The sequence below is a fragment of the Vibrio intestinalis genome (assembly GCF_025195085.2).
GTDB classification, from domain to species: Bacteria; Pseudomonadota; Gammaproteobacteria; order Enterobacterales; family Vibrionaceae; genus Vibrio; species Vibrio intestinalis.
Genome location: NZ_JANAVY020000015.1, coordinates 57,672 through 104,227, shown reverse-complemented (window position 1 = coordinate 104,227; position 46,556 = coordinate 57,672). Strand labels below are relative to the sequence as shown.

The 46,556-nt window shown below is 42.9% G+C and carries 36 protein-coding genes and 1 pseudogene (1 of these 37 only partly in view); 13 read left to right on the top strand and 24 right to left on the bottom strand.

Annotated features, from left to right (window positions below):
• Window positions 1–94: 94 nt before the first annotated feature.
• The 12 genes from MU515_RS16445 to MU515_RS16390 all read right to left on the bottom strand — a co-directional run bounded on the left by MU515_RS16445 (window position 95) and on the right by MU515_RS16390 (window position 18,933).
• Complete coding sequence (locus MU515_RS16445) at window positions 95–1,870, bottom strand: DUF8426 domain-containing protein (RefSeq protein ID WP_260261475.1); 1,776 nt, start codon at window positions 1,868–1,870, stop codon at window positions 95–97.
• A gap of 14 nt (window positions 1,871–1,884) precedes the next feature.
• Complete coding sequence (locus MU515_RS16440) at window positions 1,885–3,018, bottom strand: hypothetical protein (RefSeq protein ID WP_260261474.1); 1,134 nt, start codon at window positions 3,016–3,018, stop codon at window positions 1,885–1,887.
• Window positions 3,018–4,826, bottom strand: a complete 1,809-nt coding sequence (locus MU515_RS16435; protein WP_260261473.1) for an AAA family ATPase — start codon at window positions 4,824–4,826, stop codon at window positions 3,018–3,020. Before MU515_RS16435 ends, MU515_RS16440 begins: the two co-directional genes overlap by 1 nt.
• Window positions 4,827–4,860: 34 nt before the next feature.
• On the bottom strand, window positions 4,861–5,556 hold the full coding sequence (locus MU515_RS16430; RefSeq protein ID WP_260261472.1) for a hypothetical protein: 696 nt from the start codon (window positions 5,554–5,556) through the stop codon (window positions 4,861–4,863).
• Window positions 5,557–5,570: 14 nt separating this feature from the next.
• The gene (locus MU515_RS16425; RefSeq protein WP_260261471.1) at window positions 5,571–6,731 is read right to left on the bottom strand and encodes an AAA family ATPase; all 1,161 of its coding nucleotides are present in this window, start codon (window positions 6,729–6,731) and stop codon (window positions 5,571–5,573) included.
• Entirely contained in the window at window positions 6,731–8,212 is a 1,482-nt protein-coding gene (locus tag MU515_RS20060) for a restriction endonuclease subunit S (RefSeq protein ID WP_260261470.1), read from the bottom strand. The genes MU515_RS16425 and MU515_RS20060 overlap by 1 nt, the downstream gene beginning before the upstream one ends.
• A complete protein-coding gene (locus MU515_RS16415) occupies window positions 8,209–9,699 on the bottom strand; it encodes a class I SAM-dependent DNA methyltransferase (RefSeq protein ID WP_260261469.1) in 1,491 nt (496 codons plus the stop codon). Before MU515_RS16415 ends, MU515_RS20060 begins: the two co-directional genes overlap by 4 nt.
• A gap of 29 nt (window positions 9,700–9,728) precedes the next feature.
• Window positions 9,729–13,211, bottom strand: a complete 3,483-nt coding sequence (hsdR, locus tag MU515_RS16410; protein ID WP_260261468.1) for a type I restriction-modification system endonuclease — start codon at window positions 13,209–13,211, stop codon at window positions 9,729–9,731.
• 230 nt (window positions 13,212–13,441) lie between these two features.
• Window positions 13,442–14,314 (bottom strand): DUF7281 domain-containing protein, encoded by an 873-nt coding sequence (locus MU515_RS16405; RefSeq protein ID WP_260261467.1) that lies wholly within the window; start codon window positions 14,312–14,314, stop codon window positions 13,442–13,444.
• Complete coding sequence (locus MU515_RS16400; RefSeq protein ID WP_260261466.1) at window positions 14,311–17,103, bottom strand: coiled-coil domain-containing protein; 2,793 nt, start codon at window positions 17,101–17,103, stop codon at window positions 14,311–14,313. The genes MU515_RS16405 and MU515_RS16400 overlap by 4 nt, the downstream gene beginning before the upstream one ends.
• A complete protein-coding gene (locus MU515_RS16395) occupies window positions 17,097–17,666 on the bottom strand; it encodes a DUF4194 domain-containing protein (RefSeq protein ID WP_260261465.1) in 570 nt (189 codons plus the stop codon). Before MU515_RS16395 ends, MU515_RS16400 begins: the two co-directional genes overlap by 7 nt.
• Window positions 17,656–18,933 (bottom strand): hypothetical protein, encoded by a 1,278-nt coding sequence (locus MU515_RS16390; RefSeq protein WP_102426308.1) that lies wholly within the window; start codon window positions 18,931–18,933, stop codon window positions 17,656–17,658. Before MU515_RS16390 ends, MU515_RS16395 begins: the two co-directional genes overlap by 11 nt.
• Window positions 18,934–19,080: 147 nt before the next feature.
• Here MU515_RS16390 and MU515_RS16385 point away from each other — a divergent pair, with 147 nt between their 5' ends.
• Window positions 19,081–19,941 (top strand): helix-turn-helix transcriptional regulator, encoded by an 861-nt coding sequence (locus MU515_RS16385; protein ID WP_260261464.1) that lies wholly within the window; start codon window positions 19,081–19,083, stop codon window positions 19,939–19,941.
• On the opposite strand, the pseudogene MU515_RS16380 reads toward MU515_RS16385, so the two are convergent.
• A pseudogene (locus MU515_RS16380) lies at window positions 19,938–20,977 on the bottom strand (NAD-dependent epimerase/dehydratase family protein). The gene MU515_RS16385 and the pseudogene MU515_RS16380 sit on opposite strands and share 4 nt — an antisense overlap.
• Before the next feature lie 135 nt (window positions 20,978–21,112).
• Between MU515_RS16380 and MU515_RS16375 the strand changes: the two are divergent.
• Window positions 21,113–21,934 carry a glycosyltransferase family 2 protein gene (locus tag MU515_RS16375; protein ID WP_260261463.1) on the top strand — a complete coding sequence of 274 codons (822 nt, stop codon included), beginning with the start codon at window positions 21,113–21,115 and terminating at the stop codon, window positions 21,932–21,934.
• Window positions 21,927–24,989, top strand: coding sequence for a glycosyltransferase family 2 protein (locus tag MU515_RS16370; RefSeq protein WP_260261462.1), 3,063 nt, complete (start codon window positions 21,927–21,929; stop codon window positions 24,987–24,989). Before MU515_RS16375 ends, MU515_RS16370 begins: the two co-directional genes overlap by 8 nt.
• Here MU515_RS16370 and MU515_RS16365 read toward each other — a convergent pair.
• The 3 genes from MU515_RS16365 to MU515_RS16355 all read right to left on the bottom strand — a co-directional run bounded on the left by MU515_RS16365 (window position 24,910) and on the right by MU515_RS16355 (window position 28,396).
• Entirely contained in the window at window positions 24,910–25,680 is a 771-nt protein-coding gene (locus MU515_RS16365) for a hypothetical protein (protein ID WP_260261461.1), read from the bottom strand. The two genes, MU515_RS16370 and MU515_RS16365, sit on opposite strands and share 80 nt — an antisense overlap.
• 515 nt (window positions 25,681–26,195) lie before the next feature.
• Window positions 26,196–26,762: a response regulator transcription factor gene (locus MU515_RS16360; protein ID WP_260261460.1), complete on the bottom strand. Its 567-nt coding sequence runs from the start codon at window positions 26,760–26,762 to the stop codon at window positions 26,196–26,198.
• Window positions 26,759–28,396, bottom strand: a complete 1,638-nt coding sequence (locus MU515_RS16355; RefSeq protein ID WP_260261459.1) for an ATP-binding protein — start codon at window positions 28,394–28,396, stop codon at window positions 26,759–26,761. Before MU515_RS16355 ends, MU515_RS16360 begins: the two co-directional genes overlap by 4 nt.
• A 216-nt stretch (window positions 28,397–28,612) precedes the next feature.
• Here MU515_RS16355 and MU515_RS16350 point away from each other — a divergent pair, with 216 nt between their 5' ends.
• A complete protein-coding gene (locus MU515_RS16350) occupies window positions 28,613–29,962 on the top strand; it encodes a hypothetical protein (RefSeq protein WP_260261458.1) in 1,350 nt (449 codons plus the stop codon).
• Window positions 29,963–30,209: 247 nt separating this feature from the next.
• Here the strand turns inward: MU515_RS16350 and MU515_RS16345 are convergent, their stop codons facing one another.
• A complete protein-coding gene (locus MU515_RS16345; RefSeq protein ID WP_198592989.1) occupies window positions 30,210–30,431 on the bottom strand; it encodes an AlpA family transcriptional regulator in 222 nt (73 codons plus the stop codon).
• Window positions 30,432–30,550: 119 nt separating this feature from the next.
• A complete protein-coding gene (locus MU515_RS16340) occupies window positions 30,551–30,988 on the bottom strand; it encodes an RNase H family protein (protein WP_260261457.1) in 438 nt (145 codons plus the stop codon).
• 234 nt (window positions 30,989–31,222) lie between these two features.
• Between MU515_RS16340 and radC the strand changes: the two genes are divergently transcribed.
• From radC to MU515_RS16315, 5 genes are all read left to right on the top strand, one after another.
• Window positions 31,223–31,699, top strand: coding sequence for a RadC family protein (gene radC / locus MU515_RS16335; protein WP_017062802.1), 477 nt, complete (start codon window positions 31,223–31,225; stop codon window positions 31,697–31,699).
• Window positions 31,696–32,121, top strand: coding sequence for a DUF2787 family protein (locus MU515_RS16330; protein WP_102349764.1), 426 nt, complete (start codon window positions 31,696–31,698; stop codon window positions 32,119–32,121). The genes radC and MU515_RS16330 overlap by 4 nt, the downstream gene beginning before the upstream one ends.
• Window positions 32,122–32,147: 26 nt before the next feature.
• Window positions 32,148–32,576, top strand: a complete 429-nt coding sequence (locus MU515_RS16325) for a DUF2787 domain-containing protein (RefSeq protein WP_260261456.1) — start codon at window positions 32,148–32,150, stop codon at window positions 32,574–32,576.
• A gap of 211 nt (window positions 32,577–32,787) precedes the next feature.
• On the top strand, window positions 32,788–33,348 hold the full coding sequence (locus tag MU515_RS16320) for a tyrosine-type recombinase/integrase (protein ID WP_260261455.1): 561 nt from the start codon (window positions 32,788–32,790) through the stop codon (window positions 33,346–33,348).
• Between the two features lie 101 nt (window positions 33,349–33,449).
• Window positions 33,450–33,950, top strand: a complete 501-nt coding sequence (locus MU515_RS16315; protein ID WP_285892477.1) for a lecithin retinol acyltransferase family protein — start codon at window positions 33,450–33,452, stop codon at window positions 33,948–33,950.
• Window positions 33,951–34,000: 50 nt separating this feature from the next.
• Here MU515_RS16315 and MU515_RS16310 read toward each other — a convergent pair whose 3' ends face one another.
• The gene (locus MU515_RS16310) at window positions 34,001–34,657 is read right to left on the bottom strand and encodes an inovirus Gp2 family protein (protein ID WP_260261453.1); all 657 of its coding nucleotides are present in this window, start codon (window positions 34,655–34,657) and stop codon (window positions 34,001–34,003) included.
• Between the two features lie 448 nt (window positions 34,658–35,105).
• Between MU515_RS16310 and MU515_RS16305 the strand changes: the two genes are divergently transcribed.
• The 3 genes from MU515_RS16305 to MU515_RS16295 all read left to right on the top strand — a co-directional run bounded on the left by MU515_RS16305 (window position 35,106) and on the right by MU515_RS16295 (window position 38,860).
• The gene (locus MU515_RS16305) at window positions 35,106–36,068 is read left to right on the top strand and encodes a hypothetical protein (RefSeq protein ID WP_260261452.1); all 963 of its coding nucleotides are present in this window, start codon (window positions 35,106–35,108) and stop codon (window positions 36,066–36,068) included.
• Between the two features lie 540 nt (window positions 36,069–36,608).
• The gene (ylqF, locus tag MU515_RS16300; RefSeq protein WP_260261451.1) at window positions 36,609–37,553 is read left to right on the top strand and encodes a ribosome biogenesis GTPase YlqF; all 945 of its coding nucleotides are present in this window, start codon (window positions 36,609–36,611) and stop codon (window positions 37,551–37,553) included.
• A 164-nt stretch (window positions 37,554–37,717) separates the two neighbouring features.
• On the top strand, window positions 37,718–38,860 hold the full coding sequence (locus tag MU515_RS16295; RefSeq protein WP_260261450.1) for an amidohydrolase: 1,143 nt from the start codon (window positions 37,718–37,720) through the stop codon (window positions 38,858–38,860).
• A gap of 68 nt (window positions 38,861–38,928) precedes the next feature.
• Here the strand turns inward: MU515_RS16295 and MU515_RS16290 are convergent, their stop codons facing one another.
• The 4 genes from MU515_RS16290 to MU515_RS16275 form a co-directional block, all read right to left on the bottom strand.
• Window positions 38,929–39,915: a CobW family GTP-binding protein gene (locus MU515_RS16290; RefSeq protein WP_260261449.1), complete on the bottom strand. Its 987-nt coding sequence runs from the start codon at window positions 39,913–39,915 to the stop codon at window positions 38,929–38,931.
• 113 nt (window positions 39,916–40,028) lie between these two features.
• Window positions 40,029–43,181 (bottom strand): efflux RND transporter permease subunit, encoded by a 3,153-nt coding sequence (locus tag MU515_RS16285; protein ID WP_260261448.1) that lies wholly within the window; start codon window positions 43,179–43,181, stop codon window positions 40,029–40,031.
• A gap of 10 nt (window positions 43,182–43,191) precedes the next feature.
• Entirely contained in the window at window positions 43,192–44,310 is a 1,119-nt protein-coding gene (locus MU515_RS16280) for an efflux RND transporter periplasmic adaptor subunit (protein ID WP_260261447.1), read from the bottom strand.
• A 96-nt stretch (window positions 44,311–44,406) separates the two neighbouring features.
• Complete coding sequence (locus MU515_RS16275) at window positions 44,407–44,967, bottom strand: GNAT family N-acetyltransferase (protein ID WP_260261446.1); 561 nt, start codon at window positions 44,965–44,967, stop codon at window positions 44,407–44,409.
• Between the two features lie 176 nt (window positions 44,968–45,143).
• Here MU515_RS16275 and MU515_RS16270 point away from each other — a divergent pair, with 176 nt between their 5' ends.
• A complete protein-coding gene (locus MU515_RS16270) occupies window positions 45,144–46,271 on the top strand; it encodes an acyl-CoA desaturase (protein WP_260261445.1) in 1,128 nt (375 codons plus the stop codon).
• A gap of 15 nt (window positions 46,272–46,286) precedes the next feature.
• Here MU515_RS16270 and MU515_RS16265 read toward each other — a convergent pair whose 3' ends face one another.
• Window positions 46,287–46,556: the 3' portion of a hypothetical protein gene (locus MU515_RS16265; RefSeq protein WP_260261444.1), read on the bottom strand. It continues 210 nt past the right edge of the window; only the last 270 of its 480 coding nucleotides appear in the window; the start codon falls outside the window, past its right edge; its stop codon occupies window positions 46,287–46,289.

Genomic DNA, 46,556 nt, shown 5'->3' with positions numbered 1-46,556 from the left:
TCAGGAAGTCAGAAGGGAGCGTGTCTGTACCAAGGAAGATGAATAAGGCTACGTGGGACAAAGATTATAGAGCAAAAGTTCTCTTTACATCAGCTTAACAAAGTACGTTCGCGCCCTTACCTATGGTTTGTCTTGGCGCGAGATTTCCTGTTTCATCACCACCTTGTAATATTACTTGGAGTTTCTCAGTATCGATGGTCGACTCATACAGTCGATACAAAGTCATTTGAGACAAGTTCTTCTTAAACAATTCATCAACTGGTAGTGATGGTTCGTACACTCTGTGCCAAGTAACTTTTCTTGCTTGAGAATAGCTAACATCATCGATAGCTGAGTTATCAAAATAATAATCGCTGGTAATTTCAGCAATCGCACGAAACTTACGGTTACCATCTGAAACGACAATGAGATCACCCATAGCCATCTCATTTTTGAATTTGTTTACTGATGTAACTTGATAGTCATAGCTTTCGTTCTCAATTGCCACATTGTTGCTGCGGTAGGTTTGAGCCACTTGCTTACGATCGGTGGCGTCAGAGAAATCTATGTCATAACCATAACCTAAAAGAACATAGCCGTTATCGATACATTGCTGATAGATAAAAGCATCTTCACCAGCAATGTCACCTAACGACATCTTCCATATTTTACGACCACTAATATCAACATGATCTTGTTCTGCTTTTATAGTCGGTTTAGCACGGGCAGATTCACACAAACGCTTGAAAATACCATCTTCGATTTCGTAATTGACCTGATTGTTTTCTGTCGTCGCTTTCAAGCCTTCCACAAAGTCTTCATAACTAAAGCTCTGATGGAAAGTGACAAAACCAATGCGATTGCTTTTAAGAAGTTCATCGAATCGCTTTTTGATAGCGTCTCGATCTTCACAATGTGAATAGTAAAATTCAGGATCAACAATCGCTAGAGCTTTATTAATTGTATTGTAGGTTTTACCTGTTCCCGGTGGCCCATAAAGTATCGTATTAAGCGGTTGAGGTTTATCATTACTCTTCACATCATACTCCTGCGCTGGATCGTTGACCTTATTATTGGACGATGGCTTAGGTTCCTTCCATTTCGAGCGCAACGGCTCGACATAGTAGTCAAGTTCTTTGGTCCCGAACTCCCCTTCAAAAGATTGCCTTAGTGCCAACAGTTTAGCGTCAGCATCTTTTGTATCCATTCGATCATATTGGGCACTCGTGATATCGGTTAAAGTTGTTAAAATAGATTTTCTGTCCGTGTTACCGAAGATACGCTCATGGGCCTCTGGAAACAGTAGATATAAAAACATATGACGAAACTGTCTCGTGCCATTTTCTGAAATAGACTCCAGCCACTGAGGCATGCGTTCACCATCATTCAAAAGCTCTTTTCTCTCCAGTTCAGAGAGCTTTAGCAAAGCTTCAACCAACCCGATAACATAAACAAGCTCACGCCAGCGGAGTGTATTGTATGCAGTGCCAGCACTACCAATTCCAGTTAAAGCGTGGTCAGAAAGGAACTTTTGCTTGGAATCTGGGGTAATCTCGAACCCACTCCAGGAAAATACGCGTTCAATACCCCTGCGTTTAGATTCAGGCCCCGTATTGCTCGGGCAAAGAAACATCAACCACAGCATTTCAGACGCCAGTACTTTGGCTTCTGGGGAAGCATCTGCCAATTGAGTTTCTAACTTTTCAAAAAAGTCACCATCACCTTCATCTAAATTTTCAACAAAATAATCAATGAGCTCTTGGCACGTTAGTGAATTCCACACGTCGCGTCCCGTGAAAAGAGAGCGACCTTGAATAAAACAACGCTCTTTGAACTCCGACATATTGTTAAGTAAATGAGTAGAATTTTTGTCACCACAATAAATAGCCAATTTGTAGTCCTTACTTATAACGCGTTACGTCTGGGTTCATAGATATCTTTAACTGCAAGAAGTAGATCTTCGACAACTTCATCATCTGAACCAGCTAAATGTGAAAAGCTTAAAGCTTTATAATAAACCTCTTTCCTAGTTGTCTTCTTAGCATCAAGCCTATCCGCTTCACGTTGAAGTTTGAGTTTGGCATCTTCAACCTGCTCAACATCAGCTAATAAAGGGGCAAGCCATTCCTCAGTGAACGACTCATCTAACAAATGATTTACACGTCCCTGTACCTTAAAGATTCGATTCCAAGTCTTACCTTTTTTTTCTATATCGCACCCAGTAGCTAGAATTCCTACTCTCATTTTATAAAAGTCACCCATCCTTTTTAAATAGGTTGCCCTAAGTTGGACTTGCTCTTTAGAGTAAGGAACAAAAGAAAGCGAACGCTCATCATCATCATCAGTAAGTGCGTCTTTTTCTTCTTTGAAGTCTTCGTTACAAGTATCACAACAAGGAATGAGATTATTAAAATCTACAGCTAAGAACGGGTAATGAGCTTTAGGTAAGTAATGGTCATAAGAGGCACGTCTCTGCTTCTCTTCTGGCAGATCAGCTCCATCTTCAGGCTCTATTAGTACTTCAGCAGTCATCGATGATAAACCGCAGAACGAACATATTGGGGTATTTAATCTTTTAAACTCTTGATAGTGTTCATGCATATCTGAGAGTTCGACATCATCGAACTTTTCAACCAGTGAATCACTAAAACACTTCAACCCTAACGTTGTTGAATATAAGTAACCACCAAGCTTCTTACACGCTTTCCATAACTCCTTGTGCTCGGTTGAACCTGGAGCATTTACCTTAGGCTTCAATAGTGCGATCCGAGCATCTGAATAAAGTGGTACTATTTTTATCTGCTGATCATATATTTGTTGAAAAGACGCCTTATGCGCACCTGATAACTGATTGTATTCAAGATAAACATTCACAAAATATGTATTTGTTTTGGCACTCGCATCTAGAACTGTTCTAAATTCAGCAGGGAAACAATCCGCGACCTCTTCCCCTTGAAACATCAACAAATAGAAGTTTTTATGAACCTCATCAAGCCAGTACAAACTTGATTTCGGTGGTTTTACTACGGGCCAGAGCATTATTCTTCACCTCCCAGATCATCCAACTCTCTTCGAATTTTGTTCCTTCTGTAATTTAATTCGAATGATTGGCCAAATCTCTCTAGTTGTTCCAAAGCTGTTGCACTAGTAAGATCACCATTGTCATATTGCGATAGTACTTCTCGTATCTCATCTAAAGGTCTTTTTGAAATAAGAACCTCTAACCCGAAAACAGACGAAAGTAATGAATCAAAAGAAGAGCCATAGGTTTCTTTGTCACGAATAGGATTAATCGCTACACATCCCTCAAGGTTTTTCTGAAAGTGAAGCACGCGCTCAGATTTACATGCTGAAAGGACAAAAGGCGAATGTGTTGAGATGATTAGCTCTAACTTTGATAAGCCAACGTACCTATTAATGATATCGACAAACTCAATACGCCACTCTGGGTTGAAATGACTTTCTGGCTCGTCAAGGATAAACAGGGATTGCTGGTCACCGAACAATATTAAGGAACCGACAATTTGAATGAGCTGATGTTCACCATCACTAATTCTGTCATATGTGGTAATTACATGAGGATCTTGGAGCGAGACTTCTATATTCAAGAGGCGCATTGGCATCAGGCCACCAGATACACTAGGTACGTTTCGTTCATACTTACTACTTCTTAACGTACGCTTTTCATCGTAACTCCATCTTCTTGCCGTTAAATGATGAAGTGTTAGCAAATGCTCTAAAAAAACAGTTTCATCAAGGTATAACCGATCCATAGCTTTGAAGAATTTTCGCCCTACTTTAAATCGTAGCTTTGGTGACGCACTGATATCTTCGTCGATAAGTGGAACTGGTTGTCCTAACGATTCGCAACTTAACTCTGTAAGCCTTCTAACAATATTTCCTATTGCTTCAAACTCTTTATATTCAGTTAATCGCAAGTCCATCTCAAAACTACAAACACCATTAATATTAACGTTATCAGAAATAAATCTACGGAAGGCTTTAGACTTAGTTTTATTTGCACCACGGCAAACCATTAAATAAACAAAAAAGACATTGTTTAGAGAATGGTCTGCAAATAAACCAACAGGTAATCTGGACTCTCTTGCTTCAAGTGGCTCCTCAGGGAAGTTAAAGTAAGACTTTAGGTCATCTTGATAAGCCCGTGGAACACTAAACAACCCTGAATTCTTTCGGTAAACACCCCTTACGTATTTCGATAATCCTTCCCAAACCGCATCATTTTCAGCGTCCTGCTCTTCCATTACTTCATCATATCTTGGTTTATATTCTCGATAGAAGACACCTTGTTTTCGGATCACATCAAAATATTGGAGTTGGGTCTTTGCAAACACCGAGCTTAACCCCTGATTATGTCCTGAAGAGTAAGCAATCACATTAGTAGGAAGCATTTCATGAAAATCGCTTTGAACTTCATTGAAAATACCCAACAGTTCGACCATCTGGTCTAATTGGTAATTCTCTAGCTCATTGGTGCCATAGCTGAGTGGTCTTTCACCCTCGATATAAAGCATCTTCAGTTTCGAATCGGTACATTTGAGCAATACCGTCCTTAAGGCTGAACCGCCCGTAATCTGGTACTCGATTTCAAAATCATAGGTAAGGTCTTCTGTACATTCATACTGCGGGTTGAAATACCTGTCCGCGTAACCAAAGATATCGGCGATTAATTCAATGAAATTTGATTTTCCGGAACCATTTAAGCCAACCAAGCATATCGGTGAATAGCCCTCGCTATTTGGCTTAAAGGTATAGATGAAAGGTTGCTGTTCTGTTCCTACGATCGATTTGTATCGACCAACTAACTTAAGCCTATTTAATCTCATTTTTGTTCTTATTATTTAATGATGATGAAAATTTCTACTCGATTGCTCTACCCAGCATTCGCCCTAGTACTTCTTTCATTGACTCCTGAAAATCAGTCATCGACTTCATATCGGTAATTTGAGCCAAATCTATTTGACCTTCGTCTACGAGCTCATTGAGCGTTACACGAGTTGCTGGCTCACCAAGATGTGCTTCTAACTCTGCTTTTAAAGATTTTGGCGAGTCGTCGTTACCAGAGCGCTCTTCAAGGGGGCCACAATGTTGATAACCATATTTTAATGCGCAGATTAGCCAAGCTTCTGACTTTGGTTGAGCAACAAACGGCACGCCATTTTGATACTCTTGAGCTTCAAAGCCAGTAATCATAGATTGGCGTTTAGTTTGATAATCTGACCATTTGTTGCTATCGGAGTCATGGAATAACACAGCTAAGCTTGGTTGCCTTTCAGGGTTAGATGCGACATGTGCCAATGCCCTTGCCGCTCGATAAAACTCTCTTGTTTCCTTACCTTGTTTTTTGCCACTTCTAGAGAGAGATTTGATAACTCTTTTATCTTTAGAAATACGGGTGATTTCAGACTCATGAACCACTTCAAGCAGATCCGCATCGAGAAGTGAGAAGCCCGAATATGGCTCAATAAACTTGTCTATTAGCTTACTAAGAGGTCCTATTGACTCGTTACTTTTACCGATGTCGGTTTCACCTTCACCGCTAACAACTAAATACATGCGTTCTGCCCTCTTTAGTTGCTAATCAGTTGAACTGTCGCGGCTTCTGGAGCTAGATTTTCAAGTATCGTATCTTCGTATGCCTCTCCTGGCCCCATGAACTTCAGCTTACGTTGCATTGAAGGAAGGTCAAACAAGCGAATAGCTTGCGTCGCACCTTGAGCATTTTTATAGAGGTAAACCACACCTGCTCTAGCTACATCATCTTCCATGTAGTTAAGAATCATAGGGCTATGAGTGGTGACTATCACCTGGGTATTGGCTTCAACTAAGCTGTCGACTAGCTTTTCTATAAGCTCTGGATTGACACCGTTTTCGATTTCATCAAGCAGCAGCGCACTTTGCTTTTGGGTAAGCTGTGCAAAGATCGCCATAAAACGCAGTAAGCCATCATTGATGTGTCTGGCTTCTGTTTTTATGATCTTCTCACCAAACTTTTCTTCAATTTCAATCTTCACTGCACTATTCGTTTTATTCACTAAAGTGTCGATCTTGTTCAATTTCGGATATAGCTTTTGAAGGTTGTTAAGCAAATTAGACCTTTCGCTTTTACTCATATCGAGAAGAAAAGCAGGTAACATTTTGCCGCCATACCCTAACGTATTACCTCTTACATGATGATCTCTTAACTTCTCCGGAGAAAGCATATCTAAAGCATTAAGTAGATTGAAAAATGTTTTGAACTCTATTAACTCTTTTGGAAGCGTTTTGTCTCTTATCTGAGAAAGGATAGAACCTTGATAGTCAAAAGTTATAGGAGATTGAAGCTCTTCAGTCGGTAGTGCAAACTTCCCATCGCTTACGTTAAGTAATGTTTTACTATCCCAAGTTATTTTTTCAGAAGTGCAGTACAGCTCTTTTCGATTAAAACTGCCTTCCCAAATAACGGGTCTACCCGCGTAAGAAAGTTCTACGGTAAAAGTAATATTGGACTGCTTAGTTAACGTCGAGTTAAGATCTCTCGCACTCCACTGACGGCTACTCAGCCACTCATCGATATCGCCACTCACTTGCTGTGAGAGAAAATCAATAAATTGTAATACGGTGGATTTACCTGAACCGTTTAATCCCACTAAACAATTAAATTTGCTAAACGGCAGTGAAAAGTCCACCAGCGACTTAAAGTTGTTGGCTTTGATGTTAACTAAAGAGAGTGAGTGATTCATTTGGTTCATTATTCCTTCTCTGACGTTTTTGCTTTGGTGGCGCGCTTGCGAGTGATCTTTTTCGGCTTACTCAGCTCTTTTTCTGCGACAATGCATTCTAACAGTTTGTCTGCTGGTTCATCATTTGGATCTTGCGGAACCAGCTCGCCTCGGAAAGCTTTAGCTAGGATCGATTGAGTTAAGCGGTCTAAGCGAGCTTTAGCATCTAGGTATTGTTTTTCAACTTTATTAGCTTTGGCCAATAAAGCTTCGACCTTTCTAACTACCTCACTTTGCTCTAATACAGGGGCTAAAGGGATTGGTAGCTCTTTGATCGGCGCTAAAAACAAATTTGACTGCGCTGTTGCTTTAGATTTTTCAACAATAATATCTTGCAACCTAGGTGACTGAAGAACATACATAAGGTAAGTGTTATTCTGTTCGGTTAAATCGGTCTTAACCAATGCAGCACTTCTTACCATGACGTATTCATCATCACAGTCACAAAGTGCAATGCGCCCTACAGAACCTGAACAAGAGATAAGAATGTCCCCTTTATTAGGATCACATCGCTTTCTAAGTTTCTCAAACTCTTCATCTCCGACATAATCAACTTTACTTAAGTCAATTCTTCCATCTCGGACATTTCGTGCGGATAGAAGGAATCTGCCACTTTCTGCGCGTTTCGGAGTTTTATGTTCACCATCTGTAACTTTTGATGCTAAGCCACCAAGGTTCACGGTCACCCACGAGTCGGGGAGCCCTTCGCCATCTATTTTTTCAACAATTAAGTCTTTCTTTACTTGCTTCTGCTTAATAAGACTTTCTTTTAAACTAGTTAACTCATCCAGATCGATCAACTGCTGACTTGGGTTTTCCTCACGCCACTCTTTCGTCAACGCCCCAGACGTTGCAGCAGCCAATACTGATTGGCGGAAACGTTTTAAAATTGCAGGAATCTGATCTAAGCGAGCTTGGGCTTTGTCGACCTTGGCAAGGATAGAATCTAACTTGTTGGCAATGCGAATTTGTTCGTTTAATGGTGGCAACGGAATTGTAATCTCTTCAACGTCACTTTTCCTAATTGACGGCACAGTCGTAGATCGTGACAATGATGCAACATCGAAATATTGCAGATATCTATAGACATATTTATCAGCTTCATTATAGAAAGCCTTTACACCCATAACATTATTATCTGCGATTCCTGGTCTCTCAACTATTACACGTCGGTTTAACTTTAACGCTTCGCCAATTTTTGCAAATAATGTCGACCCCACTTCAAAAGTTTTACCTTTCATCAATAACAATGTATCTAACGAAACATAGTTATCGGACTTACTAAGTAAGCCAGAGCTGTGAACAAACGCCTTAGATAGATCACCGACTTTGTACACTGGGTATTCGGCATCAATTACACCTTGATATTTTTTAGGAAAACCAACACCACTTTGTACTTCCGTAATATTTCCTAGCTCTGTTTCTATCCACCCTATTGGTAACTCACTCACAGAGACACCTCATCACTTTCTGCTGAATCCAAATCTGCCAAAATCGCTTTTAGCTCTTCCATTGCCCCTGCCATTTCAATCAATGCTTCATTGATTAACACATCTGGCGCGGGTAGCTTTGAAGCGTCTTCGTTGTTTTCATCACGAATCCAGCTCAGGTCTAATGATTCATCTTTAGTTTTAATTTCATCACGGCTAAAGCAGCGCAGGCGACAGCCATCAATGTCATCTTTGTGCTTACTTAGGAAGTTTTGGCGAGCTTTTTCATCGACCTGAGTTAAATCACTGCCAACTGCTTCATAAAACTCATCAAAGTGCTTTTTAGTCAGTACAGTACGTTTGCCAAACTTAGGCATGTTAGAGCGCAAGTCATACACCCATACGTTTTGGGTTTGACCTTTATCTTGAGTTACGTCTTCAGGTTTAGAGAAGAACAAGACGTTGGTTTTTACCCCAGCGGCATAGAAGATACCAGTTGGCAGACGCAAGATGGTGTGAAGGTTACACTTCTCCATTAGGTCTTTACGGATAGTTTGACCTGTTGAACCTTCAAACAATACGTTATCTGGAAGCACAACCGCTGCACGACCACCTGGTTTTAGCATTTTGTGGTACATCAAATGTAAAAACGCCAACTGTTTGTTGCTGGTGTAATGAACCAAGTCATCACGGGTTGGTACGCCGCCGCCCTGCTTAGTGCCAAATGGCGGGTTAGCAAGAATTAAGCTCGCTGGTGGTAGTGCTTTGCCCTCGTTAGATAAGGTATCACCAAATAGAATGCCGGAGTTTTTATCGTTTACGGCAAGATCATGCAGCATTAGGTTCATCATGCCTAAGCGATGCGTGTCTTGAACCAACTCCATGCCAAAGAAGGTTTTATGCTGGTATCGATCGTAAGGTGCTGGCTCTAACTCTTGTATATCGTTGTGCTCTTCCAAGTAGTTGTGTGCGCTGATCAAGAAGCCACCGGTACCTGCGGTCGGATCAACAATGACATCGTCTAATGTTGGTTTCATTAGATCTACCATCACGTCGATAAGCACTCGCGGCGTAAAGTACTGGCCAGCACCCGATTTTTTCTCACCGGCGTTGATCTCTAGCAATCCTTCGTACATGTCGCCCAAACCTTCGGTTTTGGCGCTGTACCAATCAAGCTTGTCGATTTCTACCACCAGCTTATTTAGCGTTGCTGGTTTGCGGATAACAGTGCTGGCATTTTTGAAGATCGCTTGAGTGATGCGAGAGCCATTGTAGCCTAGCTGTGTTAGCAGCTTTTGGTACTCTTCTAGACGAGTCGCTGAGTTATAGGCTTCTAGATTTTCCCAACGGTAGCCTACTGGCAGTAATTCCTCTTGGCCCGTCTCTTCTACCATTTTAAGGAATATAAGGTAAGTGAGCTCGTTAAGGTACTCATGGTAAGTCACACCGTCATCACGGAGTAAGTTACATAAATTCCATAGTTTGGCGACGAGATCTTGAGTACTCATTAAATTTACTACCTATTGTATTGACCAGCTTAAGCTGATTGTTGTTGTGGCTGTGATTTGATTGTCTCATCAGGTGACGTTTGATCAACTGATTGCCACAATGCTTTGTTAAATTGTAAAAGAACATCCTCTACAGGCTGTTCAAAAAGTTTGTTGGCGCGTTTCAACCCGCCTTGCTGTTGCTTGAAGATGCCTTGGTCCAACGCTGGCAAATCAACAATAGTGGTGGCCTTCATCTGTTTGGCGATAAGCTCTAACCATTTCTTTTGTGGTGTTTTCCACTCCTGACTCGCTAACATGGTTTCAAGCGCTTTTTCTACTCGCTGCTCAAAAGGGATAAGAGGCTCGCCGAGCGCAGCTTGACGAATAAAGCCGATGATTCGAGCGGCGATTTCTTCGTTTTTTACTTCGTTCCACGCAACTTGCAGATCTTGTTCTCTAAAGCGGTTCTTTTCAAGCTCAATTGCCAGCTCTTTTAGGCTTTTTCTTGTTAATTCCCAAGGTTTTTGCACAACTGTTTGAATTGCGATCAAACGGTTGCTGTTGGCGTTAACAAAATCACTAAATGCTTGCAGGTAATCGGATGGTTTTTGCCCATCACCGTAACCTGTAGTGACATTGGTCACCTCGTCGCTATGATCTGAAATTATCACCGGTGGGCGGTTACCTCCTCCGATCACTTTACTATCCAATAGCTCGCCTAAGCCCGGATGCTTGGTAAACCACTCTGCAACTTCGTCAACTGGTCGACTCTTCAGATCTTGAATAAAGTCTTCAGGGGATTGGCCGACAATGGTTTCAAAATCTTCTCGCTGAGAGTCAGTCAAATGACGGCGTTTAACCTGAAGCTTGGCGATGAACTGATTTTTTGCCAACGTTTGCAGTTCTTCCTCATCGACTTGCGTCATTTCATTCTCGAGATCGCTGAACGTTATATTCACGTTGGTAACGACAGGTTTCATGCTGTTCACATCTTCAAGCTGAGTATAGATATCGACCGCGTCAAAGATTCTAAATGGTCCCTTGGCGATCTCATCACATAAACGGGTTGCGCGGCCCAACATCTGTTCAAACAAGATTCGGCTATTCACACGACGCAGGAAGACCAGATTACAAATTCTGGGAACATCAACCCCTGTGGTTAATAAATCCACCGTCACCGCAATATTGGGTAAACGATCGTTCTTAAACAGACGGATTTTTTCTAATGGCTTATCCGATGCTCCGGTGATTTTTTGGATGGCGTCGTCTTCCACCTCACCATGATAGTGTTCACACGCTTCTTTTAGGGCTTCGACGACTTGATCAGCGTGTTTATCCGTTACACAGAATATGAGCGTTTTCGCTTCAGAGTAAGGGTTAATGGCATCACTTTCTATGAGCCATTTGGTCACGACTTTGGTGAAGTTTGGGCTCACCACCTTCTTGTTAAATTGCGATACATCGAAATCGAGTTCATCTGGCGTACGATATTTTTCAATCGTATTGTCTTCTACGTTGTAAGCCTGAACTTCTTCGTTGATATCGTAATGAATGCCCTGCTCTGCAAGCTTGGTGTGAATTCTTATCGGTGGTAGGTGATCGTTAAGATAGCCATCAATAACCGCTTCCGTATAGGTGTAACTAAAGATAGGTTCACCAAAGATATCTACCGTATGCAGCGCTGGCGTGGCAGTTAAGCCAATTTTGAAGGCATCAAAGTAATCCAAAACTGCACGGTACTTGGATTGGTAATCTTTTTGATCACGAAACTCTAGTTCCGTCTCACTCTGAATCCTGTCAAGTAAATAGCCGCGGTGACATTCATCAACCACTATACAGTCGTATTGACCAACGCCTGGTTTGGTATCACCATCATTCGGGTACAAAATACGTTTCACTAAGCCTTGTACAGTAGCGACATGGACTTTGGTATCGTCTTCAGGCTTAGCGACTGGTGGTTTATCTGCTTCCATACCAATAACATCGAATGTATCGGCAAAGGTATTTAAGTTCTCTAGGCGCACTTCACCAAAGTCAGTGGTTGCCTGAACGCCAAGAGCAGAACGATCAACCAAGAACAGAATTCGGCGAAAACGTTCTGCTTTGAGCAAGCGATACACTAAAGCAATACAGGTTTTAGTTTTACCGGTCCCGGTTGCCATTGCTACCAACGCGTTCGTCTTACCTTGCTTAATCGCCTGTTCTACTGATTGAATTGCCTTAACCTGATAGTCACGTAGTTTTAGATCGTAATCAAACCCCATCTGGTCAAGCTCTTGTTCTGCTTGTTGTGGCGTTTGACGAAGGTAGGCTTTAATCTCACTAGGCGAGTACCAACCTTTCAGTGCTCTTCGGCGATTAGTCGTGTCTCTAACATCTAAAAACCAAATACCGCTCTCTTGCTCTAGTTGTTCTAAGTAAGGTCGACCATTAGTCGCGAAAACGACTGGCACTTTGAACTCACCGTAAGTGGTTTCAATAACAATCCCACCTTTATTGGCTAAGCCTTTGGCATAACGCTTCGCTTGGTCAATTGCGCCATAGACATTCTTCGCACTTTTCTTCGCTTCTACCACTGCAACAGGAGTTAAGCCCATAAATAAAACGTAATCAGCCGGGCCGGAATTAGTCGGCCATTCTGCTATCGCACGGTTCTCATTGGCAACTGGCCTCGCACCTTTTGAATATTTAAGGTTTACGCTGTCTGCTTTCCAATTCGCATCATTGAGTTGCTCGTCAATCAGTACACGAGTTTCTTCTTCATTTAGCTCCAAACGTGACTTTTCAATCTTACCAATAAGCTTGGCTTGCTCATCTGAACTCTGCTTCTTAAAGCCAGCCAAATAAAGAACGTTAGCATCATCCATCTTCTTGCGATATTGAGACAGTGTCGCTTCATGTTCAGTTGCAACCTCTTCCCATAACTGGCTTTCTGCCTGCATCTGCTCAGCTCGCATTTTCTGCGCTTGAGCTTTTTCAGCTTCAACTTGTTTGAGTTCTTCAGCGACTTTTAATCGTTCTGAGGTTCTCTGTTGCGCAATTTCTAACGCTTGCAGTTTTTCTTCGAGCTGTCTTACATGTTCAGATGGGTCTTGAGGTTTTATGAATGGCTCAGGCCTAAAGCCTTTTGCGCGAGAGCCTCCAAACAGAGTATGGTACCAAGCACTAAGGGCATGCCCTAGCACCAAAGCTTTTAACGCATCTCTGTGACTAGAAGAAGTGAAATCGTGGTTAGCAGAGTTACCAAGCTTTCTGATGGTATGGAAAGAATCGCTAATACGCGCATCGAGAGTGAGTTTGTACCCAAGGTTCCGTAAGAGATCGACTTGTCTGATATCTCGTCCATCTTCATCTTTGCCATATCGAACACCAACACGCGCAGCAACATTCTGTGCTAATGCTTCCCCTAGCTGACGAATCTTTACCAAAGTAGTATTAGGGGCAGGAACAAAACATTGCTCTGCTCGATTTGCTAATTGAAACAGCAATTCATCATGATGCTTTAAAAACTCAAAATTACTTTTATCCACGCAAAGTTCCTTTCACCACATCCAACAGGCTTTAAATGCAACTAGACTAACATCTTACTATGTTTAAGACTGTTAGTTAATTCATAAAGTTAAGTGGTTATTTCTACCTAATTTAGGCTTTATATGAAGTTTCAGTTCTCAGCTAAAATACTTCACAAAGCACAGTATTCTTGAGTTTTTACTTTTACAGTAGGTAAGGAAACTGATATTAGAAATTGCCCCTTTGCAGTTTATAACCACACAGCCTCTTGTTCCAAAGCTAAGCCATGCTTCTTCATTTCCATTACCAATTCTCGCACCTCTGTAGATTCTTCTAAAAGTGTTTGGCTGTTTCGCTCAAAAGAGTCAAATTCACGTGCCGTATCAACCCAAAGCTGGTTTTGTCCATAACGGTTCAAAAGTTCCTTCCAGTTAGGCATCACCCAAAATTCGGTTCTAGTTTCTAGCTTCTCTTTTAGGCGTCGGAAGTTATTCAGCCCTACACCGTCATAATCGGCAAAAAAGTAGACAATCGGTGACCTTTCATGCACAGATAGCCAATCAATCAGCTTGTTGTGTAGCTGTCCTCGGTACCAAATAACGGTAGTGGGTTCGTTATTGGGCAACCAATCTAGTCTGTCAAATAGTGCTTGGTTCTCCACCAGCCAAATAGAATGATGAGTTTGAAGGTTCTTGTTTCTTTCTCCACCCACTTCAAGGGAAAAAACGCCAAACTCTTCTGTCGCTATATTTAAGTGCTCAGTTAGTATTCCAGAAACCTCCCACAGCGGATTTGCAACCGTTTTAGCCAGCACATAGGTGACATTGTGACCTACTCTTCCTTGTTTGCTGCTTCGTGTGGAGGCTATGTTTACAGCTCTTTGCGGAGCAGATGGAGACACGTTTTGATTTGGTGCCAACTGATCCAGTGTGACTTTAACGACATCCATATCTAGAATGTCGTAGACAACGCCACGCCCTTTAGGAGTAACTTGTACACTCTGAGTTTTACGGCTGAACTCATCAAGCTGCTTCTTCTGAGATGGCGTCATTACAGTTCCGGCGACGGAATCTGGATAAACATCGACTAGTCGCGTTAGAGCTTTAACCAATGCCTGACTCATAATGATGGCTCCACTTGTGGTTGCGACAATTCTTGGCTCTCAATTGGTTCGAAAATCTGCCAACTATTTTTGCTGATGTGGTTCTTACCATTAGCCTGGTGGATAGGCACACAATAACGAGCCGTGGTTAACGGTGCTGGTGAGGCAAAAATCAATGCAAAACCGAACTGATTAGCAATCTCTATCAAGTTAGCTTGGTTCTTGGTATCTAGGGCCAACGCCTCATCCAAGTAACATACCGCTTTCATTTGGTGGCGCTTGTCTTGCATTAAGTGAAGCATTGCCAGACCAGTCACAAGCTTAGCCATCAATACTGTTCCGTTAGAAGCCGCACTATCGATATCTTCAAATGACTCTGGTTGCTGGCCTTGCTTGGCAACGACAAACTCAAGCCTGAACAAATCTGCCACTCTTAGGCCTTGGCGAGCATTACCTTCTTCAATCAACAGGCTCTTCGCTCGATCTAACTCCACATCATCAAGAATACTACCTTGATCAAACAGCTCGAAACTCTGACCACTCGCTGTTTGCTCTGCTTGCTGGATTAGTACATTCATCGCATCAACAAGCTGACTCTCTTCAACGGGTTCAATCTTGAAAGTTTTGAGATCCGATAACTGCCTGTGACTGATTAGCCGGTTAAATTCCTTCATCTTACTTTGTAGTGCATAGAGTCCACTGCGCAGCTCTCTTAAACTCGCAGTGACGTTGACTACTGCCGATCGAGCACGCCTTTCCAACGCTTTCTTCTCATCATCCAAACAATGACTGAATTTAATAATGCCTTTTAACTCTTCATCCTGAGTTTGAGCCATCTGGAACTTGGTAAGCCCCTTTTGAGCTAAGTCATATTTTATTTGGCGCAATTCTTTGGACAACTTATCGAGGTCTTTACAATTCTCGATGTATTGTTCAAGGCGAACGGGTAGATATTCCAGAGACCATTCATCCACAGTAATCCAAGGCGTATGGGGTTGCTCCGAAAGAGCGTTAAACAGCGCTTGATCATCAATTCTTTGATTTTTCAGCTTTTCAACAAGTCCATCATCTGAAGCAAACTTATTTAGCTTATCCGTAATCTCTCCGATTTGCTGTGCCAATTCATTGTACTTCTTATCCGCGCTATCAAGCTCGGTATTAATCGCTACCAGCTGACTATCAAACGTCAGTCTTAGTTCGGTTCGCTGTGCCTGGCCTTTTGTTAATTGTTGCAGCTGCTCGTGGTCCCTCAAGTCCTGTTCACACTTTTTTACTACGCTATTTAATTCGTTCTTCTTCCTCTCAGCAGCCTCACTTTCTTTACTTGCCTCAAGCAGTTGTTTGAGTTCTGTTATTTGCTTATTAACATCGTCTATTTCCTCCACCAGCTCCTGCTCTGTTTTTTGAACATGCTGAGGAATAAGCTCCTCAAGGGAAAGTTTTAAACCTGAAAGCGAAAGTTGCTCAGAAGGTTCACCATTGAGCATTTGTCGAAGCTGATTGATATCAAACGAATACTGCGAAGGTGGCAGCTGCATTACTCGTTGGCTAAGCACTTTGTTCAGCTTTTCTAACTCATTTACATTAAGCACTTTAGAAAGATGAAGGTATAAATTGTCACCCAAAGTTTGATGTTGAGAGTGCAACCTTTGCAGCTGATCTTCTCTCTCTTTCAACTGTTTGCTAATCGCAGCAGAAGACGACCGCTGTGATTGAACACACAAGGCAGCCTGAGCATCATATTTCTGCTCCGCAGCTTTCAATTGACTCTCTAAAAACGATTGATCCGGGATCAAGGTAAACCGCCCTTCCAACTCTTGTCGCAGTTTCTCGATACGGTTTAACTCTTCCAGTTTATTGATTAAGTCTGTACGCTCTCCTGCACGGGCGATATCTTGGCTTCGGAGCTCACGTTGTGTTTGCTCAAGCTTAGTTTTTTGCGTTAATAGATTCTCAGTCTGCGTTTGAACATGACCATGCCAATCCTGCAGCAATTCATTAACCTTCGGCTGGCATGCGGCGATCTTTCCTCGCAGCGACAAGGTACGCTCAAACTTTTGTTCAAGCTCTTGAATCGTTTCCAGATTGTTAACGGCTGCTAGGTACTGCTCGCGTTCTAGATTGATGTCTTGAAATGCTTTCTCCCACTCCTGCTTAAAATCGATGCTAGAATTCGGTAGCTCTCGACTAAATATCTTTAACAAGTAGTCTTTCACATCACTGGAGTTTAGCTTGTCGAGCCGAAGCGTTTTGGTGAGGACTTGCTGGAACGAACGTGCGTCACTTACATGTTCAAGTTTAAACACCGTAAAATCGATGTCGCCGTTTTTCTTACTTTTTGCACCACCATAAATCGAGTGTCTGAACTCTTTATCATTGAATTTATAGACTCGATGTTTTTTTGTCGCTAAGTGATTGACTAACTTCGGTTGGGCAACGATATTTCCATCATCCATTCGGAAATCATCTAGGTTTAATTCACCTTTGTAAGCGAAGTATTCGTAGTCATAACCTACCCCTTTACCAACACAGCCAAACACCACGGTGCCGGTTTGTGGCAGGATGACTTCTAGCAAGATGAAAGCACTGTTATTTGGGAAGTAAAAACGGCGAGCCTTCTCTAATGAATGAGAGCCAAAATCCATCCTTCTTTGGTCGATGATGAGCAGAAACTGAAGTGCATTGATTAAGCTTGTTTTGCCATGATTATTTGGCGCAATTAATGACACAGAGTCATCAAGAGGAAGTTCAGCGCGCTGGTAGCCAGCACTGCCAATTAACGCTAAACGTTGGAAACCGTAACTTAGCATGATTCATCCTCCTCATAAGCGGCCAAGTCGCTGCCGGATTTTTGTTCAGTAATAGCTTCGAAATGGTCTAAGTAGCGATGTACCGAAGGCAGTAAACGCCAATGATTGTTATCTTGAGCGGCAAAGCCTTTTCGCACTGCGTTGTCGAATATCTTTGCTAGTCCATCTTGGTCGAGCTCTTCTGCATCCAAAAGCTCTTGATGCTTTTCGTAGACCTCATCTAGCAAGGCATTATCAATCGTCCATTGGTAAAACTGACCGAGGGAGCGGCCGCTATCAGCTTGATGGTCAAATATCACCATGAGCAATAGTGCTAACTGGCGTGATTGTTTATTGATGTTCTGGCTACCATCTTCATCATGGAACCAAGCAAAACCCCGGCCATCAATGCGCAAGTCAAAACCTAAGTTAGCAAATAGGTACTGGTACTGCTCTGCTTGCTGTTCTAGCTCATGCCATAGAGCAGCATCCGTCGAGCGGTTGAGATGCCGACCAGAGTTAAAAAGGTTAAATAGCTCAGTCAGATGAGCTAGCTCATTTAAATCGATTTTGCTATTTTGCATTATCAACATCCTTGGCAATTGTTGAGCCAGTCAACATCTTTATTTCGTGAGGGTGGTAGGTTACGGCTACTGTGTTCAACGCTGTAGTACTTGAGCTCGCCCCTAACGTGCTTTGCCACTGAGGATCACGAACAAGCTCGTGATAGACTCGCAACAGCTCGGTATCTGGTAGGTGCTGATAGTTTCCTCTGAGCCACGTCATTAGATTCGCGACTGGTAGCGAATCAGCAAGTTGTTCCCTCAGAAGCTCTTCATCAACCCAGTTGATCATTGGACTTTCAGTCGCTTCCTCTTCATCCGGGAACGGTATAGAGCTAGGTTCAAAGTCCAAGAACTCTGCCATCAACTCACGAACTTCATTACCCAATTGAATTTTAGTCACGCGGCTACTTTTCCACATAGGCAAACCTTTGGCATTCAGTCCTCGCGCTAAACCCTTTTTACGAACTTGGCTTAGCTGCTTGCTAATCACCGCTGAAAGTTGATTGTGTTGTCTGGCTTCCTCTCTTAATGGCAACAAAGTATCGGCACATTGCTGAGCAACGACTCGTCCTTGGTATCGAAGATCTTTGACTTGATAAGCTATCTGACGCATTGCCAGTCTTTGTTGATACAAAGATCCACGCATGGAAAGTATGTCAACGGCAGTATCGAGTGCTTCTTCCGCCTTTTCTAATAAGGGGTAGAAACTACCTCCAAGACCGCTATCCATCATTTCGTTCATGGGTTCTACGTATTGGTCATACACTTCCAACACTTCACGGTAACGACGCTCAATTGGGACACTAGTGTCCGCAGACTTCGCCAATTCTGCTATTTCAAATATGGCTTGTTTATCCTGGGTTAACTGTTGAGTAATTTTTCTAACCAGTTCCGACAGCCTGTTCGCGCCAGTACGAAGTAAATCGTTGTCCGCCACATCAAGCCCTTCTAACACTTGGCTGGTGGCGTCTTTAATCGCATCAACACGCGCTTTAAGTATCGCTGATAGACCTAACTCATGCTCCTGGGTTAAGCCTCTGACAAAGTCCACAACGAGCGTGTTTAGCTGATAGTCGCTGCTGCGATTGATAGGCTGCAATATATCTGCATTAACAAGGCTGGTGAGCACAGTATTACTTTCCGTATTTTTACTTTTGTACTGGTTAATCACCTGTTCAAGAACTCTCAACTCAAACGCTGGAAACTCTCTCGAAAGCCGAGTTAACTGCTCAACCACCTCCCAATGTTGATGTAACTGAAAAGTGAGACTCTTAGGTGTGGCCATTTAAACCTACTTCATACGTATCTAATAGAAAGAACAAAACGAACTACTTGGTTGACTATTCATTACCACTGACACAATATATCGCTATTAGCTACAGGTAAATACTGATTACATACACACGTCGCATAAGTAGACAGGAATCAAATAATGAGTAAATGGCCAATTCGGTGGGATCTTCTGTTTCGATATCGAATGATTGAGATTATTGCGTTGTGGGAAGGCCGTTTAACAACCAATCACCTGATTAAGAGCTTTGGTATTGGCAGACAGCAAGCTTCGAAAGACATCAACACCTATCTAACCGATATCGCACCAGAAAACCTTGTTTATGATAAGCAGCTGAAAGGCTACAAGCCCAGTGATAGCTTTAGCCCACGTGTAACAAAGGGGCATGCTGATGAATATTTGCACATTCTTTCGAGAAGCGAAGATATGACAATCACATTTAAAGAACTCGATATGGGGTTTGATAGTGTCTCGATGATTCGTCCTATTACTCGTAATATATCACCACAAGTATTACGTCCTTTGGTACAGGCGATACGGGAGAAAAAACGTGTCGATATAAGCTACACATCACTCAAAGACGGTCTTGAAGTCGAACGGATTATTTCACCACATACATTGGTTTGTACGCCCCTAAGGTGGCATGTTCGAGCTTACTGCGAACATGCTAAAGATTATCGCGATTTTGTGCTCAGCCGCATAAGAGGTATCCCATGCCTTGAGGCTAAAAATGTAATGGGGAAGTCCAACGATGACCGATGGAATACTCCCCTCGCTATTGAGTTGATGCCGGACCCGAGACTGACAGAAGCTCAGGCCGCTGTCGTTGCCCATGACTACGGTATGGAAAATAGCACACTCACGATTCCAACTAATGCTGCGTTGGTTCGCTACGTTCTCGATACTTACAATATCGATATTAGTGTGCTGGATTCAAACCCTAAAGGTCAGCAGGTTATTGTGGGGAACTTTGAGGAGCTAAAGCCGTATTTGATTTTTTAAGTGCACTTGGGAACATTCTTAAATTGCTGTTGAGAATTTAGCCGATAATACTTAGACCATTCCACAAAAGCTGTAACGCCCTCGTGGAGTGGTACTTGTGGCGTAAACCAATCTCATCAAAAAGCTCTTTTACATCAGAGTAAGTAGTAGTCACTTCACCTACCTGCATTGTCTTCAATTGCCTTATCGACGACACTCCCAGTTGATATTCCAACAAATCAATCATTTTTGTGAGTTTGACGGGAGCCCCGCTACCGACATTAAAAATCTGATATGGCGCTGAGCTTTGTGCAATGGCTTCATTAACTTTTAGCCACTCTTGGTCCTTCTTTGGAATTATCTTTGTTACTCGAACTACTGCTTCTATAACGTCATCGATGTAAGTAAAGTCCCGATATAGCTCTCCGTTATTGAAAACATCGATTGGCTTTTTTTCAATCATTGCCTCTGTAAACTTGCACAATGCCATATCCGGCCGACTCCAAAGACCGTTAACGCTGAAAAAACGTAGTCCTGTCGTTGGTAACCCATACATTTGAGAGTGGCTATGAGCCATTAACTCATTTGCCTTTTTAGTTGCAGCATAAAGAGAAACTGGGTGATCCACATTGTCATTCGCTGAAAACGGAATTTTATCGTTCAGCCCATACACTGAGCTCAACGAAGCGTACACCAAGTGTTTAATGTTAAAGGCTCGACACGCCTCTAGAACTGGAAGAAAACCTATGAGATTGCTCTCTCCATAGACCATCGGCTCTTCCGAGGAGTAACGGACGCCAGCCTACCCAGCTAAGTGAATCACACAATCAAATTGTTCTTCATTGAACAGACGATTCAATTCATCTGAGTTTTCGACACTCATACGGTGGAATCTAAACCTTACATCTCCAACCCATTGCAACCTAGTTTTTTTATGGTTCACATCATAGTAGTCATTGAGGTTATCAACGCCGACTACATCGTATCCATCAGCACAAAGCCTGCGACAACTATCGCTACCGATAAAACCGGCAGCATCCGTTACAAATGTTTTCATAGCCTTCCTGTGCTTGGGAAAAACAAATCAAGAGTGAAAATGTTGATCAAATACTCATAAATGTCAGTTAGTTACATGAAGAACTCATCAAGTTGCTTATTATAAGCAAATTAATCATCAATCAACGTCCCAATAATGAATAATGTCATTGTTCTTATCGCTACAAAGCCCAGGCTTTCACTTGTTTCTGCGCATGCGCTTCCTTCTGTAACCAATCAAACATACCAACCTAAGGCTGTTGTGCTCGTATCAGATACACGCTCACTAGATCGGCATGAAGTATTGAACCTTCGCTCTGAACTCAAAAGTATTCCGCTGCATGTGTTGGACAATTCACGTGCGTCCGGCGCCGCTGGTAGTTGGAATACCGGTATCAAGTATATATCTGATCACTTTCCAAATAGCTATATCGCTATCATCGATGATGATGATGTTTGGCAGCCAGAACATCTATATTCTTGCCTACTTAGCAGCGAAGAAGGAACGGCAGATATCGTTCTGTCTGGTATCAATGTGAAGATAAATAACAAAACGGTCTCTACTAATATTCCCAAAGCTCTTGAGACTAGTGACTTTCTCGTTGGTAACCCAGGATGGCAAGGCTCAAATACCTTTATTAAGACTGGGCTTGCTACCAAAATTGGTGGTTTCACTGACGGCTTAATTAGTGGAAATGACAAGGATTTTGCGATTCGAGTTTTGGAGTCAGGCTTGGCCACCATTCGCTATACCAATTTGGCGACCGTTGATTGGATGTGCAATCACTCACCCGATGCGCTATCAGCCCCTGGCTCTAAACAGAAACTACACGGCAGTGCGCAGTTTCTAAAACTTCATGGAGAGAAAATGTCACGAAGTGAGATGGATATTTATTTCGAACGCGCAGCAGAGCTGTTTGCACTCTCTAAGAACGATATATTAGATGAAATAAAACGGCTGGAGAGTATCAATGGCTAACTTCTACTCGCGTGCGCCTATTAAATACACTAAGATTTTATGCGATCGTAATCTGCAAGTTTTACACACTTCCTCACCAGAATTTGACGCTGCTGAAGTAGTAATCGCCATTGCCCATAAAAACCAACCACAATATCTCATTCGAGCACTTAACAGCGCTGTAAATCAGTGTCTCACTCAAAGGCAGGTTGCACGCATCGTTGTACTGGATGATAGCTCCGGTATAAGTTGGTCATCAGAAGCAAGTGCTTTACTTCACCATCCATCTGTTACCCTTTTACAAGCAGAGTGCGGGTCACCTGCTAGAGCAAGAAACCTTCTCTTAGACTGGGCAGATACACAGCCATGTATACAGTGGGTTGCAAGATTGGACGCTGACGATGAACTATTTGCTAAAGATAGCCTACATGGATTATGGAGCGCTGTTCGTAATACAGATAAAGTAGCAGCTCTAGGAAGCAATAAGCTGAGAAAAGAAGATGTGATTCTCCAAGATAACAATATCGCAAATCCAAACAAGCTCTGTAATCACTTAAGTTTGACGAGATTTATCGATGATTTTGCTTCTGCCAAGCAACAACAAGAGCTCCCGTCATGCAACTTATTACTCAAGACTAATCTGGGTATCAGGTACCCAAACATCAGAAGTGCAGAAGACCACTGGCTGGTCACTAAACTGTTAATGCTAAATCCTTCTAAGGTAGCCATTTGTTCTTATCCTATTTATGCCATCTATTCTCTTGATGGAGAAGATACAAAGACAAATAAGACTAACGAAATTTGGCTAGAGCAGAGAAAAAGGCTTGCCTATGTTGCAAGAACATGGAGCACTCTATTGTCTACCAATCGCCATCTGCTTGGTGTTGGTATGGAGGGGGCGGTTTGGCTACAGCATAATCAAGTGGTTAAGGAGTTTTACCCTTGGGCTATTTCTGATGCCGAAGTCCGAAGCCTGAGAACCTTACTCGCTGAAAAAGATCTTCCAATTCCGACGGCGACTTGGAGAAAGTGTGATGGAATTTGGCAGTACAGCACCTTCTTCCAAAGTAATGCATTAACTAACGAGAAACTTTCCGAAAAATCCATTGTAGATTACCTGAAAAAACTCTATCGCGCTGGAGTTTGCACTCTCAACATCAAGCGAGATAACTTAATTGTCACTCCACAAGGAGACTTGGAATATATTGATATCGGAAAGGACATACAGCCTCTAACCTCCTCACACTTTCGGGATATGTGCGCCCGCCTCTATTCTATTGGAATACTGGCCAATGCTGACGAAGAACTCGTGCGTCGGCGGAGTTGGCGAAGACAAGATGATGCTTTACTGGGTCTTCCCGGATTCGAGCAGTTTTACCGCAAGTTGATCACAGAACTTCATCCACAATGCCTCGAACCTTGCCAAGCACTAACGCCGATGGCCTCGTTTAAGAGCGATGCTATAACTCTAATGATTAAAGCCTGCGCACAAGATGCTGAATTACTTACTGACCAAGTGCTACATATCGTAACGCAGCTTCGCTACCCAGTTGATTTCGCAAAAACAATTCTTCTGATTGATCCTCACGAGGGGGATTTTTTACGTCAGTATTCGAACCCAAACCTAGCCTCCGTTCTTGAACAAGCCGCGAAGCTAAAAGACGATGGACTAATTGACTCCGTACTAGTTTCCCCTTCAGACGCAACAGCCATAAATAGAACGTACGAAAAATGGTTTGCCCAACCTAGGTGCACAGAAACCCATACCTGTCAAAATGCTCCCTTATTCCCTCAACTCTGGGGGCTTGACCAAGTTACAACTAAATATGTACTGCAGTGCGATTTAGACGTGCTTATTGGTCGTCGAAATTGGAGCCATGATTATATTGCCGACATGATTTACGCCTGTGAGCCAGGGGATGTACTTACCGTTGGCTTCAATATTCCCAAAAGCAGCTCTAGTTTTAATCCTTATAAAGGAGAGCCTGGTGAATTTGCTCCCGAAGTCCGTTTCGGACTCTTAGATATTGCTAAGATTCGTAATCAACTACCAATTGATAATCCTTTGGACGAAGGCAAGTTCACTCACACTTGGCATCGTGCACTACAGCAAGCAATGAAACATAGAGGACTTCGCGCTGTACGTGGTGGCGATCCACGAAGTTACTACGTTCATCCTAGAAACGAGCACAAACACTTTTCGGAACTTTCATTAGCGAGAGATCTAATTGCCCAGGGAAAAGAGCCTACAAAGCAACATGAGGAGTTTGATTGGGTACCCGGCATTCATTGGCAATATGAGCAAAGGCGCGAAAAAGTCGTTTTTTTGTTGAAAGGTAAGTACACAGACCATGCCCTGCTAAGACGCTGCCTAGACTCTTTGCGGAATCAGACAAATCAAAATTTTGGTATTGTCCTTATTGACGATGCCAGTAGCGCCACTCATAACTGGTGTTATCCAATGTTGTTAGATGAGCTACAAGCTAAAACCACCTTAGTAAGGCGCAGCTCTAATACTGGGAGAATGCCAAACTTTATATTGGCAATAAAAGAAATCTGCCAAGATCCTAGCACCCTGGTTGCAGTGTTAGACCAAGATGACTGCTTGATGCAACCCAATGTTGTTGATGCTTTGTATGCGGCCAAGAAACAGGGAGCAGACTTAATTCAGATGCCTATGTTCCGCCCAAATAAACCACTGCATTTATACCAGCCGGATTATACTAGTCCTAGGCTTGCTGCCGGTGCGAATGTATGGAGCCACCTAAGAGCCTTCACCAAAGCGTTGTTTGAACAAGTTCCTGAGGAGTATTACAAACATGAAGACAGCTCTGAGTGGTTCGATTCAGCTACAGATTATTTAACCATGTTACCTATGGCGGAACTCGCAAAAGCCCCTATCTACTTAGACACAGGCTACACCTATTGGCACATGCGCAAAAAGCTGGGCCGAGATGAAAAAGAGCGCAATAACCAAATGGTTCAAGAGATTATGTCTATGCCGACACTTTCTCAGAAAAAAGTAGAGCTTGTTGAGCCAAAGCCAGATTTTTTTGAAGACGGTTTACCACAGTAGACAATTCGTTGTCGTAAAGCCACCAGTTTGGGGAGGTGCCCCTCCCCCTTAAAACAAAAAACAGTGGCTCTAAGGTCTTTAAGCTTAAAGAATCAATATGCGTGAACCATGTCATGGGCTCAACCTCGGATAGTCCTTTCAATAGTTGAGTCGCTTCTTCTTTTTGTAAGCTTGGCAATGACTGAAGCTTTAACAAAATACGATTACTTGTTGTGCAATTGGCTGGCTCATAATGTGTTAACTTCATTGCGTAGCCTGGCCAATTTAATTTGTCCATCCAACCAGAAGCGAGACGCCGTTCTCCAAGCCAGTTATGGTATGCAGCCGGCAACGCTTTCCGGTTATTATAATCTAGGGGCCTCTCTAATGAAGGCAGCAAAGTCATCCGACTAACATTTATCGTGACACCAAATTCCAGCATTGTCTTGAGAGTGAGCAGACCAATTGAAGGTTTACACCCCAATAGGGTTCCCAATTCCTTACCATGAGCCTCTAGCTTTTCACAAAACAGTTTGCTTGGTACTTCGCCTTGAACAAGAACGCCTGTCTTGATACCTGCCAACTTACTATTAGTAATCAACAAGTCAGCGCTTGAAGCGACGGTCAAAGGTTGATTAAATCGGATAACTTTCTCATGTTTTTTTATGACTAAGTCTCCCGGACCATTGCCAACAATATGCCATTCATCCACTTTCTATACCTTTTGCAATCAAGTCATAACTAAGGCTTACACCTTGAACTTGTATACTTCCAACGTTTACCCTTATGTGATGTCGGGCTTTCCAAGTTACTGCATTAGATCCCTCTCGGAAACGCCACCCTCAAACACTGAACAGTTTTGACTAAGTATCGGGCATCTCGCTATTTTGCACGCTACCCACCCGCTGAACAGAATTATATTCATTTGCGTGGTGTACCGTTAAATTTCTATTACATCCTTCAGAACTCACTTTTAGTCAGTACCGCCCTTTCGATTCTGATTCTTTCCCCCCTCAGTCTGGGTGATTCAGATCTCTTTCAATCTTACAGGTTTGCCAGCCTTGCTGGGCAAACACAAAAAAGAGAGGCTAATTAATCGCCTCTCGATTAAAACGATCTTACTGTTTTGCTGTTATTAACGACACATCTTTTGATGATCACAACTGATCTGTAAGAGTTCTAACGAATTAACTAAAATACGGTGGAGCTTTCAACGAACTACCTAGGTTAACGAACGGCCAAAACGCTTCGTTTATAAGATCCCAGTTCGATTTTTGACTTGATGTTATAGCGATGATACTCGACAGTTTTCACTGAAATATCGAGCTCTGACGCAATATCTTTGGAAGAAAAGCCAAACATCAGGAGATCAAGAGTTTCACACTCCCTTCCTGTGAGTTTTGCTCTATCTTCTGCTAACGAGACGAGACATTTACTGCGTTCGAGTGCGTCGGTGACTACCTTTAATAAAGAACAGTTATTCACGGGTTTTTCGAGGAAATCCATTGCTCCTTGTTTTACCGCCTCGACCGCAATATGAACTTGTCCATGCCCACTCAAAAAAATAATCGGCCAATGTGGCATTCTTTCTTTCAGACAACGTTGTAATTCTAAACCACTCATTCCCTCCATCCTTAAGTCTAGAATGATACAACCTGGTAAAAAGTTAGGTTTAACTTGACTCAGGAACGCTTCAGCAGATGAATAGCATTCGCCTTTTAAGTTATTTAGGACAAACCACCGTGACATAGCTTTTCGAATTTGTAAGTCATCATCTACGACAAATACGGTCATTGATTAACCTCCACTTTAGGAAACAAAATTCTGAACGTTGTACCACGACATAGCGAAGATTGCTTATCGTCGAGTAGCTCGATATGGCCGCCAAATCCCTCTAGCATAGTTTTACAAATAGACAGCCCCAACCCCATCCCTCCCTTTTTGGTCGAGAAGAGTGATTGGAAAATCTTGTCACGCACATCGCTTTCAATCTCATCACCGTTGTTATAAATATCGATGATAATGTTGTGTTCAGAACTGACGTTAGAGAATGTGATACATGTAGAGTTGGCTTGGATAGCATTTTTTATCATGTTCACAAATACCTGAGTAAGCGAGAGTTTATCAACATTCACATAAATGAGGCTCATATCACCTTGCTCGAAGATTTGGACATTTTGTGTAGTGATAGTTTCACTAAGTAAGCGCTGTGCATCGTTAAGGCACTGGCGTACCGCGATAGTTTCGATTTGAAGGGACTTACCTTCAACGATTCCTTTGTAAATACATCTGTGGATTTGAACCGCTTTATTGAGTGCAAACTCGACGTCCTGATTCAACTCAAGCAAAAGGTCACGGTCTATCTGTCGGTCGCTTTGAAGTAATTGCATAGACATCTGACTGTTCATGAGAGCCGCTTGTAATGGGGAAGCAACCTCATGAGCAATAGTTGAACTCAATTCACTGAGCGATGACTCCTGCATCAAGTTTGCCAACGCCAATTGATTATCCCGCAATCGTTCATTCACGGCTATTTGATTGTCGTGATACGAGCCAAGTAAGAGCGTAATCAACGCAGTAACTGCATAGAGCATTTGAATCTCAATAATACTGTAAATTTGAGCATTTAGGAGGTTATAGAGCGTTGCGGTTAAAATGTTTACAGACAACGCGCTGAATATGGCAGTTTTTACGCCATGTTTCACCGAGACCAATGCGACAGGTATAAGCACTAAGTAATAAAAGTGGGACCAGTTTGGTTTAATAATAACCACTAGAAAAATACCCAAGCACAATAGTGTCGCCAGAATTACGCTTACTATTTGACTCGGGGTGGTTTTCTTTACAAATTCTTTCGCTGTTTGAAGAGGGTTTGCGCTTTGAACAGATTTCTCCAGCGCAAACGCAACAGGCGTGAACATTAGTAGTCCGGTTAAATCTCCCACCATAAAAGAAATAAAAATGTTGTGCAGACTGCTTAAGGGAGTGAGGCCAAATGTATAGAACAAAGCTGAAGCAATAACGCTAGAACACGCGGTAGCCAGAAGACCCATTACAATAAACCGCCAAACGGCATCAATATCGAAAAAATTCAAAGCAGGTCCATCAAGCAGCCTTTTTAGCCCATAACCAGCCAAGGCATATATCAGTGTCTGACGAGAAATGTGAAGCCAATTAAATAAGGTAAGCTCCCAAGGAGGATGTTCTGAAAAACTAGCAAAAACGGCAGATATAAAAATTATCGGGAAGAACCGCAATCCTTGAGTAAAAGTTAACGCCACGATAAACGCTGGAGCGGGGAAAAATGCACTTACTGCTGCCACGTTTGGGTTAAGCAGAAAAAGTAGAGAAAACTCATAAAGAATGAAAAAGGTGATAATGCAACGAAGGCTATTAAAAAGTAAGTTTTGGTTCAATGTCTTAAACACTCAATATGACAAAAACAGCATGCTGATTAAGGTTTTTTGTAGAAAATTATAATGATAGAGCTTGTATTTTACCATATCTATACATTCACACTGTGAATTCTTGGTGTGATTGATGATTGTTCTGCATTCAAAAAGTGACTTCCCAGTATTTTTTACTGATTTCAAATTTGGCAGATTCGTATATTTTTTATTTTTTCAGTCTTATAAGGAATAAGTATGCAACTTCCAAAACGAACGCTTGCGGTAGCCATTGTGGCAAGTTTACTTTCTGCGTGTGGTGATTCAGAAGAGTCTAATCCATTACCACAAAAAACATTGACTGCCATCGACGGATATCTGATTGGTGCGGAGGTATATGTCGACCGAAACCAGAATGGCAAAGCTGATACAACTGAAAAGTTGAGTCAGCTCACCGATGAAAACGGCCGCATAGCTATTCCGAGCACTGATGCAGAATTCGATGTAATTGTGAAAGCCATTGTCGGTAAAACTCGAGACAGCGACACTGGTGGCACGATAAAGCAGAATTTTGAACTGCTTGCAAAAAGCACCAGCTCGGTAGCATCTCCTTTTACAACCATAGCTTTTGCTCAGAACAAAACCATAGAAGAGTTGGCCAACATACTTGGCTTTGAGCACAAAACGTTAAGTCAGGACTATGTGACATTGAAAAACTCATCCGAAGATGCCAAATCAGCGCACCTTTTTGCGAGAAGTATTGTTTCCTCACTGGATATGGATAAAAACAGTCAGGATTTCACTAAGCGAGTGGAATCTATTAAGCATGAGATAAATCAACTTATAAATCTGGACAAAGATCTGGATGACATGGTTATCTATTTATCTGACACCGGCGTAGTTTCTGTATCTACCATGCCACCAACGCTTGCTGAATTTATGGACAATCAGTCTTATTTTTCTATTAGTATGAATGACTTCTGGCGCACCCGAAATAATGGCGATGAACTTTCGCACTGGCAGTTCGATATTCAAAACAATACAGTTGAGTTAAATGGTGAGAAGCAGTACTCGCTGGCATTTGATGATTTAAATCCTAACTCCTTCTTTATGACGATGCCGAAAGAGCCAAATGTTAAATGTGAATACCCTTATAAAACGGAATGTCGTACAGAGATGCAAGATGATTTCATTTACATGGAGAATGAATTTGCATTGGCAATTTCCATTGATGGTGATATTCAGGCCTACCTCAAGCCAAAAGAATCAGAGCTCATAGATCACACATTGAATGGCGTTGAACTATTCGACTTGACCAATAGTTCAATTGAACTGAATAGTTATTATCACTTGGATGACAAATCGACAAGCTGGTCGCCAAAACCTTATATGGAAGAGTTTCCTCGCGGTACAATTCAAATCCAATCAGCAGTCAATGGAACAGTGTCTTTCGGCGATGTTGACTACCAAGTGATGCGCGGTAATGGACAGGTTTACATGATAAAACGAATAGCCGATGGACATCCTTCCTTGTTGTTCCGCAATGCGCAACTGGCGGCGCTGATGAAGTCAAAATGGGAAAATCACACTTTGAAAAAACCAGATTAATCAATAGCGTTGTTTATACAGTCGTTTGACTCCTAGCAATTGTATATGTTTTGGGTCATCTTGAGGACATAGACTTTAGCAACTGAAAATTATCTATCATAAAATCTTGCTAAACCCCAGCCCAGCTGGGGGTAACTTTCGTTGACCACAGCGATAAAATTCGTTCGGTCGAAATAGCAAAATTATAAAAGGATGAAGTGAAAGCATCAGTATAATCGTAGCCTGACACTCCTCAGTTCTGTGAGATTTATCGTTCTCGAACCCGGCGCTCACCCAAACACGCTTCCATCCAATCTTCAACTTCACTATCCACCCAGGCGACGGCTCTATCACCTAAATTGATTGATTGCGGAAAGTTATCATCATTCATTTTTCTGTAAATCGCTGATCGGCTAAGGGCTGTCTTTTGCATAACTTCTTTTAACTTTAGAAATCTCATGGGACGTCCTCCTATGTTATTGGTTCCCATGTGATTACCTGACACGTAGAAAAATACCGTTTTTTACATTGTGGTCTGCAATGCCAAATGCAAACCCAGTAACAACAAAAAAACACCTGCTGGCTATGCCAGCAAGTGATTCATTATTATTACAACTGACGGTTCGCCACCGCGAGAGCGTATCTATAAGCGGCGTCTTTTCCAGCAGAACAGGCCGTGACTTTTCTTACCTCAACGTGCTTATCTGCACTTCGTTTATCCACTAGTTCCCAAAGAGCTTGATTGGTTACAGGCTTTTTATTTGCCTTACGCCAATTTCGACGTTTCCAGCCATCTAACCACTCATTAAAGCCTGAAACGCAGTAATCACTGCTGGTATAAACAATGTCACCGTCTCCGGCAAGTTCAAGCCCAAACGCAAGTGCTGATAACTCTAGGTAATGACGATCTATGACACTGTCAAAGTATCGCCAGTCCTCATCTGCCATAGTTCCACTTACATCGAATATAACCAGCCCAACACCACCAACGGGGCGGCCTCTTCGTTTCTCTACGATTGCTGCTTCTACATAAATTTCTTTATTCATTTTTATACTCTCCAAAGACTAAAAAGCCGATACATTCTTTGCACCAGCCAATTGTGTTAATTGTTCATTCGTCGCTTAATTACGATTGCTACATAGCAACGGTAAGTAAGTTATTTTTTACCTGTCCCTGAGAGTGATTACTTTCAATCCTCCATCCCTAGCAAGCCGATTTAAAGCCCTTTCAGATATATTTCATCAGTACGCATAACCAAACAGATGATCCAAGGAGCTTTTATGCGTAACTCTAACAACCAACACGACTACCCATTTAAAACCTCAGAGTTGAATGAGCTGCTAGAACGTGCAGCCGAAGCACTGGCTGCAAAATACAAACGAGAAGGCACCTTCACTAACCCTACCAATGTAAAAGAGTTCTTAAAGCTCAAGTTAGGGGCTCACGACCGTGAAGTGTTTGCTGTGATGTTTCTTGATAACCAACATCAGTTAATAGAATTTGAAGAGTTGTTCTTTGGCACTATTGATGCTGCTTCTATCTACCCACGCGAGGTGGTCAAGGCAGCGCTAAACTACAACGCCGCCGCGGTAGTTTTTGCTCACAACCACCCGTCAGGTATTGCGGAGCCCTCTCAAGCTGATAGGCGTATTACACAGCGGCTAGTGGATGCACTAAAGCTGGTAGATATCCGCGTATTGGACCACATCGTTGTGGGTGAGGATTGTGTGTCATTTGCAGAAAAGGGGTGGGTATGAATAGATTCACCATTTCCGGCGTTAACGAAGAACTCGTTCGTCCCATGCATTGTTTTCTTGATGCGCTAATGTCTGAAAACGTCATCCCAAGTACAGTCAAGCGGATAGCGTTAAACATACGCGCTAAAGATATGAATAGCCATTTTCAACCAATCGAAATTCAATTAGAGCGAGCATCAAGCCAAGCACCTTGGCAACTCCGCTTTATTGCCACCTTTGATGTGATAGTCACAGGTACATCACAAAAAGAGTTATCCCTGTATTTCAACTTCGCAGGGTGTTGGTTTTATCACCCAGAGATTAAGCAGTGCCACTTACAACGGCCAGAAGTACAAACCTTACTTGCTAGCTGGCTCAAAGCCATCACTCACACTCTCACTGCGCAACCTGCAATCTCAATCAACATCACGTCTATTCGCTAGTCCGAACTACCTTCACAGAGGTCCCTATGAATCAAGCTGCCAATCTGGCTATGTTCGCGTGCAAGCGAGCTAAGCCTTCATATCAACTTATCGAGTTAGTCAAACGCACTATCTATGATGTTAATTACCGAGGAAAAATGACCATCCATTTTCAAGATTCAAGCTACCATCCGAAAGACGGAGGCTTTCACCCGGTCTCTATTACGGTGGATGTCAAAGATAGCCATATCGCTCTTATGGAAATCACTGACCTTGTTTATGTAGAAACAGGTACACAAGAGCTCGTTCCTGACTTGGCTTTTGATTTTGCTAACGACGTCGCTTTCGCTCGTTTCAGCGGATGGCTTGGTATGTACCTGCAAGAAACAACCGAGCTATATGGGATGTGGGAGTGCAACTTTCTAGCTTTTGTAGAAATGAACGCCTACGACCAAGTTCAGGTTGAGTACAGTTAATCATCACTCGTAGCAACCCTATCCACTGAGTATCAAACTCAACTTCATATCACAAACATTCAACACAACCACCAGCACAGAGCTAAAACGAGGCTGCTTCCCATATTGTTAAAACGGGAAGCATCAATCCCTTGATGTATAAGGGTTCTTTAATATCGCCGGCTCTGTGCTTCCCAAAACACCAATCTACAGACAAAAAAGGAAGCAGACTATGGCTGAAGTCCAAGCAATCAAAGACGATGACACGATACGTATGGTTGGTCATTTATTGAGTATTCGTTGTCATCCACAAATGGCCGATGTATGGCATATCGGATTAAACCTGGCACTGAGGATTTCCGATTTGTTGTCGATTCGCTTTGAAGACATTAATGGCGACCGACTCATTATTCGAGAGAGTAAAACCGGAAAGCTCGCCAACATTCAGCTCAATACCAAAGCGCAGCTGCACATTGCTAGATTGAGAGAGCAACATCCCGACCACATCTACTTGTTTCAATCCCACCGATGCCAGCAGCTGAAAAACAAACCACCCCAGCCAATCACGCGACGCGCTGTGTCCATGGCGTTTCAGCAAGTAGGCCAAGAGCTGAATATCGCGTTAGGTACTCACTCGATGAGAAATACCCAAGGTTACTTTCTCTATCAATCCACAAAAGATATAGGACGTGTCATGAAAATGCTTCGTCACACATCTGAGGGCGTCACCCTTCGATATATCGGTATCACTCAAGATGAAGTCGATCAAGATTTTGTTTCTCTTGAACTTTAAACCTAATCATTTACTCAGGGGGCGGGACCGCTAACCCCTTATAAACATTAAGCTCAGAGCCTTTTTGAGTTTCGTCATCACAACATTAGAGGGCAACTAACATGAATCCATATAACGCAATAGGAAGCTTTCTAGTCGGCAACTTATCGAAAAGTTTAATTCAAAATTTATTCTGGAAAACCAACAGCCCAATTAGGGGCAGCATTGTGTATTGCGATCTCGCATTTGGAACTGCTGAACATTCTGGTGTCTACGTAGGAAATGGACGTATCATCCATCGTAACGGTAACGGCCTTATCGAAGACGTATCAGTTAATCAATTCCTGACCGATACCACAGCCATTTCCATTTACATCAGTTGCAATGCACAAGGCAGTGCCGTCGGAAGTGAGTCTTGTGCTCAAACAGCAGAAGGCATGCTAGGCGTACAAACAGACTATTCCCTGCTAAATGAAAACTGCCATCAGTTCTGTAGCTACTGTCTAGACGGTGACATTTTCTCAAGCACCTTCACATTGACTCAGCTTAAACGTGACGCTCATGCGTACATTCAAGCCAGTCAGTGGCGCGTGTGGGATTTAAGGCATCGTCACAAAGGATAAGGGGATTCTCTCCCCTTTTTTTTTGTCGGAATCGAAAAGTGAGTGATAGATTACCGATAGCTATTACCAAAACATCGATTTCCTTCACCGTAGTTCTTGGTCCTTCTTTTTGCCAGGTAGCTAATTCTGTAAAACAGCTCACTATACCAATAAGAAAAATCTTTGTGGTTTGAGTCCAAATAGTAGCCATGATTTCTAGGGAAATAGACCAAACGATGACAGTCTTCGGCTTCACACCCAAGAGCACTCGCCCAGGATTTTATCACTAGAGCGGCTAAACTATCTTTCCCTGAATAGTCACCCGCCCTGCAAAATCGTTCTTTATTGAGAAATAAAACTACATGATAGTGATCGTTATATGATGTATCTCGTTCTCTTGCCCAGGCATATCTGACATTACATGAATGAACTCTTTTTCCCTCTCGACGCTTCTTTCGCGCCTGAGCATCCATGCGAGCGCTAAGGGACTCTATAAAACGCTTCATCAAATTTGTTCGCCTGAGGTTGTAACTGACTATTTCATCACGGCTAAGACAATCGAAGAAGCTATCATCAACTGGCAACCTGAGGTCTACTCGAATAGCATACACTCTCGGGTACTCTTCTAGAGCGTTGTTCATTGTCGTGAGTAATCTGTCGAGATAGAGCTGGTTATTTTCCTCCAATGAACCCTGAATAGTTAGTCCATGGTAAGTTGATTCTTTCATGAGTTGGTTCCTGTGTTATTCATCCACAGATATCCCTACCCACCTTATTTTTTACCATAGCTCTACCACCTACTTAAGGTAGGTGTAATTCCTATAGTTACTCCCCTTATTTTCAGATAATAGTCATACCGACACTTCTACTCCTTCGTTACTTGGTCACAAACATTGCAGGACAATGCTGCATGTAATACGGAAATCCTGTAATCCACTCAGAAGTTATATATATCTAACCAAGCTTATCTCACCATCCAGACCAATATTATCAATATATTGCCCCATCATGAATCATATAATCACCAGCAATAATTTACGAAAAACTCACCTTTAAACAACACAAAAATCACGCTTAAACCACACAAATTCGCACTAAAATCACTACATTTACTACACAGTAATACAATAAAATGATACGTTGGATACTGAACTTAACGACAGAGGCATATGAATAATGGCATTTCACGCACCTAAAGAACCATTTAATGCTGATTCCTTCCGTGAATGCAGTTTCTATATCAACTATCTCAGTCAAGCCCTCAATGAGCGTACTTTCCTGCCGATAGAAGATTTCAACAGCACCCAAGAGTGTTTGGATGCTCTTAGAAAGGAACTATCTCGCCTAGAAAGAAAAGGAAAAATTAACAGTAGCCACATCAGGAAGATGCGTGCTGATTTTCAAAACTGTCAGCTATCTGATGAGGATTTTTTGTGGCTCCATAACTCAGATGAGCGTTTCTGTAACTGGGTATGGTGTTACCTGAGAGAACAAAGCAAAACATTTGATAGAATGAACTTTCGAGATCTGCTTCGAAGAGACAATTCCAACAAAAAACAACTACATGATTTTGGCCTCGACCTTGATCTTGGCAGAAACTTTGATGGATTATCACATGAAGCTTTCAAAACAATGAGCAATAACTTAACTACGAGGAAAAGCAATATCATTGATAGCTTTAGGAGTTCAGAACTAGAACTATCACAGCAACGTAGAGTTATTGAAACATTGCTAAGTACTTGGGAGTCCATTCTTGAAGACACTAGAATGTCAGCCTGGCTTGAAGAAAACCAAGAAGCTCAGAGCACTTGGTCTTGGAATTATATAAAAGATACAGGTTACAGACTTCAGTCAAAAGTCTGGAGAGTCTCAAGTGAAAAAGACAAGAGAGCAGCTATTGTTGCGGTTTTCGATATACTTCATGATAAGCCAGATCGTAAATCACTATTGATCGGTAAAATGAAGCGCGCATGGAGTCAAAAAAAGTTTCGAGAGAAAAGTAATGGTAAGAGGCCCTACAGCGTATCTATGTCAGAAAGAACGAAGAAACGATTGATGTGGTTGGTCGAACAAGAGGACAGCAGCATTAATGAAATCATTAAAAAACTCATTGATGCGCGCTTTGAGCAATTGAACTAACAAAGATTCCCCCGGGCATGCCTGGGGTACTTACCGTTACAACGCTAAAGCGTTGACCAAAATTACAAACAGCTTACGCTGTAATTTTGGAATTGGCATTCATCCACGGGTAAACCCGTGATTTTCTGTATGCACAGAATAAATGTTGGTTGTAATACTAAAAACAGTAACTGTAACTCATATACGTGTAATTTATATATATGATTCATAGAGATGGTTTCATTTTCCTCCGCTGGAGATAGAGCTTGTACTCTTCTCATAAACCGCTCTTTCTTGACCTGGCATTGCTGGGATATCTATTCAGATAACGGTATTTGATCAGATATCCCAATAACCCGGCTAGCTGCGCTCTTTTTAGTTAAAGTTTAATCGACTAAGATTTTCGTCCTAACCGTTAAAGTGTTAAAATGATCACAACATTGCTGACGTGGCTTCAGGTGGTCGTTAAATACTTCAGTACCCCTCTATCTGATTTCTCTTTTGGTACCCCACCTGATACCCCACCAGCCTAACCATAAAAATAAAAGGTAAGATTTTCATATGGTTGCAAGTAAAATCCAATGGTTTCCGGGCCACATGCACAAGGCTCAAAAAGAGATTGCAGAGGCTATCCCTCAAATCGATGTCATCATCGAAGTGCTTGACGCACGCATTCCTTTCAGTAGCGAAAACCCAATGATCGCAGAGCTCAAAGGCGACAAACCCGTTGTTAAGGTTCTAAACAAGCGCGATCTTGCCGATCCAGAACTCACTCAACTTTGGATTGACCACTTTGAGAAAGAGCACAACGTAAAAGCCATTGCGATTACGACTTCACAAGCTCAAGAAGTTAATAAAATCATGGAGCTAGTGCGTAAGCTCGCACCGCACCGTGAAGAAATTGGTAAAAACATTCGCACCATGATTATGGGTATTCCGAATGTGGGCAAATCGACCATTATCAACAGCTTAGCGGGTCGAACCATTGCTGTTACCGGTAACCAACCTGCGGTAACACGTCGCCAGCAACGCATTAACCTGCAAAATGGCATTGTGTTGTCTGACACTCCGGGAATTCTGTGGCCAAAAGTTGAAAACCCTCACAGTGGTTTCCGCCTTGCGGCGACTGGCGCAGTAAAAGATACGGCGATGGAATACGATGAAGTGGCGTTTTACACCGTAGAATATCTAGCTCAAGCCTACCCAGAGAAGCTTCAAGATCGCTACCAAATTGAAGAACTGCCTGAATCTGATATTGAACTGATGGAAGAGATTGGCCGTCGTCGTGGAGCTCTTCGCTCTGGTGGTCGTGTTGATCTGCACAAAGCATCTGAAATTCTGCTGCACGAACTTCGCAGTGGCACTCTGGGTCAAGTGACTCTTGAAAAACCAGAGATGATCACCGAAGAATTAATTCAAGTAGAGATTGAAGCCGCCCGCCGCGCAGAAGAAAAAGCGAAAAAGAAAGAAGAACGACGCAAGCGTTACTTAAAAAACAAGCGTTAAGTCGTTTCACATCAGCGAGAATCAAATCTATAAGAGCGACATCATGTCGCTCTTTCTTTATCTACCCCTCCTAACTCTCATACACAAAACTGTGCGCAAACAAGCAATTACAACCGTTTGAATACGTTACCATGCCCGCGTAAAGGTCATCATTAAGGCACGTTATGAGTACTCAACCTCCACCATTTGACGCTGCGGCATTTAGAAAATCACTCCACCAACAACCTGAGCTTTCGGGTAAGGAAGCCAACACTGCTAAGCTGATCGCTAACCAATTAACTGAGTTTGGACTGCAACCAATCAAAGGCGTTGGAGGACATGGCGTAATATGCATTATTGATAGTGGTTTTGAAGGTCAAACAACTCTACTACGAGCAGACTTTGATGCCGTCGCGGTGTTAGAAAAATCGAATCATCAGCATGTATCGAAAAACATCGGCGTGATGCACGCATGCGGCCATGATGGACACACCACCTCGTTACTTAAAGTCGCGCAGCAACTTCGCGCAACACCGCCAAAAACGGGCAAAGTCATACTACTTTTTCAGCCTGCGGAAGAGACTGGCGTCGGAGCCGCTGCGATGATTAGCCATGCTGCGTTAAAAAACCAAGCGATTGACAATGTTTTCGCCTATCACAATTTACCGGGCAGACCAAAGCATCAGATTATCGTAAAAGAGCAAACCTTCTCATGCGCTTCGACTGGCATCAGCATTAAGCTAGAAGGCAAAACCTCTCATGCTGCTTATCCAGAAAATGGCATCAGCCCTATTAATGAGTTTATTGAGATATTAGCGTTCTTACAAAACCTACCGAATCAATATTCAAACGTTTTTACTTTGGTCACTATTGTTAATGCTCAATTAGGTGAAGAAGCATTCGGAGTTTCAGCTGGCGCAGGCAAAATAATGGCAACGCTGAGAAGCGAATCAAACCAAGCGTTTGATGATATGAAGCAGCAGTTAATCAGTAAGCTTAGTCACATTCAACAAAGCTCTAAACTCTCGATAAGTCACAGTTGGCACGAACCATTTAATGCCGCGGTTAATTCTAAAGCCCATGTGGATTTGGTTCGTAACCGTGCCAAAAAACTCAATTTTGACATCCATGATCTAGACCAACCAATGCGTTGGTCGGAAGACTTTGCCGAATTCCTATTACATGCTCCGGGCGCATTATTTGGTATTGGAAGTGGCGAGCACCATCCTGAGCTACACAACCCTGACTATGACTTCCCAGATGAGATCCTTAACACCGCAAGTTCGCTATTTTTAGCCATTGTCGATGAGCTGCATAACCCGTCTTAAATTGGACGCAAAACAAAGCCGCGTATCAAACGCGGCTTCGATTATCATATTCAGTTAACTTACCTAACTTAGGTTGGGATACCCGCCAATTTCAGTAACACAGGTTCGAGTTGATCCCATGGCATTAGCTGAGAATCAATCACTTCAAGGCGAGATTCAAACCCCTCTAGGCTTAACTCATTAACCGAGACCACACCGTTTGCCACATTAAATGCAAAGCAGCCCTTATCGGTATTTACCACGGCTTTGACTCGCTCTGCGGTTAAATCAGATAACATCGAAAACAGTTGATCAAAATCGAAGTTATATTCTGCACCAAACAACCAACCACAGCTGAAATAACCTTGGCCTTTGTTTTCTCTGCGGATAAACGCCTCACCATGAGGTAACTCAAATTGAGGTTCCATGCTCGCATGGTGATGATGATGCGCTTCAACATGGGTAGAAGATGAGCCAAACACGCGCTCAATATCTAACACTTCAACTGGCAGCTCTCCGTTTTTCACCAACTTGCTAAACACTTTAGGCGGCGCTTGCTCGGTTACCCAATCATTAAATGCATCCACATCAGAGGCGAGGCACATATCGATTTTGTTGCCAATCACGACGTCGGCACTGTCTAACTGATCATTGAAGTTCTGATTAGACGTGTATTTCTCATTAGAAAGGTTACGAGGGTCGAGCAAGGCAATCGTTGCTTTAAGATCGACGTATTTCTCGTATTGTTCAGAGGTCAGTGTCGCGATAACTTCCTTCGGGTGACCTAACCCCGTAGGTTCAATGATCAAACGGTCAGGCTTCTGGCGTAATAACGCGTTGATACCAACAGACATAGGCACGCCTGCGGTACAGCACATACAACCGCCCGGCACTTCTTTAATTAAAGCGCCTTGGTCAGTCAGCATCGCGCCATCAATACCAATTTCACCAAATTCATTTACCAACACAGCCCATTTTTCATTTTCAGGCTTATCACGTAATAAATTCAAAATGGTGGTGGTCTTACCGACGCCTAAAAAACCGGTAATGATGTTGGTTGGCACTCTTGCTGTCATTGTTTTTGTTCTCCACAACGTTAATCACTTGAGTATACCTAACAAATTCAAGATGAATAGAACTAAAAAAGCCAGCAGGGTTAGCTGCTGGCTTGGTTTAATTTCGATGGTTTTTATTCATCATCTAATTCTTCTAGCTTGGTACTGCCACCGTGTACTTTTTCACGCTGACGTTGAACCATGGCATAGAAGCCCGGGATCAAGAAAGTACCGGCTAGCAACACACAAAGTAAGCCGCCCACTAACGAGATACCCAGCGAGTTTTGGCTGATATGCCCTGCTCCATTAGCGAAGATAAGTGGAAATATACCTAAGATAAACGACCATGACGTCATGTTTACCGCGCGGAAACGTAGCTTACCGCCTTGAACCGCTGCTTTGTCGATCTCTTCATCTTTTTCTTCACGCTCAACTTTGGCGAATTCCACAATCAATATTGCGTTCTTCGCCGCTAAGGCTATGAGCAAGACTAAGCCTATCTGTGCGTATAAGTTGAGTGGTGTACCGGTTAAGTTCAACGCTAAGAAAGAGCCTAATGTCGCGACCGGAACAACCAAGATAATCGCCAGAGGAATACTCCAACTCTCGTACTGAGCCACCATAAACAAGTAGATAAAGATCAATGCCAGAGCAAATGCGTAAATCGCTTGGTTACCCGCTAGAACTTCTTGGTAAGCCATACCTGTCCATTCATATTGGTAGCCTTGTGGCAAGAACTCAGCCGCTACGCGTTCCATCGCAGCAATCGCATCACCACTTGAGTAACCCGGAGCCGGTTGACCTTGAATCACTGCCGAACGGTACATGTTGTAACGCCACGCTACGTCTGGTTCAAAAATCTGCTCATAACTGACTAGCGTGCTAAGTGGAATCATTTGACCACTTGATGAACGTACATGGAAACGCTCCAAATCGTCCATACTGCTGCGGTGTTCGCTGTCTGCTTGCATTGTCACGCGGAAGTTCTTACCAAACATGGTGAAGTCATTCACATACAGCGAACCTAAGTTACCCTGTAGCGTTTGGAAGATGCTCGCTAATGGAATACCAAGCTGTTGCGCTTTTTCTCGGTCAATATCCACATAGTAATGCGGCACGTTGGCACGGAAGGTAGAGAACGCAAACGCGATTTCAGGCTGCTTTTTCGCTTCTTCGATGAGCTGGTTCATCACAACCGCTAGATCGGTACGGCTTCGGCCAAGGGTATCTTCAAGAACAAACTCAAAGCCTGACGCAGCACCCATACCCGGAACCGCCGGTGGGCCCATCGCAAATACTACGGCTTGTGGCAATTGCATTGCAGCTCGGCCATTAATGCGTTGCGCGATCGCGTTAGAAGAGTGTTCACCCTCTAAGCCATTACGCATTTCCCAGTCATGAAGTTTGATAAACAGAGATGCACCGTTAGACGCTGCTGCCCCCGTCATGAATGCGAAACCGTTCGCTACAGTAACGCCATCCACGCCCGGCTCTTGCTCAACCATCTTAATCAGATCTTCAGTCACCGCTTCAGTACGCGATAGAGAAGCCGAATCAGGTAGCTGAACGTTAACCAGCAAAATGCCTTTATCTTCTTGTGGGACAAATGCCGTCGAGGTGGTTTTGGCAAACATGGTTACCGCAGCAACTGCAACGATAAAGAAGCCAACCAGCAATAACGCCTTTTTAACCAAGAATCCTGCAATTTGACCATAACGATGAGTGACTTTATCTAGGCCGCGGTTAAAGGCCTTAAACCAATTTGCCGTGTTACCACCACCCTGTTTAAGCACCAATGAACATAGTGCTGGTGATAGCGTAAGCGCGTTAATCGATGAGATAACTACCGAAATACAGATAGTTAACGCAAACTGACGATACATGATGCCCGTAATACCCGGAAGCATGGCAACAGGTAAGAATACCGCCAACAATACAAGTGTTGAGGTAAGGATTGGCCCCGTCACGTCTTTCATCGCCAGCAATGTCGCTTTACGCGGCGTCAGGCTTGGGTCATTAGCCATCTTGGTATCAACGTTTTCGATAACCAAAATCGCGTCATCAACAACGATACCAATCGCCAAGATCAAACCAAACAGTGTCACCGTGTTAATGGTAAAGCCGGTCATTTGCATTACTGCAAACGTACCAATCAGAGAAACTGGAATCGCAACGACAGGAATCAACGTCGCACGCGCACTACCTAAGAACAAGTAGGTCACCGCGATTACTAGCAAGATAGCTTCAATTAGTGTTTTTACTACCCCTTTGATCGATTCAGCAACGAATACGGTAGTATCGTAACTGGTTTCGTAATCCATGCCTTCAGGGAAATTAACGCTCAAGTTATCCAGCAGATCCATTACCGCTTGGCCACTTTCTAGCGCGTTGGCATCAGATTGTAATGACAGAGCAACGATGGATGCATCTTGGCCGCGGAACTTACCACTGCCATCGTAGAACTTTTTACCCAGTTCAACGCGAGCCACGTCTTTTAGATAAACGGTTGAACCATCTTGGTTAGCGCGAAGCACAACGTTTTCAAATTCACCAACCGATTCTAATCGCCCCTTGGTCACAAGGTTGAATTGAACTTCTTGTGCATCATTATATGGCGCAGCACCGACACGGCCTGCCGCCACCTGCACGTTCTGCTCAGCCAAAGCAGCATAGACATCGGTAGTGGTCATTTTTAGGTTAGCCATTTTTTCAGGGTCTAACCAAACACGCATCGCGTATTCACCGCCGCCAATAACGTTAACTTCACTGATACCTTTAACGCGCGCCAATTGGTCTTTCACGTTTAAGTTAATGTAGTTAATCAAGAATTGGTCATCGTAACGGCCATCAGGCGAGTAGAAGTTCAACACCATCAATAGGTCAGGAGAACGCTTTTTCACCGTGATGCCGACCATACGAACTTCCTGAGGAAGCTTAGATTCGATCTGCGAAACACGGTTTTGCACGTTGACCTGTGCCATATCTGGGTCAGTACCCACATCGAAGGTTACGTTTAGGCTGTATGAACCATCGTTAGCGCTCTTTGAAGACATGTAAATCATGTTTTCAACGCCGTTCACCGCGGTTTCGAGCGGATCGGCTATCGCCTGCTCGACCACTTCAGCACTTGCACCAGTATAGAAGGCCGAGACACTTACCGAAGGCGGGCTAATTTTTGGATACTCAGCAACCGGCAAGATCGCCAACGCGATCGCCCCTGCAAGAGTTAGAATGATTGAGATAACCAGCGCAAATTTTGGGCGCTGGATAAAGAAACGACTTAGCATTTCGCCCCCATTATTGCTGTGGCTTAGTATCTAGACGAACAGGCACGCCATTGCGGATTCGTTGCAGACCTTGGGTAATCACATTGTCATCTGCGTTTAGGCCATCACGAATAATAATCCCGCTTTCAATCTGCTTACCTAATTCAACATTGCGGCGCTCCGCGACATCACCTTCAGCAACAACCATCACGAAGTTTCCTTCAAGGTCTGTTTGAACTGCGCGACGTGGTACAACAAGAACGTCAGTCGGCTGCTTTTCTCGCAGTTCAACACGTACGTGCTGACCCGGTAAAAGTTGATGCTCGGGGTTTGGAATTACAGCACGCATTGCAAGTGTGCCAGTATTTAAATCAATTCGGTTACCCAAGAAATCGAGTTCACCTAGATGGGCAAACGCTTGACCGTTTTCTAGAATTACTTGAACTTCAACGCCGCTGGCATCTTCACTGCCGTCACCTTTTACTTTATCCATTCCTAGCTGCAAGCGCTCACGCTCACTCACACTGAAACTGGTGTGAACAGGGTCTAGGCTAACTAGCGTAGTCAAGATTCCTGATTGTGGTGAAACCAGATCACCGGTACTGACTTGGCTAGAACTGATGCGGCCAGAAAATGGAGCGCGAATTTCAGTGTAAGAAAGGTTAACTTCAGCCAATTTAAGCTGAGCACTTGCCGATTCAACTTGCGCTTCAGCGCCCAACAAAACTGCGGTTAAGTTATCGAATTCAGATTGAGAAATGCTGCCTTTTGGCAACAGGTTTTTACCACGGTTAAAATCTAACTGCGCCTTTTTTAGGCTTGCTTTGGCCTGGGCAAGTGATGCTTTGGCACTTGCTAGCTGAGCCTCAAATGAAGATGGCTCGATAGTAAATAGCAATTGGCCTTTCTCTACCATTTGTCCTTCGTCAAAATGACGCTGCTGCAAATAGCCGGAAACTTGAGCTGTGATGTTGGTGTCTTCTACCGCTTCGACACGGCCGATGTAAGACTTACCTTGTTGATGAGTTGTACTCAGTACAGGCTCTGCCACGACAAGTGGCGCGGGAAGTTGCTTTTGAGCTTGCTGCTCGCCACAACCTGCAAGGAACAGCGTGCTAACTAACGCTGAAGCAAGAATGGTTTTTTTCATAAAGTAACCGCTAGATTTGTTTTGAAACTACAATAACTTATCTAACGGTACTTTTTTTTTGTCCGAAAAGTATCAATTCATGAGATCGAAGTTGTTTCAATTTGTTACTACACCGACACACTTCTCAGTTTTGATATTGTCTAATAACGCTTTTGGTGATGGCCAAGTGTAGATAACCTCTGGCACCTGATTTCCGCATGGTGCATCCCATAGTCTCTCAAGAGTGTGCTCACCACCGATATGGTCATAAAAATCTTTGGCTTGATTGTTTTCTGCCATGACTTCCAAATAGACGCCGTTATCTGGGAAAAACTGATCGATCCATTCGGCCATATCATTAAGTAGTTTTGCGCCCAAACCTCGACCACGGTAGGACTCATCAATATGTAGTGCATCGATGATGGTGCCCTTTTCAAAGTCATGATTACCAAATGCGCAAATGAAGCCACACAGTAAGCCGCCCTCTTCAGCGATGATGACGTGTTGATTGAATGGTGGGTTAATTAGGCGGGTCTGCCAAATAACTAAGCGGTCTTCAACCACGTCGTTATTCAAATAATTTGAGCCGAGAATACCTTGATAATAGGTCTGCCAACTCTGCGCATGTAAGTGCGCGATACGCTCATAGTCACTATATTCGGCTACTTTTATTTCCATTATTAGCCCCTTTTACTTCCTGTAAATATTTATTCCAACATTCATACTATTCAATCGTGACGAAAAAGCAAAACATTCTAGAACTTTCGCTTAACATTTTGCTACAACCATCATTTGACTTACACGTGTACGCTGATATTCTAGCGTACAGTTGTAAGCTTAAAGGAATAATACACATGACAAGCAAAACTAAGCCTCCTCTGATCTGGCTAAACATCTTGTTGTTCTTGTCTACTTTCATATTATCGGTGGTCGTTGCACCTTGGTATGGGTACACCCATGGCTACCAAGTTGAACACTTGATAGCGTTAATCGTCGCGTTTTCATTTTGTAACTTGTCCATTACGGCGGGCTACCATCGCTTATGGGCACACAAAACCTATCAAGCTCATCCTGCCTTGAGGTTTATCTTTGCCATCGGTGGTGCTTTTGCCCTGCAAAACAGTGCGCTTCACTGGAGCTCAGATCACCGCGTTCACCACAAACATGTCGATAACAATGACAAAGACCCCTATTCGGCTAAACGCGGATTTTGGTTTTCTCACATCGGCTGGATGTTACGTGAGTACAATCAGTCAAATTACTCGGATTACACCAACTGCCGTGATCTGCAAAAAGACAATATTGTGATGTGGCAACACAAACACTATTTGCTGTTAGCTCTTGCTACTAATATCGGTATTCCCTTGCTGCTTGGCCTAATGTTTAACGATATTTGGGGCATGTTGCTAATTGTGGGTGTTGTAAGACTAACCTTGAGTCACCACACAACGTTTTTCATTAACTCTTTGGCTCATGTTTGGGGTAGCCAGCCGTTTACCAGTAAAAACACGGCGCGTGACAACGGTGTATTAGCCTTCTTCACATTTGGCGAGGGTTACCATAACTTCCACCATATTTTTGAAAACGATTACCGCAATGGCGTGTACTGGTGGCAATACGACCCAACCAAATGGCTAATTAAATCGTGTCAATGGCTAGGTCTAACGCACAAGCTGCGCATCACACCAACGATTAAGATCGAGAAAGCCAGAGCCAAACAAGCCCTAGCAAACGCGTTACATCGCTTAGAAAAGAAAGGCGATAAAGCGCAGATTAAAGAGGCGTTAAATAAAGAGTTTGACGCGTTAATCGCAAAGATGAATGACTTCTATGCGATTAGAAAACAACTAGTAGAACAAAAGAAGAATGACTTGAAAGCCAAGTATGAACGCTCACTTCTTATGATTAGATACGAGCAAATCAAGCTTGATTTTGAGGCGCAACAGAGAGTTTGGAAACAACTAACTACCCGTTACGCATAGTGTATTAAGGAGCCTTTAAGGCTCCTTATTTATTTCGGCCACCAGCCCCTGCTGCTTAACACCAAGTCCACCAAAAGTACGTACACACCAGTAATAGAGGTGACGCAGTTTAAAGTCACCCAGCATTTGTAAAAATAGCTTATCTATTTCCTGCTTAGAGACTGGAACAGAATCAAGATATTGATACAAGGTATCGTGAACCAAAGAGGCATAGTAGGTATAAGGTTTCATGGTGCGATAATCAATATGACCATCAGGAATGCCCACAATCGCCAGATTAAGCAA

What these genes read in the sequence shown, in the direction of transcription:
- MU515_RS16440 (WP_260261474.1), bottom strand. Translation starts at nt 3,018, where the DNA reads ATGCTCTGGCCCGTAGTAAAACCACCGAAATCAAGTTTGTACTGGCTT.
- MU515_RS16435 (WP_260261473.1), bottom strand. Translation starts at nt 4,826, where the DNA reads ATGAGATTAAATAGGCTTAAGTTAGTTGGTCGATACAAATCGATCGTA.
- MU515_RS16430 (WP_260261472.1), bottom strand. Translation starts at nt 5,556, where the DNA reads ATGTATTTAGTTGTTAGCGGTGAAGGTGAAACCGACATCGGTAAAAGT.
- MU515_RS16425 (WP_260261471.1), bottom strand. Translation starts at nt 6,731, where the DNA reads ATGAACCAAATGAATCACTCACTCTCTTTAGTTAACATCAAAGCCAAC.
- MU515_RS16415 (WP_260261469.1), bottom strand. Translation starts at nt 9,699, where the DNA reads ATGAGTACTCAAGATCTCGTCGCCAAACTATGGAATTTATGTAACTTA.
- MU515_RS16405 (WP_260261467.1), bottom strand. Translation starts at nt 14,314, where the DNA reads ATGAGTCAGGCATTGGTTAAAGCTCTAACGCGACTAGTCGATGTTTAT.
- MU515_RS16400 (WP_260261466.1), bottom strand. Translation starts at nt 17,103, where the DNA reads ATGCTAAGTTACGGTTTCCAACGTTTAGCGTTAATTGGCAGTGCTGGC.
- MU515_RS16395 (WP_260261465.1), bottom strand. Translation starts at nt 17,666, where the DNA reads ATGCAAAATAGCAAAATCGATTTAAATGAGCTAGCTCATCTGACTGAG.
- MU515_RS16390 (WP_102426308.1), bottom strand. Translation starts at nt 18,933, where the DNA reads ATGGCCACACCTAAGAGTCTCACTTTTCAGTTACATCAACATTGGGAG.
- MU515_RS16385 (WP_260261464.1), top strand. Translation starts at nt 19,081, where the DNA reads ATGAGTAAATGGCCAATTCGGTGGGATCTTCTGTTTCGATATCGAATG.
- MU515_RS16375 (WP_260261463.1), top strand. Translation starts at nt 21,113, where the DNA reads ATGAATAATGTCATTGTTCTTATCGCTACAAAGCCCAGGCTTTCACTT.
- MU515_RS16370 (WP_260261462.1), top strand. Translation starts at nt 21,927, where the DNA reads ATGGCTAACTTCTACTCGCGTGCGCCTATTAAATACACTAAGATTTTA.
- MU515_RS16360 (WP_260261460.1), bottom strand. Translation starts at nt 26,762, where the DNA reads ATGACCGTATTTGTCGTAGATGATGACTTACAAATTCGAAAAGCTATG.
- MU515_RS16350 (WP_260261458.1), top strand. Translation starts at nt 28,613, where the DNA reads ATGCAACTTCCAAAACGAACGCTTGCGGTAGCCATTGTGGCAAGTTTA.
- MU515_RS16345 (WP_198592989.1), bottom strand. Translation starts at nt 30,431, where the DNA reads ATGGGAACCAATAACATAGGAGGACGTCCCATGAGATTTCTAAAGTTA.
- MU515_RS16340 (WP_260261457.1), bottom strand. Translation starts at nt 30,988, where the DNA reads ATGAATAAAGAAATTTATGTAGAAGCAGCAATCGTAGAGAAACGAAGA.
- radC (WP_017062802.1), top strand. Translation starts at nt 31,223, where the DNA reads ATGCGTAACTCTAACAACCAACACGACTACCCATTTAAAACCTCAGAG.
- MU515_RS16330 (WP_102349764.1), top strand. Translation starts at nt 31,696, where the DNA reads ATGAATAGATTCACCATTTCCGGCGTTAACGAAGAACTCGTTCGTCCC.
- MU515_RS16325 (WP_260261456.1), top strand. Translation starts at nt 32,148, where the DNA reads ATGAATCAAGCTGCCAATCTGGCTATGTTCGCGTGCAAGCGAGCTAAG.
- MU515_RS16320 (WP_260261455.1), top strand. Translation starts at nt 32,788, where the DNA reads ATGGCTGAAGTCCAAGCAATCAAAGACGATGACACGATACGTATGGTT.
- MU515_RS16315 (WP_285892477.1), top strand. Translation starts at nt 33,450, where the DNA reads ATGAATCCATATAACGCAATAGGAAGCTTTCTAGTCGGCAACTTATCG.
- MU515_RS16310 (WP_260261453.1), bottom strand. Translation starts at nt 34,657, where the DNA reads ATGAAAGAATCAACTTACCATGGACTAACTATTCAGGGTTCATTGGAG.
- MU515_RS16305 (WP_260261452.1), top strand. Translation starts at nt 35,106, where the DNA reads ATGGCATTTCACGCACCTAAAGAACCATTTAATGCTGATTCCTTCCGT.
- ylqF (WP_260261451.1), top strand. Translation starts at nt 36,609, where the DNA reads ATGGTTGCAAGTAAAATCCAATGGTTTCCGGGCCACATGCACAAGGCT.
- MU515_RS16295 (WP_260261450.1), top strand. Translation starts at nt 37,718, where the DNA reads ATGAGTACTCAACCTCCACCATTTGACGCTGCGGCATTTAGAAAATCA.
- MU515_RS16290 (WP_260261449.1), bottom strand. Translation starts at nt 39,915, where the DNA reads ATGACAGCAAGAGTGCCAACCAACATCATTACCGGTTTTTTAGGCGTC.
- MU515_RS16285 (WP_260261448.1), bottom strand. Translation starts at nt 43,181, where the DNA reads ATGCTAAGTCGTTTCTTTATCCAGCGCCCAAAATTTGCGCTGGTTATC.
- MU515_RS16280 (WP_260261447.1), bottom strand. Translation starts at nt 44,310, where the DNA reads ATGAAAAAAACCATTCTTGCTTCAGCGTTAGTTAGCACGCTGTTCCTT.
- MU515_RS16275 (WP_260261446.1), bottom strand. Translation starts at nt 44,967, where the DNA reads ATGGAAATAAAAGTAGCCGAATATAGTGACTATGAGCGTATCGCGCAC.
- MU515_RS16270 (WP_260261445.1), top strand. Translation starts at nt 45,144, where the DNA reads ATGACAAGCAAAACTAAGCCTCCTCTGATCTGGCTAAACATCTTGTTG.